A 57,106-nucleotide genomic window follows, 5' to 3' on the forward strand; every position below is an offset into this window, starting at 1 on the left:
TGTTGTGTTGGGGGGCCAGGGGGGGGGGATGCCTCTTTCCGGCCCCCCCCTCCTGTGAGGGGGGGGGGGGGGGCGGGGGGGGGGGGGGGGTTTTCCCCCCCCCCCCCCCCCCCCCCCGCACCCGTATCCGTCGTCGTCCGCATCCGCGCCGCGGTCCGCAGCCGCCCGCGGAGCCGCGCGGCCTCCCGGCCCGCACCCCGAACCACACCGATTGACCCAGTACCACTGGAGCCACCTGATGCGTCCCCTGAACCGGCGCTCCGCGGCCGCGGCCCTGCTGGCCGCCGCCCTCTCCCTGACCGCCTGCAGCTCCGGCGGCGACGCCGAGGAGGCGGGCAAGCCCCACGCGGCGGCCCCCTCCGCAGCGGCGGCCGAACCGACCGACACCACTCCGCAGCCCGCGAAGACCGCGCCGCCCGCGGCCAAGCCGACCGGGCCGGTCGTCTCCGACGACGCGCTGAAGCCCGTCACCGGCTCCTTCACCAAGGAAGAGAAGAAGTACCTCAGCGGCCGCGTGCCCGAGAAGATGGACCCGGCCGCGGTCCTGCAGACCGGTCAGGAGGCCTGCCAGCGGGTCGCCCGCACGGCCAAGCACGACCGGGACGCGGCCGTGGCCTCGATCATCGCCGGCGAGATCCCGGCCGCGAAGGCGGCGATCCCGCACCTGTGCCCCGAGCTGAAGCCCGTGCTGGCCACGGCCGAGACCGGGTTCACCGACGGGGTCCTCAAGAACCCGTCCCCGGGCACCTACCGGGCCCTGACCCCCGGCCCCGACTGCACCTGGCAGGCCCGGGGCAGCAGCGGCAAGAACCTCGGCGCCGGCCCCGGGCCGGGCACCAAGCCCGGCTCGAAGATCACCGCCAAGGTCCCCTCCGGAACGGCGGAGTTCGTCTCCACCGGCTGCTACGCCTGGATCCCCGCGTAGGTTTCCAGCAGGGTGTCCAGGACCGCGTCCATCGAGTAGGAGGCGGCCGCCAGCTTCCGGGCGGCCGCCGACGCGTCCCGGTTCTCCCGCTCGTCGAGCAGTTCCCGTACGGCCGCGGCCACGCCCGCCGGGCCGGGCTCCACGGCCCGGCCCGCACCGGCCGCGGCGATGTCCTTCGCCAGCCCGTTGGAGTGGGTGACCACCGCGGGCACGCCCACCGACAGGGCCTCCAGCACCGACATCGGGAAGGGCTCGTCCACCGAGGGCAGCACGTACACGTGCGCCCGCCGCAGCTCGCGCAGTACGTTCTCGCTGCTCAGTGCGCCCGGTACGGAGATCCGGCCGGACAGCCCGAGCTCCGCGACCCGGCGCTGCACCGCCGGCAGCTCGCCCTCGTCGGGGCCGGCCAGCACGAACTCGGCGTCCGGGTGCGTGCGCAGCACCTCCGCGGCCGCGTCCACGAAGTCCACCGGCCGCTTGCGGGCCTGCAGCCGGGCCGCGTACAGGATCTGCGGGGGGCCGGAGAGCGCGGGCCGCTCCTCCTGCGCGGGGGTCCCGTTGACCAGCCGTACGGCGGTCCCCAGCGGGGCGCCGACGACCGCGTCGAGCCCCGCCCGCTCGTGCGGGGTCAGGTAGAGCACCGCACCGGCGCCGCGCAGCACCCGCCGTACCGCCACCGCGTCGAGGACCTTGGCGAGCAGCTTCTCGCTGGGGTCGACCATGCCGTGGGTCTGGAGCACCAGCGGCTTGCCCTGCCGCAGCGCGGCCAGCGCCACCGGCAGGGTCACCAGGTCCCGCGCCAGGTGCACGTGGACCAGGTCGGCATCGCGCACCAGCCGGCCGGCCTGCGCCAGCAGGGCCGGGGAGGTCATGCCGCTGAACCCGAGCGGCAGCAGCCGCCGGGCCGGGTAGAGCCGGGCCGGGACCCCCTCGACCTCGGTGGGCCACGGATCGCCGAAGCCCTCGCCGAGCGCCAGCAGGGCCGCCTCGTGGCCGCGCGCACGCAGGCCCTTGGCGAGGTTCAGCGCCACCCGGACCGGCCCGCCGAACGCGTGCGTGGGGGAGTGCAGGGTGACGGCGTGCAGGACTCTCACGTGGGCTCCTCCACCGGGCGGCGGGAGCCGTCGGCAGTCTGCAGGGTCAGTTCGGGCAGGTCCTTGTGGACGACGGCGCCGGCGCCCGCGACGGCGTGCCGGCCGACGGTCACCCCGGCGAGCACGGTGGCCCGGGCCGCCACCCACGCGCCGTCCTCGACGGTGATGGGGGCGTTGCGGTAGCGGAAGTCGGCGGCGCGGTGGTCGTGGCTGCCCGTGCAGAGCAGGGCCTCCTGCGACAGGCACACGTGGGCCCCGATGGTGACGGGCTCCAGGTTCAGCAGCCAGGCGCCCTCGCCGATCCAGGTGTGGTCGCCCACCGTCAGCTTCCAGGGCCACAGCACGCGCACCCGGTGCCGGATCAGCACGCCGGTGCCGATCTGCGCGCCGAAGGCCCGCAGCAGGGCCACCCGGAGCCGGGCCGGGCAGAACCAGGCCATGAACACCGTGTTCATCACGGCGAACCACAGGGCCTGCACCAGCAGCCCGCGGCCCTTGTCGTAGCCGGCCAGCGTGAAGGCCGGGAGATCACGCATCATTCACCCCCACACCGGCACCTCCCCGGGCACCGACCGCTCACATTATCGGTTTGCAGAGGACTAGACTGCGGCCGAACTCATGGCACGGGGCGGGGGCACGGTTGGCAACGGACACACGCACGCCGGCGGCCGCACCCGGACCGGCGCCCGGACCCGGACCGGCGCCCGCCGCGGGCGGACCGGGGGCTTCCGTGGACGAGCAGCAGTGGGGCCGCGTCACCACCCCCCGGACCCTGCTCTCGCGCGCCCTGTCGGTGCCGCTCGCCCTCGGCTTCACCGTCTTCCTGCCGCTGATGGTGGCCGTGCAGTCCGGCGCCGGAGCCAAGGACGGCGCCTTCTACCTCCAGCTCGCCCTGACGATGTACTCCGGGGCCCGGCTCTCGGCGATGGTGCTCACCAGCCGCCGCAAGCTGCTCCAGGGCTCCTTCTGGCTGTTCGTCTACATGGCGATGGGCGTGGCCCCGCTCGCCCAGGCGGTCCTCGGCCAGGTGCCCACCCCGGTCGTGGGCCCGCGCACGGACCTGACCGCCGCGATCGCCCTGGTGCTCCTCGGCTGCATCTGCTTCGACGTGGGCGCGCTGCTGGCCCGGCACCGGCCCTCGGGGCGGGCCCAGGGCGGCCGCGAGGAGCCCAGGCCGGTGATGGTGCACCGGCGGCGGCTCCAGCTGCTGACCCTGTTCGCCTTCCTGTGCAGCGGCGTGTTCATCATGAAGCTCGGCGGTCCCGCCGTGTTCTTCAGCAGCCGCCAGGAGATCATCGCGGGCATCGCGGAAGCGGGGGTCTCGGCCGACGACGGGCAGGCCGGGCAGGCCTTCCTGCGCGGGTTCGGCACCGTGCCGGCCCTGCTCGCGCTGCTGATCTACACCCGCTGGCTGGTCACCTCGACCCGGGCCCGCCGGATGCCCTCGGTCATCGCGACCACCGGGGCGCTCGCGGTCCTCAACATCATCGTCAACAACCCGATCTCCAACCCGCGCTACTGGTTCCTCACCGTCATGTTCGCGCTGCTCTTCACCGTCTTCCCGGTGAGCGCCGCGATGTACCGGGTGGCCCTGTCCATGGGCGTGGTCGTGGCCCTGATCATCTTCCCGTTCGCGGACCGCTTCCGGTACGACGAGAAGAACTACAAGCCGGTGGAGACCACCTCGGTCCTGGAGCCCATGGCCCTCAAGGACTACGACCAGATCGGCATGTTCGCGAACACCATCACCTTCGTGAACTCCGGCCCCGGCCACTTCTACGGGCGCCAGCTGGCCGGCTCGGTGTTCTTCGCGGTGCCCCGCAAGGTGTGGCCCGACAAGCCCCGCGACACCGGCGTGATGGTCGGCCAGTGGATGGGCACCGTCAACACCAACCTCTCCTCCCCGATCTGGGCCGAGCTGTGGATCGACTTCGGCCCGCTCGGCATGGGCGCCGGACTCCTCGGCATGGGCTACGCCGCCTCCCGCGTGGACCGCCGCTACGCGAAACGGGCCACCCGCCGATCACCGTCCGGCAGCCTGATCTCGGTGGTCGTCCCGCTCGTCGCGGGCTACTCCTTCATCCTCCTCCGCGGCCCCCTCCTCCAGGCCTCGGGCCGCGTCGCCATCGCCCTCCTCTGCCTGGCCCTGATCGCCACCCACCGCACGGACAAGCGCACCACCCTCCGCTGACCGACCCGCCGCCCCGGAGCAGCAAGGCGGGGGCGGACGGGCCGTCGGACGGCCCGCCCGGCCCGGGACGCGCCCCGGCAAGCAGCTCCCGCCTCAGCTCCGGGATCCGATCGAGGCCGGAAGGGCCGAGGGCTTCATGATCGCTCTGCCCGTGCCGGTCGGCGTTCTGGCGGCCTACGGGCGGCTGTGCAGCCAGGGCTTCACGAGTCGACTGCTGCGCGCTCCGGCGCCGTAGCCCGGGCGGCGGCGTCCCGCCGTCCCGCTCGTCCCGGTGTCCCGGCGTCCCGGGCGGCGGGACGCACTCGGGACGTCACAGGACGGGTGGGACGGGGGAAACCCGCTGCTCAGGGCCTAACGTTCCGGCTGTCCCCACTCCCCGCCCCAGCAAGGAACGGTCTTCCTCATGCAGACTTCGCCCGCCTCCAAGCGCCGCAGCCGGATCCGCACTGCGGCCGTGGCCGTCCTGACGGCCGCCGCGGCGCTCACCGCCACCCCGGCCCTCGCCGAGGGCAACCCGACCGACCCGAACGTCAACGCCGACTTCTACCAGCTGTGGGAGACCCACACGGATCCGGACGGCACCTCGTACTCCGCCCAGTGCGCGGCCCACGACGACAAGTTCCGCTTCCGCTTCTACTACCGGCCCAACTTCGGCGGCGCCTGGCTCAACATCGGGCACAGCCTGTACGACCTCAAGGCGGTCAACGACGGCAACGGTGCCAAGGCGCTGACCTTCTGCTCCGGCGGCGAGGGCTCCGGCCAGAACGTCGCCAACAACTCGGCCTCCGCCTACAACTGGTACGACGGCTACGCCGCGGACGTGTTCTACAGCGCGGGTTACAAGGGCGCGCGCGACCACATCGGCAGCCGTTCGGGCGGCAACCTGGTGAACACCAGGAACAACAACCGCTCCATCCAGTTCAGCACCGTCTGGTAGCAGACCCACCGGTTCGATCGCTTCGATCCGGTGCGGTGCCGCGGGGAGCTCCTCCTCGTCCCGGGACACGGGGGTTCTCGGGACGAGGAGGCCGCGGCACGTCCACCACCGCGCCCCGCACCACCGGCGCCCTCCCCCTGCTCCCGCTCTCCGGGGCCCCGCCCCCTTCGCTCACGTGAGGTTCTGCCGATGACCAACCGCCGCCGGAAGGCTCCCCGTGCCGTCGCGGTGCTGGCCGCGGTCACCGCAGTCGCCGCGGCGGGGTGTGCCGCGGACCGCGGCGACGGCCCCGGCCCGGCCGGACCCGCCGCCGGGCGCTCCGCCACCCCGTCCGCGCCCTCCGGGGCCGACCCGGTGCCGTCCGCCCCCAGGCCGTACTCGGCCGCGGACCCCGCCACCTGGAAGCTCCCCCTGCAGGCCTACTGGCCCACCGAGGCGCAGGCCCGCGTCATCGGCAGGGCGGAACTGACCCTGGTCCGCCAGTGCATGAAGGGCTTCGGGATCCCGTGGGAGCCCTCACCCGAACTGCCGAAGGTCGGCCCCGAGAACCTGCTCGACTGGCGTTACGGGATCCACGACGCCCGGATGTCCGCGAAGAGCGGCTACCAGCCGGACGCCGCGCAGCAGGCCCGCTACGAGGCGGCACTGCGCGCGAACTCCGCCCGGCCGCAGCTGTCCGTGGACGCGCAGGTGGCCCTCGGCGGGACCGACATGCCGCCGGAGGTGGCCGCCCGGGCGGGGGCCGAGGCCCGGCGCGGATTCGTCGCGGGCCGGAAGGTGCCCGCGGGCGGCTGCTTCGGGCAGGCCCGCCGGACCCTCGGCAGCCAGACCCAGGGCGTCTCCGAGCTCGTCCAGCGGCTGACGAACGACTCCTACCCGCGGTCCTCCGAGCAGCCGGAGGTGAAGGCGGTCTTCGCCCGGTGGTCCACGTGCATGAAGGCCAAGGGCTTCGCCTACGCCGCGCCCATGGACGCCAACGACGACCCCCGGTTCCGGCCGCGGCCCGGAGGCCCGTCCCCCGCCGAGATCAGGACCGCGCTGGCGGACATCGACTGCCGCGGCACGTACCGCGTCGCGCAGGTCTGGCACCGGGCGGAAGCGCGGCTCCAGCGGCAGTCGGTCGCCGAGCACGCCGAGGCGCTGGCCGCGGACCGCCGCGCCCTCGACACCGTGATCCGCAAGGCGGAGGACGTACTCGCCGCCTCCTGAGCAGGGCCTCCTGAGCACGGCCTCCTGAGCACGGCCTCCGGAGCAGGGCCTCCTGGGCAGGGCCGCCCGGCCGCCGGCCCGCCGCGGCCTCGGCTCGGGGCGCGCGCCGGGGCTCAGGCGGCGTCGGGAGCGGGAGCGGAAGCGGCGGCCGCCGGCAGGCGGGACACCCGCCACCAGGCCGCCAGCGCCTTCAGCGCGGAACCCGCCGCCAGGCCCCAGGCGGCGCCCGCGGCGCCCCAGAGGGTGTAGCCGCCGAGGAGGAAGGCCACCGACAGGAGGGAGAAGACCACCTGTACCGAGAGGGTGGCCTTGGGGGACAGGACGCGCAGGGTCAGCAGGGCGCAGGTGCCCAGGCCCATCACCGCGTACTGCGCGCCGGTCGCGGGCAGCAGGCCCGAGGCCGACTGCCAGGTGTCGCCGAGCAGTTCCCGGCCGAGCCGCTCCGGCAGGGCGTACAGGACGGCGGCCCAGCCGGCCCCGGTGCCCGCGAGCACCAGGCCGAGCAGGGCCGTGGCCCGGACCACCGCGCGCTTGCCCGCGAGCCGGCCCAGCACCGGCGGGCCGAAGGCGCCGGCCGAGTTGAACAGCACGTTCAGGGGGCCGAACAGGGTGGTGGCGCCGCGCAGCGCACCGACCGCGAGCGGGGTGGCGACCACCCCGAGGCCCAGGACGGCGAGCTGGCTGGAGCCGTTGCCCACCGCGAACTCGACGGCGAAGCGCCGCCCGAGGTGCTCCCGGGCGAGCAGCCGGCGCGGCTGGGCCCGGTGCCCCGCGGTGTAGGGCCGCAGCAGGAGCAGCCCGAGGGCGAGCGCGGGCACCGCGGACAGGCCCCAGACCAGCACCAGCCGGGCCGGGCCCGCACCGTGCGGCTGTACGGCGAGCGCGGCCACCACGCAGACCAGCCGGAGCAGGTCGGCGGCGAAGGCCCGGTCCGGGCGGCGCACCGCGGAGAAGCAGTACCGCAGCCCGTCCTGGAGCAGGACCAGGGGGAGGACCCCCGCGAGGGCGAGGAAGGCCGCACCGCCGGCCCCCGGCACGAACAGGCCGGTGAGCGCGAGCAGGGCGGCGGCGGCCAGGGAGCCGAGGCCGGTGAAGGCCAGCCCGGAGCGGCAGGCCGGCCCGACGGCATCCCCGCGCTCCAGCACCACGGTCTGCCCCACGTAGGCCATGTTCAGCCCGAGCAGCACGCTGAAGGCCACGTAGACCATGGAGAAGGCGGCGAACCCGTCGGCCGTGGACAGCCGGGCGGCCAGCACCAGCACCAGGATGTTGGTGAGGCTGGACGCGGCCTGGTCCCCGACGGAGGCCAGCAGGGCCACCGCCCGCCGGGGTTCGCGGGGCGGGCGGGCGGGCCCGCGCGGACCGGGGGCCCGGTCCGCGGCCGCCTCGGTGTCCGTCACCGGTGGCCGGTGCGGACGGTGCGCAGGGCCACGGTGTCGGAGCCGTCGCCGGGGATGTGCTGGGTGGGGTCGGGCATCCGGGCCTCGGGGTGCGGGTGGGGCTGCGGCCGTGGGGCCGGCTCGCCCCCGCCGTTGCCGCCCCCGCCGCCGTTGCCGCCGCCGTTGCCGCCGCCTCCGCCGCGCCGGCCCTTGCCCTTGCGGCCGCTGCCCTTGCGCGCCTCCTTGGCCTCCTTGCCGTGCGCGGCGTGCAGCACCGCCCCGAGGACCGTGCCGCCGGCGCCGCTGATCAGCTCGCGGATGCGGACCAGGTCGGTACGGTGCACCGCGCGCGGGTCGCAGACCACGAGCACCCCGTCCACGCGGTCCACGAGCGCGAGGGCGTCCGCGTACGAGAGGACGGGCGGGGCGAGCACGACCACGGTGGAGTTGGGGGAGTCGGCCTCGGAGATCAGGCGCGAGGCCCGCTGCGAGGTGAGCGCGCGCGGCACGTTGCGCACCCGCTCGCCCGGGATCAGGTCGAAGGAGCCGGACTCGCCCGCGTCCACGGCGAGCTGCCGCCCGTCGGGCCACTCGGTCTCGGCGGCCCCCGCCATCTGGGACCAGCGCGGCCGGGCACCGGTGTCGGTGCGCAGTTGGCTGGCCAGCACCGGGGTGCGCAGGTCGGCCTCGATGAGCAGGACGTCCTTGCCGGTCTCGGCGAAGGAGGCCGCGAGGTTCACGGCCGCGGCGGCCGCGGTCTCGCTGGAGCCGCGCGGGGCCACCACCAGCAGCCGTCGCCGGTCGGCGAAGCGGGAGTCGTACGCCAGCCGGAAGGCCACCGAGCGGTACTCCTCGGCCAGCCGCGGGTCGGCCTCGCCGGCCGCGAGCAGCGGGCCGCCGCCGGTCCGGTCGCGCGGCAGGGTGCCGAGCACGGGGGCGCGCAGCGCCCGGGCCACGTCGCCGTCGGAGCGCGGGGAGGGGTCGAAGACCAGCCGCACCCAGGCGGCGAGCAGGCCGATGGCGAGGCCGACGGCCGCGCCCAGGGCCAGGGACATCGGCAGGCCGGGGCCGTCGGGGATGGTGGGCGGGGTCGCGGTGCTGGTGACCCGGCCCGGACTCATGTCGAGGGCTTCGAGCTTGGTGATGCTGCCCTGGAGCTGGCTGATCCGCCCGAGCAGGTCGCTCTTGGTGGCGTACGCGGAGTCCCGCGCGGTGCCGTCGGGCAGCCGGGATATCTCCTTGACCAGTTCGTCGTGCTTCTTGGCGATGGGGTCGCGCTGGTCCTTGTACCCCTTGACCATCTTGTCGCGGATGTTCTCGATCGACTGCTGGCGCTTGGTGAGGTACGCCTCGGTCATCGCGTTGGCGCGGCGCGCCGCCTCCTTGGGGGAGGCCGCGGTGTAGGTGAAGCGGAGCACGAGGCTCTGCGGCGGGTTGGTGACCTGGAGTCCGGCGCGCAGCCCGGCGATCCCGGACTCCGGGATGCCCAGCTTCTCGGCCGCCTCCGCGGCCACCGAGTTGCTGAGCGCGGTCTGCCGCTCGGAGCCGACGTTGATGGCCTTGTCCGGCGAGATGCTCGGGTTGAAGGGGTCGTCGGTGGGCGTGCGGAGCACCACGTCGGCGGTGGCCACGTACGTGTCCGCGGTGCTGATGCCGAGCCAGGCGCCGCCGAGCAGGCCCACGCCGATGCCGGCGCCGAGCAGCCGGCGGTAGCGCAGCAGCTGCCGGAACTGGTCCCTGAGGAGGTCCGGCTCGTCTTCGCCCGCCGTCGCCGCGGCGCGATTCGTCTCCGTCACGGCCGGGGACCCCCAAGTGCTTCGTCTATGAGTGCGTCGATGCGGGCCAGGCCCGCGTCGCGGCTCAGGTGCGCCGCCACGTGGCGGGGGCCGGCCGCACCCAGGGCGTCGGCCGCCTCCGGGTCGTCCGCCATGCTCAGTACGGCCTTCAGCAGTGCCTCCGGGTCCTCCGGCGCCACGAGCACACCGGCGCCCGACCGCTCGACCTCCTGCGCCGTGCCGCCCTCGGCCGCCACGGAGGCGACGACCGGCCGGCCGGCGGCGAAGTAGGAGGTGAGTTTGGAGGGCACGCTCATGTCGAGCACCGCCGCGTGCTGGGTGACGGCGAGTACGTCCGCCGCCGCGAGGATATCCGGGAACTCGCCGTCGGCGGCAGGGGGGATGATGTCGAGGTTCGGCACGTCCGCGGACATCGACTCCAGCGCCGACCGCTGACTGCCGTCTCCCATCAGGACGAAACGGACGCGCGGGTCCAGCCGGGCGGCCCCCACGAGCACCTCCAGGCCCTGCTTGAGGCCCATGTTCCCGGAGTGCAGCACCACGGTCTGGTCCGGGGCCCAGCCCAGGTGCCGGCGGGTCAGGCCGCGCGGCCGGGAGGGGCCGGGGACGTGCGACCAGTTGGGGACCAGCCGGATCTTCTCCGGGTCCACGCCCATGGCCACGACCCGGTCCACGAAGGTCTCGTGGATCACACCGACGAGGGTGGCCCGCTTCAGGGCGTAGGCCTCGGCCCGCGCGGCGAGCGCGGCCGCCTTGTCCCCGCCGCTGATCCCGCTCTGCGCGGCCGCGGCGCCCATGAGGTCCTGGACCACGGGCACGAACGGGACCTTCCAGCGCGCGGCGAGCCGGGCGGCCAGCACCCCGCCGGCCAGGCTCGGCATCTGCGCGAGCACGGCGTCCGGCTTCGGCATCCGGGGCGGGGCCACGGCCCCGTGCAGCAGGATCGATCCTTCGAACACGGCCCGCTTCACGGCGGTCTGGGTGGCGGGCACGGTGTGCCTGCGCCGGTGCACGGTCACGCCCGCGCGCTCCTCGGTGCGCCGCAGCGCCCCCCGGTACGCCGGGTCCAGGGACCAGGAAGGATAATGGGGCATACCGGTGAAGACGTGGGTGTCATGGCCGATTTCCGCCCAATGCTCCGCGATCTGGGTCGCGTACGGACCGATCCCGGCATGCTCAGGAGCGTAATTCGTGGATACGAGCAGCAGCCGCTTGCGGCCGGACATGGACACGGAGCGTCCCCTTCCCCCCTGGGTGGTGCGGACGCCACCCTAATCGTTCACCAACACGGCTCGGAATGTGCACGCTATCGTCTGATAATCCGCCGCACTGGGGAGTGCGGCCTGTGGGGGGTACCGATGACGGAGCGAGACATGTCCGAACACCAGACACCCGCGCGAAAGCCGTACCGGGTCGGCTACGCGCCGGGCGCCTACGACCTGTTCCACATCGGGCATCTCAACATCCTCCGGCACGCGCGCAGCCAGTGCGACTACCTCGTGGCCGGGGTGGTCTCGGACGAGATGGCCGAGCTGGCCAAGGGCCGCCGCCCGATGATCCCCCTCGTGGAGCGCCTGGAGATCGTCCGCAGCGTCAAGTATGTGGACGCCGCCTTCGTCGAGACGGTTCCGGACAAGGTCGAGACCTGGAAGCAGGTCCGCTTCGACGTGATCTTCAAGGGCGACGACTGGCGGGGCACCCCCAAGGGCGACAAGCTCGAATCCGACTTCGCCGCGGTCGGGGTGGACGTCGTCTACTTCCCGTACACCGTGCACACGTCCAGCACCCAGCTGCGCCGGGCCCTGGACGCGCTCGCGGAGCCCCTCCCGGAGCCCCTCACCGCCGAACTGCGCTGAGCTCCCTGAACCACTTCGCCAGGAAGGCGAGGAGGAAGAGCGCGGCCACCGCGCCCAGGCCCGCGTAGGCCCACCGGAACAGGTCCCCGCCGCCCAGCAGCAGGAACACCAGGCAGAACACCCCGTAGTCCACCGGCAGCAGCGCCACCGCGCGCAGGGTGGAGGGGGCGGCGGCGGGGCTCCCCGGCTCGGGCTTCGGCTTCAGCTTCTCGGTCAGCAGCCCGCCGAAGAAGGTGACCACGGAGGCGAACTGGAAGCCCAGCGGCACGAGCAGCCAGCCCTCACCGGGCAGTCCGTACGCGTCGGGGAAGCGGTAGAAGGCGATCAGCACGCAGGTGTGCAGGGCCGTGATCTTCGCGCAGTCCACCACGTGGTCCAGCCACTCGCCGGCCGCGCTGCCGCTGCCGCGCAGCCGGGCCAGCTGCCCGTCCGCCGAGTCGAAGGCGAAGCCGACGGCCAGGGCCGCCCACACCGCGACGCCCAGACCCCACGAGGGGGCGGCGAGCGCGACCGCGGCGATGGCCGCGAAGCTGAACGCGGCGCTGACCAGGGTCACCTGGTTGGGGCTGAGCCCCAGCGCGTACGAGCCGGCGGCCAGGTACCGCCCGGCCGGCCGGTTCACGAACCGCGAGTAGAGCGACACCCCCTTCGCGGACTTCTGCGCCCCGCGCAGCTCCCGAAGTGCGGTCCCGACTCTGCCCATGCGCCACCAGATCCCCTCATCGAACGCGGGTGCGTCCATTCCCCCGCCGGAGGGACATCATTGCAGGGCGGCGGAGGGCTGCGGTCCGCAATGGGATGGCGCGGGCGGTCCGCGGGCGGTTCCCGGACGGTTCGGGGCGGTTCGCGGTACGGCTCAGGTGGCGGGTTCGATGGCGAAGAGCTGTCCGGGGCGGGCCGTGCACTGCTCCATGACGGCTTCCGTGCCGGCCGCCGCGGCCGAGCCCCGGATGCCGACGCAGCCGTGGCCGTCCACGCGCAGCACGTACCGCCCGCTGCCGCGCGGCCCCGAGGGCTCGACGTGGAAGCGGCTGCCGAGGGTGCAGTCGTCCATGGGCTCCAGCAGTCCGGTGCCCGCCCCCTCCGACCAGGCCCGCAGGCAGCCCTTGCCGTAGTCGGGGTGGTGCCACTGGATCCGGTAGAGGTCCCGGCCCATCGGCTCCAGCAGGGTCGTCTGCGGACCGGCCTGTGCGCAGGGCCGCTGCACGGCGACCAGCGGGGTGTACCGGCCGTCGGCGACGCGGCCGTCGGTCAGGCACATGCCCTTGGTCGTGAGCGGCTTGATGCGGACCCAGCCGGTGGGGAGGGCGGGGGTCTTGAAACGCTGCTCCGCAGCGGGGCTGTTCGCGGTCGGGCCGTGGTCTCCGCCGGCCAGTACGGCGGCCCCGACCGCCAGCCCGATCCCTACCGCGGCGACCACCGCAAGCACCCGCCCCCGCACCCGGGGGGCTCTGCCCCCGGACCCCCGCGCCTCAATCGCCGGCGGGGCTTGGTGTTGCCGGGCGGCGTCCAGTCGTTGCGCGGTGTCCGTTTCGGGGGCTCCGCCCCCGGGCCCCCGCGCCTCAATCGCCGGCGGGGCTGGCTTTTGCCCCGCGGCGTCCAGTCCTTGCGCAGCGGGGTCCGGGGCGGAGTCCAGTCGTTGCTCGGTGTCCGTTTCGGGGGCTCCGCCGCCGACCCCCCGCGCCTCAATCGCCGGCGGGGCTTGGTGTTGCCGGGCGGCATCCAGTCCTTGCGCGGCGGGGTCCGGGGCGGAGTCCCGGGAAACGGCGGAAGGGCGGGTGGGGGAAGAGGAACCCCCCGCCACAGCCGTCCACGCGGACAGCCACGCCCCCACCTGATCCGCCTCACCACACGCCCGCACGAACACCGCAAGGAGTTCCGGCCGCGGCAGGGTCCGCCCGCCCAGCACCCCCGCCAGCGTGCTCCGCGCCAGTACTTCCCCCCGGCCCGCAGCCCGCTCCTCCAACTGCCGGTACGTCAGCCCCGACCGCTCCTTCAGGGCGCGCATCAGCGCGATGAACTCGGCTGCGTCCCGCGCCCGACCGGGCACGAGCTCCCCCTGGGTCTCCTCCATGGCGGCCATCCTGCCCCGCCCGCGCGCCCCCGCGAAGGGCGATATCCGGACGCCGGCGGACCGCCCCCGCCCGGGCCGGCCTCGGCCTCGCAATTCCGGACAGGCGCTGACCAGCACGGACAGCTGTCCGCTGTCCGGGACGGCACGAACACGTGCACCGTTCGCGGCAGCCGTGCCAATGTCGGTTGCGCGACGATCGCCGGAATTGGCCGCCCCCCGGCCGACCGGCCGAATCCCGTTCCCCCCACCGGCCGGGGGTGCCCGCAAGCACCGGGCACCCCCCGGCCCGCGGGGCGTCGCAGCCGTCGCGGCACGGGGGTCCGCGACGGCAGCACGAACACCCGGGCCCACCCGCCCTCAGACCAGGCTGTCCCGCCAAGCCCGGTGCAGGTCCGCGAACCGGCCCGTGCCGGAGATGAGTTCGGCCGGGGTGCCGTCCTCGACGATGCGGCCCGCCTCCATCACGAGGACCCGGTCCGCGATCTCCACCGTGGACAGCCGGTGCGCGATCACCACGGCCGTCCGGCCGCGCAGCACCGTCCGCATCGCCTGCTGCACCGCCTGCTCGCCCGGCACGTCCAGCGAGCTGGTCGCCTCGTCCAGGATCAGCACCGCGGGGTCGGCCAGCAGGGCCCGGGCGAAGGCCACCAGCTGGCGCTGGCCCGCGGAGATGCGGCCGCCGCGCTTGCGCACGTCCGTGTCGTAGCCGTCCGGCAGGGCGCTGATGAAGTCGTGCGCGCCGATGGCCTTCGCCGCCTGCTCGATCTCCGCCCGGGTGGCGTCCGGCCGGCCGAGCGCGATGTTCTCGGCGACGCTGCCCGAGAAGAGGAAGGCCTCCTGGGTCACCATCACCACCCCGCGCCGCAGTTCGGGCACCGGCAGGTCGCGCAGGTCCGTCCCGTCCAGCAGCACCCGGCCCCCGCTCGGGTCGTAGAACCGGGCGAGCAGCTTGGCCAGGGTGGACTTGCCCGCGCCGGTGGCCCCCACCACCGCCACCGTCTGCCCGGCGGGCAGCGTCAGGCTGAAGCGCGGCAGCACCTCGGCCCCGCCCTCCCGGTAGGCGAACCGGACCTCGTCGAAGACCACTTCGCGGCCCGGGAGCCCGCGGTCCTGCGCGGGCAGCTTCCGCGGCTCGGCCGGCTCCGGCACCGAGGGGACCTGGGCCAGCAGCCCGGCGATCTTCCCGAGGGAGGCCACCGCCGACTGGTACGAGTTGAGGAACATCGCCAGCCGGTCGATCGGGTCGTACAGCCGCCGCAGGTAGAGCACCGCCGCGGCCAACACGCCCAGTTCGAGGGAGCCGGTGGCCACCCGGTACGCGCCCCACAGCACGATCCCCGCCACCGCCGTGTTGGCGATCAGCCGCGATCCGGTCACGTAGCGGGCCATCTCGATCAGGGCGTCGCCGTTGGTCCGCTCGTGCCTGCGGTTGAGCGCCAGGAACTCGGCGTCGTTGGCGCGCTCGCGCCGGAACACCCGTACCGGGCGGATCCCGTTCATCGTCTCCGCGAACTTCACGATGACCGAGGCCATCGCCGAGGACCGCTCGGAGTAGACGGCCTCCGAGCGCCGCCGGTAGCTCTGCACCAGCAGGTACAGCGGTACGAAGGACAGCGCGGCCACCCCTCCCAGGCCGAGGTCCAGCCACAGCAGCATCCCGGCGATGAACACGAACGACAGGATCACCGCCAGGAGTTCCTGGAGCCCTTCGCTCAGCAGCTCGCGCAGCGACTCCACGTCCGTGGTCGAGCGGGAGATCAGCCGCCCCGAGGTGTACCGCTCGTGGAAGTCCAGGCTGAGCGCCTGCGCGTGCCGGAAGATCCGCCCGCGCAGGTCGAGCAGCACGTCCTGGTTCACCCGCGCCGAGGCCCGGATGTAGCCGTACTGGAACCCGCCCGAGCCCAGCGCGCACACCAGGTACCCGAGCCCCACCGCCACCAGCGGCCCGTGGTCCCCGGTGCGGAACGCCGGCACCCCGCGGTCGATCGCGTACGCCACCAGCAGCGGCCCGCCCTGGGCCGCGGCCTGCTGGAGGACCAGCAGCAGCCCGGCCAGCAGCACCCCGCCGCGCCGCTCGCGCAGCAGGGAGCCGAGCAGCCCCCGGGTGGCCCCCGCGGGCGCCTCCAGCTCGTCCCGCTCGATCGCGTCGGAGGCCTCCGCCACCGTGCTCACCGTCCGTCCCCCTCCGCCGCCGGGGCGTGCGACCCCGACATCAGCCATGCGTACTCGGCGCTGTCCCGCAGCAGTTCCTGATGGGTGCCCACGGCCGTCACCCGGCCCCCGGACAGCAGGGCCACCCGGTCCGCGAGCAGGACCGTGGACGGCCGGTGCGCCACCACCAGCGCGGTGGTGTCCGCCAGCACCTCGCGCAGGGCCGCCTCGACCAGCGCCTCCGTGTGCACGTCCAGCGCCGACAGCGGGTCGTCGAGGACGAGGAAGCGCGGGCTGCCCGCCACCGCCCGGGCCAGCGCCAGCCGCTGGCGCTGCCCCCCGGACAGGCTCAGCCCCTGCTCGCCGACCTGGGTGTCCGCCCCCTCCGGGAGCCCGGCGACGAAGCCCGCCTGCGCCGTCTCCAGCGCCCGGTCCAGGTCGGGGCCGCCCATCCGCACGTTGTCCGCCACGCTCGCCGAGAACAGGGTGGGCTCCTCGAAGGCCACCGACACCATCGAGCGCAGCCGCTCCCTGGGCAGCTCGCGGATGTCCCGGCCGTCCAGGGTGATCCGCCCGCCGGTGAGCTCGTGCAGCCGCGGCACCAGCGCGGTCAGGGTGGTCTTGCCGCTGCCCGTGGCCCCGACCAGGGCCATCGTCTCGCCGGGCCGGATGTGCAGGTCGATGCCGTCGAGCACCGGACGGCTGCCGGGCTCGGCGTCCGGGTACCGGAAGCTCACCCCTTCGAAGCGCAGCCCGCCCGCGTCCGCCTCCGCAGCGCCTGCCGCCTCCGCAGCCCCGTGCGGCTCCGTGGTCCCGGCCTCCGCCGACCCTTCGGCCCCGGCCTCCCCGGCCCCGGACTCCCCGGCCCCGGACCCGCCTGCCCTGCCCCCCGACCCCTCGCCCGCGCCCTCCTGAGGCTCGTCGAGGACCTCGAAGTACCGCTGGGTGGCCGTCGCCGCCTCCTGGCACAGGGCCAGCAGATAGCCCAGCGAGTCCACCGGCCAGCGCAGCGCGAGCGCCGTGGACAGGAAGGCCACCAGCGTGCCCGCCGACAGGTCCCCGTCCGCGACCTGCACCGTGCCCAGCACCAGCGCCACCCCGATCGCCAGCTCCGGCAGGGCGGTCATCACCGCCGAGATGCCCGCCAGCAGCCGGGCCTTGTGGAGTTCGGTCTCCCTCAGCTCCCCGGCCAGCGCCCGGAAGGCCCGCGCCTGGCTGCGGTGCCGGCCGAAGCCCTTGATGATCCGGATCCCGAGGACGCTCTCCTCGATCACCGTGGTCAGGTCGCCCGCCTGGTCCTGCGACCGGCGGGAGACCACCGCGTACTTCCGCTCGAAGGCGCTCGCGAGCAGCAGCAGCGGCACCACGGGCACCAGCAGCACCAGCCCCAGCGTCCACTTCTGCATCAGCAGGATCACGGCGCCGACCACGATCGTGACCCCGTTGACCACCAGGAAGGTCAGCGGGAAGACGAGGAAGAGCCGCAGCAGCATCAGGTCCGCGGTGCCGCGCGAGAGCAGCTGCCCCGAGGCCCACTTGTCGTGGAAGGCCACCGGCAGCCGCTGGAGGTGACCGTAGAGGTCCCCCCGCATGTCCGCCTCGACCCGCGACAGCGGCCGGGCCACCAGCCACCGCCGGAAGCCGAACAGCACCGCCTCGGCGATCCCGAGCAGCAGCAGGTACAGGGCCCCGAGCCAGACCCCGCGGGTGTCCCCGGCGGCCACCGGCCCGTCCACGAGCCACTTCAGGACCAGCGGGATGACCAGGCTCAGGCAGGAGGCGACCACCGCGATGACGGCCGCGGTGAACCAGCGGGCCCGCACCGGCCGCACGTACGGCCACAGCCGCAGCAGGGTCCGTACCGCGGACGGTTGGGTGGAGGTTGCATCTATTGAGGACATCAGGCGTGAGCTTACGATTCGCTCCTGACGCTGCCCAGCGAATATCAGTGGACATCCGGGGGGACCATGAACTGGCTTCGGCGTGCCGTACTGCCCGTCCTGCTGCTGTTGCCGGCCGCGGCCCTGACCGGGTGCGGGGGAGACGGGGACGAGGGCGCCGCCGTGTACGGCAAACCCCTCGGGCAGCAGCTGAAGGCGGCCGTCGCCCAGACCCGGGCCGCCGGGACCGCCCGGTTCACCGCCACCGTCGAGTACAACTCGCCCACCACCACGGCCCGCCACGTCACCACCGGCACCGTGGACTTCGCGCACGGCACCGCCCGGGCCGAGCTCACCCGCGAGCTCCCCTCCGACTTCCCCGTGGACGCCGGCCCCCGGCTGGACCGCAGCGGGGCCGTCTACCCGCTCACCCTCGCCACCGCCGGCACCGACGAGGTGTACGCCCGCGGCGCCGACGGGGTCTGGCTGCACTGGCCGAAGGCCGCCCGCAAGGCCCTCGACCCCAAGGGCGAGGCACCCGTCACCGCCCACGCCCCCGGCCGGGTCCTGCCCTTCGGCGGCACCCTCGCCGAACTCGTCGCCGCGGCCGTCCCCCGGCAGGAGCCGATCCGCCGGGAGGGCGGCGGCCGGGAGTACGCCGCCACCGTGCCCCTCGGCCTCGCCCAGGACCTGCTGCCCTCCCGGATCGGGCCGAGGACCACCAGCAAGGCCTACCTGGAGGAGCCCCTGCCGCTCACCGTGGTCCTCGACCCCCGCGGCCGGCTGCTCTCCGCCGACGTGGACCTCGTGACCCTGCTGGAACAGCTCAACGGCAGCCGCCACCAGAGCATGCAGGGGCTGCCCGGGGTCACCGGCCTGCACGCCACCCTGACCCTGGCCGACTACGGCGCGCCCGCCGGGGCCACCGCCCCGGCCCGCGCGCAGACCGTGGACGCCCGCCGCGCCGCCGCCGCGCTGACCCGGCAGCCGCGCGGCACCTGCGCCGTCCCCACCGCCGGGCTCGCGGACGCCGCCCGGGTCCGCGTGACGGACTGCGCCCGCCGCCACACCATGCGGGTCTTCGCCTCCGCCGGCACCTCCGACGCCGGCCGGACCACCCCCGCGGCGTACGTCCACCGGAGCTGTGACGGGCCCTACCGGCAGCTGCCCGCCGCCTGGAAGCGCGGCGCGGCCGAGCCGTACGGGCAGTTCCTGACCATCCGCAGCAGCTCGTTCCGGATGAGCTTCGACTCCTCCGGCCAGGTGACCGGACCGGCTCCGAAGCTCGCGATGGACGTGGTCTGCTACGTGCACACCCCCGCCCCCTGAGCCCGCCCCCCGGCCCACCCGCTCACGCCCGCACCTTCAGCAGCAGCACCGACCGGGCCGGGACCGTCATCGTGGTCCCGCCCCGGTGGCGGGTGCCGGGCGCCCGGTCCTGGTCCTCCCGCGAGGTGTCCACCACCAGTTCGTACTCCTGCGCCCACGGCGGGCCCGGCAGCACCCACGCGGCCGGCCGGTCCGCCGCGTGCAGCAGGGCCAGGAAGCTCTCGTCCGTCACCGGCTCGCCCCGCGCGTCCCGGCCCGGGATGTCCCGGCCCGACAGGTACAGGCCCAGCGAGGCCGCCGGCGCGTACCAGTCCCGTTCCGTCATCTCGGCGCCCGCCGGGGTGAACCAGGCCAGGTCCCGCAGCCCGTCCGCGCCCTGGGCCCGCCCCGAGAAGAACGCCCGCCGGCGCAGCACCGGATGCGCGTGCCGCAGCGCGATCAGCCGCGAGGTCAGCTCCAGCAGCGGCCGCCACTGCGGGTCCTCGGCCAGCGACCAGTCCACCCAGCCGGTCTCGTTGTCCTGGCAGTAGGCGTTGTTGTTGCCGCCCTGGGTGCGGCCGAGCTCGTCCCCGGCCACCAGCATCGGCACCCCCGTCGAGAGCAGCAGCGTGGTCAGCAGGTTGCGCAGCTGGCGGCGGCGCAGCGCGAGGATCCGCGGGTCGTCGGTCTCGCCCTCGGCCCCGCAGTTCCACGACCGGTTGTCGTTGGTCCCGTCCCGGTTGCCCTCCCCGTTGGCCTCGTTGTGCTTGCGCTCGTACGAAACGAGGTCGCGCAGGGTGAAACCGTCGTGGGCGGTGACGAAGTTGACCGAGGCGTACGGCCGCCGGCCGCCCCACGCGTACAGGTCGCTGGAGCCCGACAGCCGGTAGCCGAGGTCCCGGACGTCGGGCAGCGCGCCCCGCCAGAAGTCACGTACGGCGTCCCGGTAGCGGTCGTTCCACTCCGTCCACAGCGGGGGGAACGCGCCCACCTGGTAGCCGCCCGAGCCCACGTCCCAGGGCTCCGCGATCAGCTTCACCCGCCGCAGCACCGGGTCCTGCGCGATCACCGCCAGGAACGGCGAGAGCATGTCCACGTCGTGCATCGAGCGGGCCAGCGCCGCCGCCAGGTCGAAGCGGAAGCCGTCCACCCCCATCTCGGTCACCCAGTACCGCAGCGAGTCGGTGATCAGCCGCAGGACGTGCGGCCGGCCCGCGTGCAGGGTGTTCCCGCAGCCCGTGTAGTCCGCGTACCGGCGCTGGTCGGACTGGAGCCGGTAGTAGCCCCGGTTGTCGATCCCGCGCAGGGACAGGGTCGGGCCCAGCTCGCCCGCCTCGGCGGTGTGGTTGTAGACCACGTCGAGGATCACCTCGATGCCGGCGGCGTGCAGGGCCCGCACCATCCGCTTGAACTCGCCCACCTGCTGCCCGGCGGTGCCCGAGGCCGAGTACCCGGCGTGCGGGGCGAAGTAGCCGATCGAGTTGTAGCCCCAGTGGTTGCGCAGCCCCCGGCGCAGCAGGTGGTCCTCGTGCGCGAACTGGTGCACCGGCAGCAGCTCCACCGCCGTCACCCCCAGCCGGGTCAGGTGGGCGACCGCCGCCGGATGGGCCAGCCCCGCGTACGTGCCCCGCAGCTCCGGCGGGACCTCCGGGTGGCGCATGGTGAACCCGCGCACGTGCAGCTCGTAGATCACCGAATCGGCCCACGGGGTCTTGGGCCGCACGTCGTCCGCCCAGTCGTCGTCATCGTGGACGACCACCCCCTTGGGCACGAACGGGGCCGAGTCCCGGTCGTCGCGCACCGTGTCGGCGATGTACTGCTGCGGCCAGTCCCGGACGTGCCCGTACACCTCCGGCGGCAGCGCGAAGTCCCCGTCCACCGCCCGCGCGTACGGGTCCAGCAGCAGCTTCGCCGGATTGAACCGGGCCCCCGTCCACGGGTCCCAGCGGCCGTGCACCCGGAACCCGTACCGCTGCCCCGGCCGCACCCCGGGCACGAACCCGTGCCAGATCTCGTGCGTCAGCTCCGGCAGCGGCAGCCGGGTCTCCACCACCGCACCGCCCGGGCCCTGCTCGTCGAACAGGCACAGCTCCACCGACTCGGCGCCGCCGCCCGCCCACAGCGCGAAGTTCGTGCCCGCCACCCCGTCCGGGCCCACCCGGAACCGGGCCCCCAGCGGGGTCGGGGCCCCCGGCCACACCGGCGGACCCGCAAGCCCCGGCAGCGCCGGCCCGGCCCGCCGCACCTCGCCCCCCGTCCGGTGCGCGGGGGCGGGCGCGGCCGTCCCGGTCCGCACCGCACCCGCGGTCTGCTGCTCTGCTGCGCTCGACACCGTCCGGCCTCCCGCGGCTCTCGGTACCTGCGGGGCCGAGGGGCCGCGGCGTCCCGGCCGCGGCCCACCCCCGTCTGCTCCTTCCCCCTGTTCTGCCCGTAACCGGCCCCGCACTCACGTTTCCCCCGGAGGGCCGCACTCGTTGCAGGTGCGTGAGCTACGTGAAGAGGCGGCTGCTGGCCGCCGTGGTGTGGGCGGGGCTGGTCGCGGGGGCGGCCGCATGCACCGGGCAGAACGCCCCCGGCATCGAGGTGGAGCTGCCGGGCAAACCCAGGGCGCCGCGCGACGCGATCCGCATCACCCCCGAGGACGGCGCGCGCGGCGTGCCCGCCGGCGGACCGCTGACCGTCACCGTCCCCGAGGGGCGGCTGGAGCGGGTGCTGGTCACCAAGGTGGAGGACGCCCAGGCCGAGGAGGTCCCGGGCAGCATCGCCCCCGACGGGCTGAGCTGGAGTCCCGACCCGGCCGCCGGGAAGCTGGCCCTCGCCGCCAAGTACACGGTGGACGCCGTGGCCCTCGACGGGCACGAGCGCCGCCAGGCCCGCCACACCACCTTCACCACCTACGTGCCCGAGGAGCGCTTCATCGGCTACTTCAAGCCGGAGAACCGCTCCACGGTCGGCACCGGGATGATCGTCTCCTTCAACTTCAACCGGTCCATCGAGAACCGCGCCGAGGTCGAGCGGGCCATCACCGTCACCGCCGACCCCGAGACCGAGGTGGCCGGCCACTGGTTCGGCAGCGAGCGCCTCGACTTCCGGCCGCGCCGCTACTGGCGGCCCGGCACCGAGGTCACCGTCACCATGAACCTCCGCGACGTCGAGGGCGCCCCCGGCTCGTACGGCATCCAGAGCAAGACGGTCCGCTTCACCGTCGGCCGGCACCAGCTCTCCACCGTGGACGCGGAGGCGCACACCATGGAGGTCCGCCGCGACGGGCAGCTGCTCTCCACGGTGCCCATCAGCGCCGGCGCGCCGAAGACCACCACGTACAACGGGAAGATGGTCGTCTCCGAGCTCTTCGACGTCACCCGGATGAACGGGCAGACCGTCGGCTTCGGCGGGGAGTACGACATCCCCGACGTGCCGCACGCCATGCGGCTGACCGCCTCGGGGACCTTCCTGCACGGCAACTACTGGGCCTCCCCGGACACCTTCGGCTCCGAGAACACCAGCCACGGCTGCATCGGCCTGCGCGACGACAAGGGCGGCGGCTCCGACACCCCCGCCGGCTGGTTCTTCGACCGCACCCTCGTCGGCGACGTCATCGAGGTCGTCAACTCGAAGGACAAGACGGTCGCCCCCGACAACGGGCTGGGCGGCTGGAACCTCAGCTGGGCCGACTGGACCGCCGGCTCCGCCCTCGCCTGAGGCTCCGCCCCCGCCCGGGGTTTCGCCCGAGCGGGTGCACCCTGGGGTGATCGTGTGACCGGAATGCCGTAGCGGCGAGTGTCGCCCGGCGGTCTCCCGCATCCCTCCGGCCAGCCTGTCAGGGCAACGCGACAGGCGAAGGACGGAGTGTCATGGCAGGTAGGAAGGCGAGGGCGGTGGCCCTCGGCCTGGCAGTCGGTGGCGTGCTCGCGGGCGTGCTGCCCGCGGCACCGGCGTACGCGGGCCCGCCCGGCCGGGCCCCGGCCGCGGCCCGCGCGGCGGCCCCGCTGCCCGGCGGTCTGGGCCCGTGCATCCCGGGCGACTGCCCGGCCACCTGGCTGGAGCCGCACAACGGGCCCATCCAGGGCCGGGACGACGCGGTCAACATCTTCGCCGGCGGGGACTTCCGGGTCCGCGAGCGGGCCGCCGAGGCCGAGGGCCGCGTCGTCGTCATGGGCAGCTTCGACATGCAGAAGGCGGCGGGCGCGAGCAGCGTCTACAACATCGGCATCGTCGGCGTCGGCTCCCGCGTCCCGCCGCCCGCCGGCTCCGACTTCCTCGCCACCGGCGGCAACGTCACGGTCGCCGCGGGCCAGACCCTGATCGCCGAAGGCGGGGTCGTCCGGTACGCCGGCACCCTGACCGGCACCGTCACCGGCACCACCACGGCCGACCCGAACGCGGTGGCCCGCTACGCCGGGCTCACCCGGCAGCTGACCGCCGCGAGCAAGTGCTACGCCCGCGTGGACGGCAGGCCCCGCCCGGCCACCGGCACGGTCGTCAACAACAACTACGAGACCGTGTTCACCGGGGACAACAGCTCCCCCCTCCAGGTCTTCAACGTCACCGGCGACCTCGCCGGCCCCGGCGGCGCCCAGCAGACGCTGCGGTTCGCCGGCATCCCGGCGAACGCCACCGTCCTGGTCAACGTCCTCGGCACCGACCCGCTCGTGCACACCTCCAGCGGACTGCTCGCCGGGGTGAGCCGCGAGCGGCTGCTGTGGAACTTCCCCGACGCCGAGACCGTACGGCTGGTCGGCTCGGGCCAGTTCCAGGGCGCCACCCTGATCGCCGAACCGGACTCCGAGGCCATCGTCCAGCTGCCCGGCGTCAACGGCCGCTTCTTCAGCGCCGGCAGCATCACCCACACCAGCTCGGCCACCGGCGGCGGGGGCCAGGAGTTCCACTCCTACCCGTTCAACGGCGACCTGCCCGCCTGCGGGGACGACCCGCTGCCGCCCACCGGCACCGTCTCCGTGCTGAAGGTGGACTCGGAAACCGGCGCCGCCCTGCGCGGGGCCGTGTTCGAGCTGTGGCGCGAGACCAACGGCACCGCGGGCCTCCAGACCATCGGCATCAACGCCGACACCAAGGTGGGCCCCGACTGCACCACCCCGGCCGACGGCACCTGCACCAGCACCCAGCAGGCCGGCAGCTACTACTGGCGCGAGACCAGCGCCCCGGCCGGGCACGACCTGCCCGCCGACCCGGTCTTCGGCCCGCTGCTGCTCGACCCGGCCAACGGCCGGGACACGGCGACGGTGACCGCGCGCAACCGGCCCACCCCCGTGGTCACCGGCGAGGTCCGCGTGCTCAAGACGGACGCGGAAACCGGCGCCGCCCTGCCCGGCGCGGTGTTCGAGCTGTGGCGCGAGACCAACGGCACCCGGGGCCTCCAGACCACCGGCATCAACGCCGACACCGAGGTCGGCGCCGACTGCACCACCCCGGCCGACGGCACCTGCACCCGGACCGTGCCCGTGGGCACGTACTACTGGCGCGAGACCGGCGCCCCGTCCGGCTACGACCTGCCCGCCGACCCGGTCTTCGGCCCGCTCGTGCTGACCGCCCAGAACGCCTCGGCCGGGGTCGCGGTCCGGGCCGCCAACCGGCGCACCCCGCAGCCGCCGGTCCTCGGCGAGGTCTCCGTCCGCAAGACCGACGCGGCCACCGGAGCCCCGCTCTCCGGCGCGGAGTTCGCGCTCTGGCGCGAGACCAACGGGAACGCCGGCCTCCAGACCACCGGTGCGGACCCCGACACCGAGGTCAGCGCCGACTGCACCACCCCTGCCGACGGCACCTGCGCGGCGAGCGTCCCCGCGGGCACCTACTACTGGCAGGAGACCAAGGCCCCGTCCGGGTACGTGCTGCCCGCGAACCCCGTCTTCGGACCGCTGGTGCTCACCCCGGAGAACATCCGCACCGGGGTCGGCGTCGTCGCGCGGAACACCAAGGACACCAAGCCCCCCTACACGGGCGGGATCAAGGTCGTGAAGAAGGACGCCAAGACCGGCCGGGCGCTGCGCGGGGCCGTGTTCCAGGTGTGGCGCGAGAGCAACGGCACCCGCGGGCTCCAGACCAGGGGCACCAGCCGCGACACCCTCGTGGACAACGGCTGCGCCACCGACCGGCAGGGCGTCTGCACCTTCGACGTCCTCCCCGAGGGCTACTACTACCTGCGCGAGACCGACGTCCCCGAGGGCTACGACCTGCCCGAGAACCCCGTCACCGGCCCGCTGCACGTCTACCCGGGCAACCGGGACCCGCAGGTGACCGTGCACGTGAAGAACAAGCGCGACCACGACGGCAAGGGCGACAAGGGCGGCAAGGGCGGCAAGGGCGGCAAGGACGAGGACGGCCGTGACGAGGGCCGTTCCGAGGACCGCCGAGGGGGAGGCCGCACCCTTCACTGATCCGGCGGCCCCCGGGTGCGCCGGGTGAGTGGCGGTGTCACCGCTTCGGCGCACGCGGGCGCGACGCCCCGGGCCGGGCTCTGTTAGCTGGACGCAACGGAGCCCGGCCTGCGGGCGCGAGGAGGCCACCATGGCGATACCCCCGATATCTGCGACACCCTGCACCCCTCCGGGCCGCACGCCCGGCCGCCCCGCCCGCGGCGGGCCCGTCCTGCTCGCCGGGGCGCTGGCCCTGCTGGCCCTCCTCCCCCCGGCCGGCCCCGCCGCGGCAGCCGGCCCGGCCGGCTCCGCCGCCCGCTCCGCGGCCGCAGCGCCCGCCGCGGGCCCGGCCGCCGCCGACACCCCGTGCACCGCACGGACCGGCCCCTACCAGCGGGAGCTGGAGGAGTACCTCAAGCGGCCGGTGGACGGGCGGCAGTCCCCGGAGGACTGCGCCGCCATCCGCGCCTTCCAGCAGACCCACCGGATCGAGCCGGCCGACGGCTATCCCGACCTCCTCACCTACCGCACCCTGGTCGCCCTGAAAGCGCGCGCGAACCCCAACGCGGCCGGTGACTGCCCGGTCCGCCCGCACCGGGTGACCTGCGTGGACATGGACCGCCAACTCCTGTGGGTGCAGCGGGACGCCAAGGTGGTCTTCGCCCCCGTACCGGTGCGCACCGGACGCGACGAGCAGGAGACCCGGCCCGGCTGGCACGAGATCTACTGGCGCAACCGCGACCACGTCTCCTCGCTCTACCCCGACTCGCCCATGCCGTACGCCCAGTTCTTCGACGGCGGGCAGGCCATCCACGGGCGCCCCGGGGACATGTTCGACAACGCCGGCTCGGCCGGCTGCGTCAACCTCACCGTGCCCGACGCCGCCCGCCTCTGGGACCTGCTCACCGAGGGCGACGCGGTCTACGTGTGGGGCACGCGTACCGGCACGGAGGACTGATCCCGCCGGAGGCCGCCGGTCCGGGCCCTCTCCCCGCCCGCGCACCGCCCCACTTGGGACGGAACGGTGACAACTCCGTTGCCGACCGTGGTCTCCCGTGTGATTACCTGTCGTCATGCGCGCGAATGCCCGCGCGCGGGGGACATGGGGAGACAAGAAAACGTGAACGTGCAGCCGATACCGGCCGCGCCGCGCGCGCGGCGCGGCCGTGCCCGTACCGGAGCGGCCGCCCTCCTGCTGGGCGCGGCCCTGCTGCTCACCTCCGCCTGCAGCGGCGGTGGCGGCGGTACCGGCGGTGACAACGGCAAGGGCTCCGGCGGCAAGGGCGGCGGCACGGAGGCCTCGACGGCCGTCGTGACCATCGCGCCCGCCGACGGCGCCAAGGAGGTCGCCACCAGCGGCGTCCTGAAGATCACGGCCGCCAACGGCAAGCTCACCACCGTCACGGTGGCGGACACCAAGGGCAACGCCGTCGAAGGCAAGCTGGCCGCCGACGGCCGCAGCTGGGAGCCCGTACGCCACCTCGGCGCGGCCACCGAGTACAAGGTGCACGCCGTCGCCAAGGACTCGGGCGGCCGGGAGTCCGCGAAGGACATCACCTTCACCACGCTCACCCCGAAGAACACCTTCATCGGCCACTACACCCCCGAGGACGGCGCGACCGTCGGCGTGGGCATGCCGGTGTCCATCAACTTCACCCGGGGCATCACCGCCCCCGAGGCCGTCGAGAAGGCCATCACGGTGACGGCCGAGCCGTCCGTGCCGATCGAGGGCCACTGGTTCGGCAACGACCGCCTGGACTTCCGCCCGGAGAAGTACTGGGCCCCGGGCACCAAGGTCACCGTCAAGCTGAACCTCGACGGGGTCGAGGGCCGGCCGGGGGTCTACGGCAAGCAGACCCGCACGGTGAAGTTCACGATCGGCCGCTCGCAGGTCTCCACCGTGGACGCGAGCAGCCACCGGATGCAGGTGGTCCGGGACGGCGCCGTCCTCAAGAACATCCCGATCACCGCCGGCGCCCCGGCCACGACCACGTACAACGGCCAGATGGTCATCAGCGAGAAGTACGAGGTGACCCGCATGAACGGGGCCACCGTCGGCTTCGGCGGCGAGTACGACATCGAGGACGTGCCGCACGCCATGCGGCTGTCCAACTCGGGAACCTTCGTCCACGGCAACTACTGGGCCAACTCCGGCACCTTCGGCTCGGAGAACGTCAGCCACGGCTGCGTCGGCCTGGAGGACCAGCGCGGCGGCGGCAACCCGGACGCCCCGGCGGCCTGGTTCTTCAACAACTCCCTCATCGGCGACGTGGTGATCGTGAAGAACTCCAACGACAAGCAGATCGCCCCGGAGAACGGCCTCAACGGCTGGAACATGCCCTGGTCGGAGTGGAAGGCGTAAGCCGCCCGCGGACGACCCCGTGACGGGGCCCGGTGCTGTGACCTACGGCACCGGGCCCCTTCGCGTTAACCGGTACTAACCTTCCGGCATGACCATCTCTCTCGAAGTCTCCGAAGGCGTCGGCACCATCCGGCTGGACCGGCCGCCCATGAACGCGCTGGACATCGCCACCCAGGACGGCCTGCGCGCCCTGGCCGAGGAGGCGACCGAGCGCGCCGACGTGCGCGCCGTGATCCTGTACGGCGGCGAGAAGGTGTTCGCGGCGGGCGCGGACATCAAGGAGATGCAGGTCATGGACCACGCGGCGATGGTCGCCCGGTCCCGCGCCCTGCAGGACTCCTTCACCGCGGTGGCCCGCATCCCCAAGCCGGTCGTCGCCGCCATCACCGGCTACGCCCTGGGCGGCGGCTGCGAGCTGACGCTCTGTGCGGACTACCGGATCGCCGCCGACAACGCCAAGCTCGGCCAGCCGGAGATCCTGCTCGGCCTCATCCCGGGCGCCGGCGGCACCCAGCGGCTGGCCCGCCTGATCGGCCCGTCCAAGGCCAAGGACCTCATCTTCACCGGCCGGATGGTCAAGGCGGACGAGGCCCTCGCGCTCGGCCTGGTGGACCGGGTGGTCCCGGCCGCCGAGGTGTACGAGCAGGCGCACGCCTGGGCGGCGAAGCTGGCCCAGGGGCCGGCGATCGCGCTGCGCGCGGCGAAGGAGTGCGTGGACGCCGGGCTGGAGGCCGACATCGACACCGGCCTGACCATCGAACGCAACTGGTTCGCGGGCCTGTTCGCCACCGAGGACCGCGAGCGCGGCATGCGGAGCTTCGTCGAGGAGGGCCCGGGCAAGGCCAAGTTCCTCTGATTCCCCCCTGGGGGTGGCTTAGCTCCGGCTTAAAGAAACCTTAAGGAATCATGGAGATCCACTCACCGTGATGATCTAGGGACAGCGTGTCACCGCAGCTCAATCCCCGTTTCGAGCTGTGAAGATTGCCCTCGGCATATGACAAATCGCCCCCTCGGAGCCTCCGGTTCCGGGGGGCGTTTTCGCGCGGAACGGCACGCGCGGGCCTCTCGGCCGTCCATGATGGGTGCATGGCGGGCCTGGAGGGTGTGGAGCAACCGCGGCAGCGCAGCAGCGCTTCCGCCGTACGGCTGACGGCAGCCCTTGAGGACGAACAGGGCCTGAAAGCAGTCGAGTTGTACGGTAATCCGGCCGAGGCGGAAGTGACCCTGCCCTCGCGTCCGGAGTCCGCGTGGACGGCCCGCCGGCTCACCCAGTGCGTGGTGGTGCGGCAGTGGGGACTCTCGGCGCAGATCGCCGAGCACGCGGTCTTACTCGTCTCGGAGCTCGTGGGCAACGCCGTCCGCCACACCGGGGCGCGTTCCTTCGGGCTCCAGATGAAGCGCCGCCGGGGGTGGATCCGGGTCGAGGTGCGCGACCCCTCCCGGGGGCTGCCCTGCCTGCTGCCCGTGCACGAGCTCGACGTGAGCGGTCGCGGGCTGTTCCTCGTGGACAAGCTCTCCGACCGGTGGGGGGCCGACCTGCTGCCGCGCGGCAAGCTCACCTGGTTCGAGATGCGCGTGGCCGACCGGCACTGAGGCTCCGCCGCCGGGAACGCAGAAGCCCCCTGTCGCCGTGGTGGGGCGCTTCGGGGGCTTCGTGAGTGCGCCGAGGACCTGAAGGGGGTGTGGTCCTCGGCGGCTGTGCGACCTCGCTCGGGTCAACGGGAAGTCGTGGTTCCGACTATGGCAGAAGAGCGCCATGACGCCAAAAGTCCCTACTCGGACATAAGTGTGCAAATAGTAAGAGTTTCTAGCTAAAATCTAGGTGAGATGGGCCACTGACCTCAGTTTCGATGAATAACTATGGGGTCGAGTGGGTGAATCGTTGATCATCCGAGCCTTGTGTCGCCTGCCGGAAGACTCGGGGTGAAAGTCCCGAATTGGGTCAATCATTACCTTTGGTGCAGGCCGCCCCTTAAATGGGACGGTGCCCTGTTACCCAGACCGCCGGACCGCCCTCCGCGCCGGTGCGGCGGTCGCCGCCGGAGCCCTCGCCGCCGCGTGCGGCACGGGCCGCCCCGCCGCAGCCCCGCCCGCCGCGGGCACGGCCCCGCCGCCCGCCGCCTCCGGTCCCGCGCCGGCCGCACCCGCCCCCCGGGCCTTTCCCGGGCAGCCCGCGGAGATCGCCCACGGGCCGCGCGACCGCCCGCGGGTCGCCCTCACCTTCCACGGCAACGGGGACCCCGCCACCGCCCGTGCGGTGCTCGCCGAGGCCGAGAAGGCCGGGGCGCACCTGACCGTGCTGGCCGTCGGCAGCTGGCTGGACGCCCATCCGCAGATGGCCCGCCGGATCCTCGACGGAGGCCACGAACTCGGCAACCACACCCAGCGCCACCTCGACATCAGCACGATGCCGGAGGCCGCCGCGTACGCCGAGATCACGGCCTGCGCCCGGCGGCTGCGCACCCTCACCGGCTCCGTCGGCACCTGGTTCCGGCCCTCCCGGGCGCAGCACGCCACCCCGCTCGTGCGGACCCTGGCCCGCCGGGCGGGCTACCCGCACGTCCTCTCGTACGACGTGGACTCCCTCGACTTCACCTCGCCCGGCGCCGCGGCCGTCGTACGCAACGCCACCGCGACGGTCCGCGGGGGATCGGTGGTGAGCCTGCACTTCGGCTACGCCGACACCGTCGACGCCATGCCTGCCCTGCTCGAAGAACTCGCGCGCCGCGGACTGCGGCCGGTGACCACCACGGAGCTGCTGACCTCATGACGACCACCCGCCTTCCCCGGAAGGCCACCGTGCTCCTCGCCGCCCTGGTCCTCGCCGCCCTGGCCGGCTGCGGGTCCCCGGACAAGGGGAAGCCCGAGGCGCTGGGCACCAAGGGCGCGGCCCGCCCGGCCCGCGCCGTGCCCGCCGCCCCGCCGGGGCTGGCCGGGATGCCCCCGCTGCTGGACCCGAACGACGTGTACGCGGCCGACCGGCCGAACAAGCTCTCCCCGGTGGTCAAGGACTTCCCGTCCCGGGTCTACGTCCCCAACACCACCTCCAACACCGTGTCCGTGATCGACCCCGCCACGTACGAGGTGGTGGAGACCATCCCGGTCGGGGTGCAACCGCAGCACGTGGTGCCGTCCTGGGACATGAAGACCCTGTGGGTCAACAACAACCGCGGGCACACGCTCACCCCCATCGACCCCGCCACCGGGAAGGCCGGCAAGCCGGTCGAGGTGCACGACCCGTACAACCTGTACTTCACGCCCAACGGCAAGTACGCGGTGGTCATGGCCTCGATGGACAAGGAGCTGGTGTTCCGCGACCCGCACACGATGGACCGGGTCAAAACGGTGCCCGTGAGCTGCTTCGGGGTCAACCACGCCGACTTCTCCGCCGACGGGCGGTACTTCATCGTCTCCTGCGAGTTCTCCGGGGAACTCCTCAAGGTGGACACGGAGAAGATGGAGGTCATCGGGCAGCAGAAGATCCCGTTCGAGGGCGCGATGCCCCAGGACGTGAAGATCTCGCCGGACGGGAAGACCTTCTACGTCGCCGACATGATGGCGCACGGCATGTGGGTGCTCGACGGGGAGAAGTTCACCACCCCGAAGCTGCTGCCCACCGGAAAGGGCTGCCACGGGCTCTACGTCAGCCGCGACTCGAAGGAGATGTACATCTCCAACCGCGGCGAGGGCACCGTCTCCGTCTTCGACTTCCCGGCGAACCGCCTGACGAAGAAGTGGCACCTGCCGGACGGCGGCAGCCCCGACATGGGCGGGGTCTCGGCCGACGGCCGGGTGCTGTGGCTCTCCGGCCGCTACAACGGCGAGGTGTACGCGATCGACACCGCGACGGGCAAGCAGCTGGCCCGCATCCCGGTCGGCGGCGGCCCGCACGGCCTGGCCGTGTACCCGCAGCCCGGCCGCTACTCGCTGGGGCACACCGGCATCTTCCGCTGACCGGAGCCCGCGCGGGCCGGGCGGGCTCCGGCCGGTCCGGGCGGGCGGCGTCCGGCCCGCCGGCACGTACGGCACACCGGTGCCCCGGGGGTCCGCCGGCCCCCGGGGCACCGCCGTCTCACCAGGCGACCGGGAGCCGCTCCGGGAGGCGCTTGATGAACCCCGTACGCCACACGAGGTTCTCGGCCGGCACCGCGAGCCGCAGCTCGGGCAGCCGCTCCACCAGCACCTCCAGGGCGATCTCGGCGTGCACCCGGCCCAGCGCGGAGGCCGGGCAGAAGTGCCGGCCGGCGCCGAACGACAGGTGCGGGTTGACCTCACGGTCCAGGTCCAGGCGGTCGGGGTCCGCGAACACCGCGGGGTCGAAGTTGGCCCCCTCCACGAGGACGAGGACCAACTCGCCCTCCTTCACCAGCACGTCCCCGACCTGGACGTCGGCCAGGGCCAGCCGCGGCAGGCCGTCGCCGATGGACAGGTTCCAGCGCAGCAGCTCGTCCACCGCCCGTCCGGTGCGCTCCGGGTGGGCGCGCAGGTGGCCGAGGAGCTCCGGCCGCTGGAGCAGCGCGAGCACGGCCAGCACCAGGAAGGAGGAGGTGGAGATCGCGCCCGCGCCGAACAGCGAGACGGCCACGGTGGCGAACATGTCGTCGGTCAGGTGCGCCGACTCGGGGTCCGCCTCCTTCAGCCCGGCGAACCTGCCCAGCAGGCCGGTGCGCTCGGCCTCGGGCCGGGCCAGCTGGGCGTTCAGCTGCGCCACGAAGTAGCCGACGTCCTTGTACCAGTTGAGCGCGGAGTCGGCGAAGGGCTCGGCCGCGGTCATGAAGGCCACGTCCAGCCCGGACATCAGCCGGCGCCAGTCCTCGAAGGGGGCGCCGAGCACCTCGCAGTGCAGGGCCGCCGAGAAGGGGTCGGCGAAACCGGCCCGCAGGTCGGCCGGGCCGCCCTCCGCGACCAGGGCGTCGATCAGCCCGTGCGCGGTGGCCCGCAGGAAGTCCTGGAGCCCCGCCTGGCGCGGGTTGAGCGACTTCATGACCGCGTTGCGCAGGCCCGCGCTGTTGATGTTGCCCATGTTGTCGACGACCTCGGGCGGGATCGTCAGCGCGTACTGCCGGGGGACGCCCGCGTTGGCGGTGTCCTTGAGGCTGAAGCGCTCGTCCTCCAGCACCTGCTTGGCCAGCGCGTGGCTGCTGACGAGCCAGGCGGGGTCGCCGGTGAGGGTGCGCACCTTGGCGACCGGGGCCTTCTCGCGCAGCCGGGTGCACTCCTCGGGGAGCACGTCACCGCGGCGGGAGAGGGGGAAGTCGATCAGGGGGCCGTCGTTCCGGTCGGCCTCAGGCTGCGCGACGCTCATCGGCGGTCCTTTCCACTGGTGCGGGTGTTGCGGGTGTTGCGGGTGTGGCGGATGCCGCGGCCGACGGGGGTAGGACGGCCGCGTCCGCCGCTTCCGGGCGCACGACGGCGTACGCCTGGTTGCGGGTGGCGCGGAGACCGCCGCCGCGTGCGTAGAGCACCTCGGTCAGCGGCATGGTGACGTGGTACGCGGACACCGAGGAGGGCACGTCCAGAATGCTGGGGGTGTCCAGGAAGAAAGGCAGCTCGGCGGCAATGTAGTCGAAACACACCCGGAGCTGCTCGTCCGAGATGGATTCGCCTTCAGGGAGCTTCGATCCCACGAAGTGCAGAGCCATCTTCTCGCAGCCCTTGCGGAATTCGTCATCGGTCTCCAGGAAATGCAGGACCCGCCGGTGCAGGAGCTGGTACACCTGGTTGTCCTGGAATTCCGAGAGGGCCCTCACCCGGATCTCGGCATGGTGGGTGCCGGATTCCTCCACCCCTTTTACGATCCTGCGCCGCACCGCCTTGATCTCCTTGGCCGCACGCTTCCCGGCGTGCTCGCGCGTGTAGCCGAATGCTGCGAACATCCGGTCCACGTGGAGGTCTGCGTAGACGAAGTCGACCTGTGCGAAGCGTTCCGTGGCCCACTGGGCGAGCCCGGCTATCCGGTCGGCGCTGAAGTAGCTGTTGCCGGGGCTCACGCCGATCAGCACATGGTCGCCGTCTTCCCATATATGACGGCAGGTACGGGTGAAGGGCAGGACCTCGAATGATGCGTCAAACGAAGAGTCGGTATTGATCGTCACGTATGTGATCGCCCTTGTTGCCGCTTGTCCCTGGGAGCCCTGCGCTCCTGGTGTGGCGGCAATGCCGATAAGTTATCGCGTGATGCCTGAGGGTGACAAGTGGGGTTCCGATTTGTTGGCCGGAATTATCCGTTCCGTATTACGGATGGGTAATGGGAATACCGGTCGGACGCTCGGGCGGACCCCAGGGACCCGGCCGGGCCGCACCGCCGCTACCCTGAGCCGGTCAGCAAGCACCGAGAAGGGGTGGATCCCAGTGGCGGACATCGAGAGCGCACGTGAGGCCTTCGGCCGGTTCGACCAGAACGGCGACGGGTTCGTGACGGCCGACGAGTTCAAGAAGGCCATGGCTCAGATGGGCGACCCGTTCGTCACCGGCCCGGTGGCCGAGGCGGTCATCGCGTCCAAGGACGCGAACCACGACGGCCTGCTCAGCTTCGACGAGTTCTGGGCCGCGCTGAACAAGTGACGCCCGGCCCGGACCCCGGCGGCCGACGGCCGCCGGGGGTCACGGCCCGTCCGTCCCCGGCCCGTCCGCGGGCCCGTCCGCCCCGCCGCCGGCATCCCCGGCATCCCCGGCCGCCGGGGCCGCCCCCTCGATGTCCGAGACCTCGGCCAGCGCCTCCTCCAGCCAGCGCAGCCAGAAGGTCTCCAGCCCGGTCCCGCCGTGCAGCACCAGCCGCCGCAGCCGGTCCTCGTCGGCGTTCCGCTCCGGCGGGAAGTCCCGCTCCTCGATGGCCTCGTACATCGCCAGCTGCCGCCGGTGCAGCTCCACGTGCCGCCGCAGCTCCGCGGTCAGCCCCTGCGGACCCACCACGCCGGCCGCCCGCAGCCGCAGCAGCAGCGGGTCCCTGATCTGCTTCGGGTCCTGGCTCTCGCCCACCCAGCGGCTCAGCTCCGCCCGCCCCGCGGGCAGCACCTCGAACTCCTTCTTCTGCCCCCGCGCGGGCGGCCCGCCCGGCAGCACCCGGATCAGCCCGGCCTCCTCCAGCTTCCCGAGCTCGCGGTATATCTGCTGGTGGGTGGCGGACCAGAAGTAGCCGATGGACTTGTCGAACCGCCGGGTCAGCTCCAGCCCCGACGAGGGCTTCTCCAGCAGGGCGGTGAGGATGGCGTGCGGCAGCGACATGCCGCCATCGTAGGGGCGGCCCGCTCCCGGCCGGTCAGGCCGGGCCCGGCTCCCCGGCCCGGCTCCCGCCCCGCTCCCCGGCCCCGGCCCGCAGCCCGTCCGGGAGCCAGGCCGCGAGCTCGTCCGGGGTGCCCGGCCCCGGGGCGTCCGCGGCCAGCAGGCCCCCGGCGCGCAGGAAGGCCGCCACCGCCGGGGCCCAGGCCGGCCGCAGCCGGGCCGCCGCCAGCAGCTCCGCGTCCGCCAGCAGCTCCCCGGCAGGCCCCGTCCGCAGCCCGTCCGGGCCCAGCACCGCGGCGTCGTCCGCCCAGCGCACCGCCAGCTCCACGTCGTGCGTGGACATCACCACCGTGGTCCCGAGGGCCCGCAGCCGCTCCAGCGCGGCCAGCAGCCGCTCCTGCCCGTCCGGATCCAGCCCGGCCGTCGGCTCGTCGAGGATCAGCACCCGAGGCTGCATCGCCACCGCCCCCGCGATGGCGGCCCGCTTGCGCTGCCCGTACGACAGCAGGTGCGTGGGCCGCTCCCGCAGGGCGGTGATGTCCAGCGCCTCCAGCGCCCCGGCCACCCGCTCGCGGACCTCCCGCTCGGGCAGCCCGAGGTTCATCGGCCCGAAGGAGACGTCCTGCTCCACCGAGGCGGCGAACAGCTGGTCGTCCGGGTCCTGCACCACCAGCTGCACCGCGGTCCGCAGCCGGGTCAGGCCCTTGCGGTCGTGGCGCACCGGCTCCCCGTCGAGCAGCAGCCGCCCCGAGCCGGGCCGCAGCCCGCCGCTCAGCAGCCGCAGCAGGGTGGTCTTGCCCCCGCCGTTGCGCCCCAGCAGGGCCAGCGCCCGGCCCGCGGGGATCCCGAAGGACACCCCCGACAGCACCTCGGGCCCGTCCTCGTAGGCGTATCCCGCATCGACCAGTTCCACCAACGGGTTCACAGCCCCAGGCCTTTCAGTACGAGGGTCAGCGCGACCACGGCGCCGAGCAGGGCGGCCGAGGCCGCCAGGAACCGCCAGGAGACCGCCGCCGGCGGGACCAGCACCCGCAGGGTGCCGTCGTAGCCGCGGCCGGCCAGCCCCGCCTGCATCCGCCCGGCCCGGTCGAAGGCCCGTACGAACACGGTGGCGCCCTGCCCGGCGAGGGAGCGCCAGAGCGCCGCGCGGCCGGTGTTCCCCAGCCGGGCCGCCTGCGCCTGCCGGACCTGGGCCAGCGAGTCCAGCAGCAGGAAGCCGATCCGGTACATGACCAGCGCCACGTCCACCACGGGGGCGGGCACCCCGGCCCGCACCAGCCGCGGCAGGACGTCCGACACCGGGGTGGTGAACGCGAACAGCAGCACGCCCAAGGAGCCCGCCGAGGTCCGCAGCAGCAGCTCGGCCGCCTGCCGCAGGCCGTCGGGGGCCGGGGCGAGCAGCCCCGCCGGGCCGCCGACCTGCACCAGCAGGGGGAGCGCGCCCGTGAAGCAGAAGCCCAGCGGGATCCGGAAGGCCCGCCACAGCTGCCGCGGCGCCACCCCGGCGGGGCCGAGCAGCACGCCCAGGGTGGCGGCGGCCACCAGCGGGCCGCCGGGCCACGGCGGCAGGCACAGGGCCGCCACCGTCAGCCCCAGCCCGAGCAGCGCCTTCTCCAGCGGGTGCCGGCCCCGCCAGCGGCTGCCGTGCGCGGCCGCGTCGATGGGCAGCACCGGCTAGGACCCCGCGCCCGGTGCACCGTCCGCGGGGGCGTCCGCGCCGGACGGGGCGCCGGAACCCGCGGCCGCCGCCGCGCGGGCCTCGCCCTGGCGGCGGCCGCGCCGCAGTCCGAAGTAGTACGCGAGCACCCCCGCGCCCAGCGCCGCCTGGAGGGCGAACAGCGCCGACTCGACCTCCCCGGACGGCGGTTCGTACAGCGGGGAGAACCAGGGCTCGTAGCCGGGGTCGAGCTCGGTGATGGCCGCCTCGGCCTGCGCGTCGGCGCCGGTGAACGGCTCCTCCTTGCCCTCGCCGAGGCCCAGCGCGAGCGGCAGCACGGCGAGCGCCGCCACCAGCAGCAGCAGGAGGGTGTTGATCCGTGCGTTCCTGCTCATCGCGCCGCCACCTCCGGACCGGTCGCGGAACCGGCCGGTGCCCCCAGCACCCCGAGCCGGGTCAGATCGGCCTTGCTGGACTGCGTCAGCAGCCGCATCACCAGGACCGTCAACAGCCCCTCGCTCACCGCCAGCGGGATCTGCGTCACCGCGAAGATGCCGCCGAACTTCGCCAGCGCGCCGGGGAACCCGGTGCCCGGGTCCGGGAAGGCCAGCGCCAGCTGCACGCTGGTCACGCAGTAGGTGACCAGGTCGGCGAAGAAGGCGCCGGAGAACACCGCGACCATGAGCGGCGCCCCGGCCCGGCGCAGCAGCCGGTAGGCCGCGTACCCGGCCCAAGGGCCCGCGATCGCCATCGAGAAGACGTTCGCGCCGAGGGTGGTCAGGCCGCCGTGGGCCAGCAGCAGGGCCTGGAACAGCAGGGTGATCGTGCCCAGTACCGCCATGACGGGCGGCCGGAACAGCACCGCGCCCAGGCCGGTCCCGGTCGGGTGCGAGCAACTGCCCGTCACCGAGGGGATCTTCAGGGCCGAGAGCACGAACGTGAAGGCGCCGGAGGCCCCCAGCAGCAACGTGCTCTCGGGGTTCGCCCTGACCTCGCGGGTCAGGGCCCGGACGCCGTGGACGACGAAGGGGGCCGATGCGGCGCCCCAGGCGGCCGCGTGCAGCGGGGGCAGGAACCCCTCGGCTATATGCATGAGTGGGGAAGACCTCTCCAGCACCTCGTGGATGGACAGCGCGCCCCGGCCGGTCTCCTGGCTCACGGGTACTGCCGCCCTGGCTCCGCCTTCCCGGGCCGTGCGGTCTCCCGCAGCAGCCCAGTGGCTTCCCGCAGGAGTGGAGCCGGACTTCCCGATCACAGTGGCGAGGGCCGCACCGGTTTCCCACCGGTTTCCCGTACACCAAGGCCAGATGACCCTAGTCGCCCCGATCCGGCACGTACAACCCGGCCCCGGACGGGGGAGGGGGCGGCGGCCCGTCCGGACCGCCGCCCCCTCGCCGGGCCGTCGCCGGCCTCCGCCCGCCGGCGTCAGCAGACGTTGGCGTGCTTGACGTCCATGACCCAGCGCTCCGGGTTGTGGAGCTTGAACGTCTTGTACTCGGGCCGGGTGTTGAACGCGGTCCCGAAGGTCACGTACCCCTCGAAGTCGCCGGTGAGGGCGATCCCCTTCAGCTTGGGCAGGTTCAGCTTCTTGAGGCGGGGGCCCTTGTAGACCGGCTGCCCGTCGTCGTCGTGGCCCTGGGCCGGGTGCATCCGGATCTCCAGGAAGTGGCGGCCGGGCAGCGGGACCTTCCGGCCGGAGCCGTCGTACCGCAGTTCGGCGACCCGCTTGACGGTGACGGGCGGGATGTACCCCTTGATGTCGACGACGACCCGGTCGAAGGTGCAGTGCGCCGCGTAGCGGGCGTTGACCACCTGCGGGGTCTGGGTCGTCGGGACGGGCTTGTGCGCACTCGGTGCCGCGGCCGGTGCGGCGGCGGCGGAAACCGGGGCCGCGAGCGCGGCGCCGGCGGTCAGCAGCACTCCCGTGGCCACGGCCACGAGACGCTGACGGCGGATGGAACGGTGAGTCATTTCGACCCCCGGATCTCCTGAGGCGGGGACAGTGCTGTCACCAGAGGAGACATCCCCCGCCCCCGGACGGTTGCACCGTTCGGGTGATGGATCCCGGAGCGCGGGCCTGCGGGCCCCGAGGCGCCCGGCCCGGCGGCCGTCGCGGGCGATCACGGCGACCGGGGCGTCCCGGTCGCCGCGGTCCGCGGTCAGGGTGTACCCCGCCCGGGTCTCCCTGCTGTTCACCCCGTACTGGTGGGCCCGCCGGTGGCCGGTGTACAGCGCCGGGTTCCAGGGCCAGTCCGCGTGGTCGTCCTGTCCTCGTCCCACAGCGCGTACCAGAGCACGTCCGGCAGGGCGGCGGTCGCCGCGCTCCGGGCCGCGGTGCCCGGCACGGCCGGAGCGGCCCCGACCCCTGCGCCGGGGGCGGCCCCGCCCGCCGGATGGCGGCGTTGGCGGTCAGCGCCCCGCCCCTGCGCGGCCGTGGCCTGGCGGGGGCGGGGCGTTTCAGGCGGCCGGCCCGGGGTGCGGCGGGATCAGCACTCGATGACGTTGACGGCCAGGCCGCCGCGCGCCGTCTCCTTGTACTTGACCTTCATGTCGTCGCCGGTCTGCTTCATGGTCTTGATGACCTTGTCGAGGGAGACCTTGTGGCTGCCGTCCCCGCGCATCGCCATGCGGGCCGCGGTGACGGCCTTGACCGCCGCCATGCCGTTGCGCTCGATGCACGGGATCTGCACCAGGCCGCCGACCGGGTCGCAGGTCAGGCCCAGGTTGTGCTCCATGCCGATCTCGGCGGCGTTCTCCACCTGCTCCGGGGTGCCCCCCAGCACCTCGGCGAGGGCGCCGGCCGCCATCGAGCAGGCCGAGCCGACCTCGCCCTGGCAGCCGACCTCGGCGCCGGAGATCGAGGCGTTCTCCTTGAACAGCATGCCGATCGCGCCGGCGGCCAGGAGGAAGCGGACCACGCCGTCCTCGTCGGCGCCGGGCACGAAGTTCACGTAGTAGTGCAGGACCGCCGGCAGGACCCCCGCCGCGCCGTTGGTGGGCGCGGTCACGACCCGGCCGCCGGCCGCGTTCTCCTCGTTCACGGCCATCGCGTAGATGGTCGTCCACTCGCTGCGGTGCAGCATCGGGTCGCCCTCGGTGCGCAGCTGGCGGGCGGTGGAGGCGGCGCGGCGCCTGACGCGCAGGCCGCCGGGGAGGATGCCCTCGCGGGAGATGCCGCGCTGCACGCAGGCCTGCATGACCCGCCAGATCTCCAGCAGGCCCTCGCGGATCTCCTCCTCGGTGCGCCAGGCCTTCTCGTTCTCCAGCATCAGCGCGGAGATCGACAGGCCGGTCTCCTTGGTGAGGCGCAGCATCTCGTCGCCGGTGCGGAAGGGGTACTTCAGCACGGTGTCGTCGAGCTTGATCCGGTCCTCGCCGACCGCGTCCTCGTCCACGACGAAGCCGCCGCCGACCGAGTAGTACGTCTTCTCCAGCAGCGGGGCGCCGGTCTCGTCGTACGCGAAGAGGGTCATGCCGTTCGCGTGGTACGGCAGGGAGCGGCGGCGGTGCAGGATCAGCTGGCTGGGCTCGTCGAAGGCGATCTCGTGGACGTCCCCTATCTCCGCCCCGAGCAGGCGCAGCCGGCCGCTCTGCCGGATCCGCTCGACCTCCTCGTCCGCCTTCTCCACGTCGACCGTCCGGGGCGAGTGGCCTTCGAGGCCGAGCAGGACGGCCTTGGGGGTGCCGTGTCCGTGGCCGGTGGCGCCGAGGGAGCCGAACAGCTCGGCCCGCACGGACGCGGTCTGGGCGAGGACGCCGTCCTTCTTCAGGCGGTTGACGAACATGCGGGCCGCCCGCATGGGGCCCACGGTGTGGGACGAGGAGGGGCCGATACCGATGGAGAAGAGATCGAAGACGGAGATGGCCACGGTGGCGACTTCCTTGTCAGCTCGTGGGTGGGGAGGGGGCAGGAGGGCGGAGCGGGAGGGGCGGGGGTGAAGGGTGTTTCGGTGGAGTTTGTCCGGCAGACGAGCGTATCGCGCCGAGGTGAACGGTTCGTCTGCCCGGCCGGGCGGAGGGGGCCCGCTCCGGCGTGAGTCGGCTCACCCTCCAGCAGGGCTGCGGCCGCGGCCGGGGACGGACACGAGGGGGTGCCGCAGGGGGACGCGGTGTCACCGGTCCGCGGGCATGAGAAGGGCCCGGCCTGTGGAAAGGGAAGGCCGGGCCCGCTCACGTGCCGCACGGAGCGGCGGGTCCGCTTACAGCGAGGGGTACAGCGGGTGCTTCGCGGCCAGGGCCGAGACGCGCGCCTTCAGGGCCTCGCCGTCGTACGAGGGCTTCAGGGCCTCGGCGATGATGTCGGCGACCTCGGTGAAGTCCTCGGCGCCGAAACCGCGGGTGGCCAGGGCCGGGGTGCCGATCCGCAGACCCGAGGTGACCATCGGCGGCCGCGGGTCGTTCGGGATGGCGTTCCGGTTGACCGTGATGCCGATCTCGTGGAGGCGGTCCTCGGCCTGCTGGCCGTCCAGCTCCGAGTTGCGCAGGTCCACCAGGACCAGGTGCACGTCGGTGCCGCCGGAGAGGACGTCCACGCCCACGGCCTTGACGTCGTCCTGGACCAGGCGCTCGGCGATGATCTTCGCGCCGGCCAGGGTGCGCTCCTGGCGCTCCTTGAACTCGGGGGAGCCCGCGACCTTGAAGGACACGGCCTTGGCCGCGATCACGTGCTCCAGCGGGCCGCCCTGCTGACCCGGGAAGACCGCGGAGTTGATCTTCTTGGCCAGCTCCTGCGTGGACAGGATCACGCCGCCGCGCGGACCGCCGAGGGTCTTGTGCGTGGTGGTGGTGACCACGTGGGCGTGCGGCACCGGGTTCGGGTGCAGGCCCGCGGCCACCAGGCCGGCGAAGTGCGCCATGTCGACCATCAGGTACGCGCCGACCTCGTCCGCGATGCGGCGGAAGGCGGCGAAGTCCAGCTGGCGCGGGTACGCGGACCAGCCGGCGACGATCAGCTGCGGCTTGGACTCCTTGGCGAGGCGCTCGACCTCGGCCATGTCGACCTGGCCGTCCTCGCCCACGTGGTACGGGACCACGTTGTAGAGCTTGCCGGAGAAGTTGATCTTCATGCCGTGGGTCAGGTGACCGCCGTGGGCCAGGTTCAGGCCCATGATCGTGTCGCCCGGCTTCAGCAGCGCGAACATCGCGGCGGCGTTGGCCTGCGCACCCGAGTGGGGCTGCACGTTGGCGGCCTCGGCCCCGAAGAGCGCCTTGATGCGGTCGATCGCGATCTGCTCGACCACGTCGACGTGCTCGCAGCCGCCGTAGTAGCGGCGGCCCGGGTAGCCCTCGGCGTACTTGTTGGTCAGGACCGAGCCCTGGGCCTCCATGACGGCGACCGGAGCGAAGTTCTCCGACGCGATCATTTCGAGGGTGGACTGCTGGCGGAGCAGCTCGGCGTCGACGGCGGCCGCGACGTCCGGGTCCAGCTCGTGGAGCGGAGTGTTCAGAACGGACATGGGTTCTCCCTGGTCTCGGTCAGCCCGCGAGCTCGGTGTACTCGTCGGCGGTGAGCAGGTCGCCCGGCTCGTCCGTGACGCGCACCTTGAACAGCCAGCCGCCCTCGAAGGGGGCCGAGTTCACGAGGGAGGGGTCGCTGACGACGTCCTCGTTGATCTCGACGACCTCGCCCGAGACGGGGGAGTACAGGTCGCTGACGGACTTGGTCGACTCCAGCTCGCCACACTCCTCGCCCGCGGTCACGGTCGAGCCGACCTCGGGGAGCTGGGCGTAGACGACGTCACCGAGGGCGTTGGCGGCGAACTCGGTGATGCCGATGGTGGCGACACCGTCCTCGGCGGCCGAGAGCCACTCGTGCTCCTTGCTGTAACGCAGCTGCTGGGGGTTGCTCATGACCTGATTCTCCTGGATGCGGGGACGTGCGGTGAACAGTGGTCTTGCTGGTCGGGGCGGGCGCGCGCGGGCGCCGCGGTCACTTCTGCCGCTTGTAGAACGGCAGGGCGACGACCTCGTACGCCTCATGCGTACCGCGGATGTCGACGCCGACGCCGGAGGTGCCCGGCTCGGCGTGGGCCGCGTCGACGTACGCCATGGCGATCGGCTTGCCCAGCGTCGGGGACGGGGCGCCGGAGGTGACCTCGCCGATGACCTCGCCGGCGGCGACCACGGAGAAGCCGGCGCGCGGCACGCGGCGGCCCTCGGCGATCAGGCCGACCAGCTTGCGCGGCGGGTTGGTCGCGGCGCGCTCGGCGGCGGCCTCCAGGGCCGTGCGGCCGACGAAGTCGCCCTCCTTCTCGAACTTCACGACCCGGCCCAGACCCGCGTCGAACGGGGTGAGGGAGGTGGTCAGCTCGTGCCCGTACAGCGGCATGCCCGCCTCCAGGCGCAGCGTGTCGCGGCAGGACAGGCCCGCCGGGACCAGGCCCGCGGCGGCGCCCGCCTTGGTGAGGGCCTCCCACAGCTCGACCGCGTGCTCGGGCTTGATGAACAGCTCGAAGCCGTCCTCGCCGGTGTAGCCGGTACGGGCGATCAGCGCCGGCACGCCCGCGACGGTGCCCGGCAGGCCCGCGTAGTACTTGAGGTTGTCCAGGTCGGCGTCGGTCAGGGACTTCACGATGCCGGGGGACTCCGGACCCTGCACCGCGATCAGCGCGTACGCGTCGCGGTCGTCGCGGACCTCGGCGTCGAAGCCGGCGGCGCGCTCGGTCAGCGCGTCCAGCACGACCTGGGCGTTGGAGGCGTTGGCGACGACCATGTACTCCGTCTCGCCGAGGCGGTAGACGATCAGGTCGTCGAGGATCCCGCCGTCCTCCTGGCAGATCATCGTGTAGCGGGCCCGGCCCACGCCGACCGTGGAGATGTTGCCGACCAGCGCGTAGTCCAGGACCTTGACGGCCTCGGGGCCGGTGACGGTGATCTCGCCCATGTGGGAGAGGTCGAAGAGGCCGGCCTTGGTGCGGACGGCGTTGTGCTCGTCCCGCTCGCTCGCGTAGCGCAGCGGCATGTCCCAGCCGGCGAAGTCGGTCATCGTCGCGCCGAGGGCGCGGTGCACGGCGTCAAGGGCGGTCAGACGCGGGGTGTTCGTCATAAGGCTGGCTCTCCAAGGCAGGTCCGCGACGGGGCGAAGGACTTTCCTCCCCATCTGTCATCGGAACCTGAGAGGTTCATCACGACCGTACGTGTATACGGAAGCGACTTGCACCTTGGGTGGAGCCGGCGGTTCACGAGGACCGGGCGGCCCGCTTTTCAGATGTGCCTCGCCCGCGCGGTACGGGGCCTGAGAGATTCAAGGGAGGGACTTGCTCCTTCGGCGTCCGCGGCCGGCCGTGTCAGTCACGGCCTCCGGGGAACTCTCCCGCGCAGATTCAAGCGGCCTTTATGCAGTTGGTCGTACAGCTTGGCGCGCACATCATTGCACGGGCCCCAACCGGGCCGGAACCGTGGGCGGCGCATTACCGTCTCTTTACACTCAACGGGCATGGGTCGGACGACCCGAGCCGGGGGAGGCGAAGACTGTGCGGAGATTCGGAGTTCTCGCGGGTACGAGCAGTACGGGCGCCGCGGCCGGGGTGCCGGCCCAGCCGGGCGCCCCGCAGCGGGAGGCCCTGGGCGCGCCGCGGGCCGCGGCCCCGGCCCGGCCGGTGCGCGACCTGCGCGGCCGCGGCGGCCGCGCACCCGGCCGGCTGCGCTTCGGCGCCGGGGACGTGGTCGTCGTCTCCGGCCTGCCCGGCAGCGGCAAGAGCACCCTCATCAAGCGGGCCGTGCGGGTCCGCGGGATCGACTCCCAGGACGTCCGCGAGCGCTGGGAGCGCCGGATGCCCGCCCGGCTGCCGTACGGGGCCTACCGGCCGCTGGTGCGGCTGGCGCACTACGCCGGGCTCTGGCGGGCCCTGCGCTCCGGCGAGAGCCTCGTCGTGCACGACTGCGGCACCCAGGCCTGGGTCCGGGCCCTGCTGGCCCGGGGGGCCCGCCGCCGCGGCCGCTCCCTGCACCTGCTGCTCCTCGACGCCACCCCCGAGGAGGCCCTGTCCGGGCAGGCGGCCCGCGGCCGCGGGGTCTCCGGCTACGCCTTCCACCGCCACCGCACCACCGTCGCCCGCCTCCTCGCCGCCGCCGAACAGGGCCGCCTGCCCGCGGGCTGCGCCTCCGCCGTCCTCCTGGACCGCCCCGCGGCCGCGGCCCTGACCGGCCTCGACTTCGGCTCCGCCGCGCGGGTTGACGGCACGCCCTAGAGTCGTGCGCAGCGGAACGGAAAGGGCGCGGTGAACATGCAGGACGGGACGTACGGCGGGGCGCACGCCGGGGGCCACGACGGCACGTACGGCGGCGGGGGCGCGGACCACGGCGCCGGGGACGGCTGGCCGGCGAACGAGCTGGAGGAGACCCTCGCGGCCTCCCTCGGCAACCCGGCCGCGGGCGGCCGGCTCCTGGAGGTGCTCGGGCGCAGCCAGGTGTGGATCCCGCTGCCCGGCGGCGGCGGCCCCGACAGCCCCGCCCTGGACCTGCCCACCATGGAGATAGCCGGCGCCGCCTACGTGCCCGTGTACAGCTCGCAGCAGCAGTTCACGCGCTGCGCGGGCGAGCACATGCCCTTCGCCGTCGCTCCGGCCGTCGAGTTCGCGCGCGGGCTGCCCCCGCAGCTCGGCCTCGCGGTCAACCCCGAGGGCGCCGTCGGCCTGCCGCTGCCCCCGCCCGCCGTGGCCGAGCTGTGCCGGGCCGGGCGCACCCCGCTCGACGGCCCGGCCACCGGCGGCCGGGTGCGGCTCTACGAGCCGGACTGGCAGGAGGACCCGGTGGACTTCCTGACCGCCGCCGCCGAGGAGTTCCGTGCCACCGGGGTCGTGGCCGCGGCCCACCGCTGCCTCGCGAGCATCGAGGGCGGGGACCCGGTGCTCTTCGTCGGCGTGCGCTTCACCGGTTGGGAGTCCGCCGACACGAACGCCCCGATGGAGGCCCTGTCCCGGGCCCTGGGCCGGGTGCAGCCCCCCTGGCCGGTCAACCTGCTGCTGCTCGACGCGGCCCAGGATCCGGTCGGCGACTGGATGACGGAACACGTCCGCCCCTTCTACCTGCCGTAGCCGCCTTTAAGCTGGTTACATTTCCTGGCCGTGGCTGTGTTGCGGACAGCAGGCATGCGGCACGTCGGGCGGACGAGGACGAAGAGGGGTACCGGGTGAGTGCGTCAGGCACGGCCGCGGCAGGGCAGGTCGAGCACATGCTGCGCCAGGTGACGCCCGGGCGCTACGACAGCTACGAGGCACTGCTGCACGCCCTCGCCGAGGGCCGGCTCTGGATGCTCCTGTGGCACGGGCAGCCCGGGTCGCCCGAGGCCCAGTACGGCTCCATGGAGGTGGACGGCCTCGGCTACGTGCCGTGCGTGACCTCCCCGCAGGAGCTGGCCGCCAGCGGCTGGGGACGCGCCTGCGAGGTGGTCGGCGGCCGGGACGTGGCCCGCGCCCTGTACCCGGACCGCTGGGGCATCTGGCTGAACCCGCACGCCCAGGGCGGCGGGGTCGGCATCCCGTGGGCGGACCTGCGGCGCATCGCCACCGGCCTGGAGCGGATGCCCGCCGGACCGCTGCGGCTGTCCGAGCCGGCCATCGAGCTCCCGCAGTTCTACGCCCTGCTCACCCAGCACGCGCACCGCACCCCGGCCGTACGCGCCCTGCGGCGGGCCTGGGTGCAGCCCGCGGTGGGCACCCCGTACCTGGCGATCGGACTGGACCTCTACGACGGCTCCGGCGCGGCCGTGGAGTCGGCCCGCGAGATGATGCGCCAGGCCGTGGGGGCCGTGCCCGAGGGGCTGCCGGTCTCCACCGTGGCCCTCGCCGACGAGCACGACCCGGTGGCGATGTGGCTGCGGGCCCAGGCCCGGCCGTTCTACGACCGCGAGGCGCACGCGCCGGCGTACTGATCCCGCGGCCCCGCCCGGCCCGCCCCGGCCCGGCCGGTCCTCTCAGTCCTCCGCCGCCGACAGCAGCCGGCTGGCCAGGGCCGTGCGCCGGTGCAGCATCCAGCGGCCGGAGCGCTGCGAGGTGACCAGGCGGGTCCGGCGCAGCACGCCCAGGTGCTGGCTGACCGCGGCTGCGCTCATGTTCAGGTACGCGGCCAGCTGCGTGGTGGACACCGGCAGGTCGAGATGGGCCAGCAGGGCCGCCCGGCTGCGCCCGAGCAGGTCGCCCAGCGGCTCGGTGTCCGCCTGCGCGGTGCCCTCCCACAGGGTGCCGATGCCGCGCGGGGCGTAGCCCAGCGCGGGCTGGTACGGCTCGTTGTGGAGCACCGACAGGTGCGGCCAGGCGAACACGCACGGCACCAGCACCAGACCGCTGCCGCTGGCATCGCGGAAGGCCCGGTGCCCCGGCTTGTCGATCAGCAGCCGGTCCCCGGTGAACGAGGCCTGCGGGTGCAGGTCGGCGAAGACCCGGTCCAGCCCGCCGGCGGTCAGCCGCGCGGACCGGTGGGCGAGGTCGGCCTCGTGCACGGCCCGGATCCGCGGCCACACCGGCGCCAGCGCGGCCTCCCAGTACGCCTCCAGGGACTCCGCCAGCCGGACCAGGCCCCGCTCCGGGTCCTCGTACAGGGGGCGCAGCTCAGGGGGCAGTTCGGGGCGGCCGTCGCGCAGTTCGTCGAGCGAGCTGCGCACCTGCTCGGGCGGGGTGGCGGCCACCGCGGCCAATTCGTCGGCGAGCACGCCCGTCAGGCGTTCGGGCGGGGGCGCGAGGAAGTCCGGCAGGAACCGGGGGCCGCAGGCGAGCGCGTTCAGCACCCGCAGGTCGAGCGCCTCCACCCGGGGCCGGGTCGCGGCGACCCAGGGCCGGTGCACCGCGGGCCGCCGGGTGCCGGCGAGCACCGGGATGCTGTGCACCAGCTCCTCCAACGGGGAGCGGGCGAAGCGGATGCGGGTGAGATCGCTGGGTGCCAGCCGTATCTCGATCACCGGCCGGAGCATAGGCCGCCCGGCCGGGCCCGGCAACGGCGGTGGATTAAGCCGTGGCGAAATCGTGGCCGCGCACCGGCCGCCGGGCGCATCGTTCCCCTCGGGACGGGGCTCGCACGACCGTACGGGGACGCCGGCAGGCGCACCCCCGGCGGGCAGCCGCATTCCACCTCTGGAGCACCGCACGCACACCGGGAGGAACCACCGATGCAGGAGATCCGAGCGGCTCCGCGGGCCCGTCCGGGCGGGGTCCGGATACTGGGCAGTCCGTCTCGAAAGGGACGAGTGCCGAAATGTCCGTGCCCCCCAATTGGCCTCGTCAAAAGGCGGGTTGGGGCCAATGTCCGATCCGCGGCGAACGGCCGCTCTTGCACCGCTGAGCTGCTCGCCGCGTTCGGATAACGGAAGACATCAGGCCACATCACGGTTGCGCATCCATTCCCCGGCAGGTCTGGCGGGTGATCCTGAGCCCGTTGAAGACTCCCCCCACCGAAGGCCGGTCAATCCCGTAACCACCAGCTCTTCCGGTGCACTTCAGAAGCAATTCGCACCATAGCGACACCGATGTGAACCAAGCCGCTACAGCGGCGGGCATGGGCCGGCCATCGTCGGCCGAGAGGGGTCCCCACCACGATGACGGCATCACTGCACGACACGAACACGGACGAGCCCGTAGCCGTTGCCGCCGCCGACCAGCCGCAGAAGGCGATCGAGGGGCGCTCCCCGTGGAAGATCGCCTGGTCCCGCCTCAAGCGTGACAAGATCGCGCTGGCCGGCGGTGTCATCGTGCTCCTTCTGATCCTCGTCGCGATCTTCGCGCCGCTGATCGTCAAGGCCTTCGGCCATCCGCCGGAGGAGCTGCACGAGGACCTGCTGGACCCGCTGCTGGGCCTGCCCATGGGCGACTACGGAGGCATCAGCGGGGACTTCCTGCTGGGCATCGAACCGGTCAACGGCCGCGACGTCTTCAGCCGGATCGTCTACGGCGCCCGGATCTCGCTGCTGGTCGCCTTCCTGTCCGCCTTCGTGGCGGTCGGCCTGGGCACCGTCTTCGGGATCATCGCCGGCTACTTCGGCGGCTGGGTCGACGCGGCGATCAGCCGGGTCATGGACCTCCTGCTGGCCTTCCCGCAGCTCCTCTTCATCATCGCCCTGATCTCGGTCATCCCGAGCCGCCTGTGGGGCTTCGAGGGCTCGGGCCTGCGGATCGCGGTACTGGTGCTCGTCATCGGCTTCTTCGGCTGGCCGTACATCGGGCGCATCGTCCGCGGCCAGACCCTGTCGCTGCGCGAACGCGAGTACGTCGAGGCCGCCCGCAGCCTCGGCGCGGGCCGGGGATACATCCTCTTCCGCGAACTGCTCCCCAACCTGGTGGCGCCGATCACCGTCTACACGACGCTGATGATCCCCACCAACGTGCTGACCGAGGCCGCGCTCAGCTTCCTCGGTGTCGGTGTCAAGCCGCCGACTCCGTCCTGGGGGGAGACCCTCTCGACGGCCGTGCGCACGTACCAGGACGATCCGCTCTTCATGATCTTCCCTGGCGTGGCGATCTTCATCACCGTGCTCGCGTTCAACCTCTTCGGCGACGGCGTCCGTGACGCCCTCGACCCCAAGGGCTCGCGCTAGCACACCGCAGGAAAACCGGAACATCGGCTCCAGAGGCCGGAACTACAACGGAGGTTGCGAGCATCGTGACTACCCACCGCACGTCGAAGCGCAGGCTTGCCGCTGGCACGGCCGTCGTGCTCGCGGCCATGCTGACCGCCACCGCCTGTGGCGGCGACAAGAAGGACGACGGCAACGGCAGCGGCGCCAAGGGCACGTTCAACGCCGGCATCAACAAGGTCGCCAACCCGTCCGACAAGAAGGGCGGCGAGCTCAAGTTCGTCGGTACCCAGGACGCCGACTCGTGGGACCCGCAGCGCGGTTACTACGGCTTCATGTGGGACTTCTCCCGCTACTACACGCGTCAGCTGGTCTCCTTCAAGCCGGCCCCCGGCCAGGGCAGCACCGAGCTGGTTCCGGACCTCGCCGCCGCCCAGCCGGAGATCTCCGCGGACGGCAAGACGTACAAGTTCACGCTGAAGGACAACGTCACGTGGGAGGACGGCTCGCCCGTCACCGCCCAGGACGTCAAGTACGGCATCGAGCGCACCTGGGCCCAGGACGTCATCTCCGGCGGCCCGGTCTACCTCATGCAGGTGCTCGACCCGAAGACCGAGTACAAGGGCCCGTACAAGGACACGGCGCCCGACAAGCTCGGCCTCAAGGCCATCGAGACCCCGGACGCGAAGACCATCATCTTCAAGCTGCCGAAGCCCAACGGCGACTTCCTGCAGATGCTGGCCATGCCGGCGGCCTCCCCGGTCAAGAAGGAGAAGGACACCGCGGCCAAGTACGGCCTCAAGCCCTTCTCCAACGGCCCGTACAAGATCGACTCGTACGAGCCCAACAAGAGCATGAAGCTCTCGCGCAACGCGAACTACAAGCCCGAGTCGGACACCATCCGCAAGGCGCTCCCGGACACCATCTCGGTCACGTTCATGGCGAACGCGGACGACATGGACAAGCGCCTGATGAACGGCGAGTTCGACCTCGACATCAACGCGACCGGCATCGGCCAGGCCGCCCGTGCCACCGCCCTGCGCGAGCACAAGGGCAACCTGGACAACGGCCAGACCGGCTTCATCCGCTACGCGGTCTTCCCGCAGACGGTCAAGCCGTTCGACAACATCGAGTGCCGCAAGGCCGTCATCTACGCGGCCGACCACAAGTCCCTGCAGACCGCCCGCGGCGGCCCGCAGGCCGGCGGTGACATCGCCCCGAACATGCTGCCGCTCGGCATCAAGGGCTCGGACGCGACGTACGACCCGTACGGGCTCCTGACCAACGACGGCAAGCCGAACGTCGAGAAGGCCAAGGCCGCCCTGAAGGCCTGCGGCCAGGAGAAGGGCTTCAAGACCACCATCGCGGTCCGCAACAACAAGCCCGCCGAGATCGCCACCGCCGTCTCGCTCCAGAACGCCCTGAAGCAGGTCGGCATCGAGGCCGAGGTCGACCAGTTCGACGGCGCCCAGACCTCCGGCATCATCGGTTCGCCCAAGGTCGTCAAGGACAAGGGCTACGGCATCATCATCATGGGCTGGGGCGCCGACTTCCCGACCGGTCAGGGCTTCTCGCAGCCGCTGGTCGACGGCCGCTTCATCCTGCAGAGCGGCAACAACAACTTCTCCGAGCTCAACGACCCGGCGATCAACAAGCTCTTCGACGAGGCCATCGCGGAGACCGACCCGGACAAGGCCGGCGAGATCTACAAGAAGATGAACCAGAAGGTCTCCGAGGCCGCGGTCTACCTGCCCTTCGTCTACGACAAGACGATCACGTGGCGCTCCGACCGCCTGACCAACGCCTACACCACCGACGCCTACAACGGCCGGTACGACTACGCCTCGCTCGGCGTCGTCAAGTAACCACCAGTCAGTTCCAGTTCCAGTGCCACACCCGCTAGGCACGAAGGGCAGGTGATGGCCGCGGCGACGGCTTGGGGGTGCGCTCCAGAAGGGCGCACCCCCGGGCCGCAGCCAGGCCGAGCGCAGTGCTTGCATATCTCATCCGGCGTATCTTCGCCGTCGTCGTCATGCTGTTGGTCATCGTCCTGGTGACCTTCGGAATCTTCTTCCTCTTCCCCAAGATGATCGGGGCGGACCCGGCGCTCTACTTCGTCGGAAAGCAGTCCGACCCGGCCGCCATCGAGGGCATCCGGCAGAAGATGGGTCTCAACGACCCGATCCTGGTCCAGTTCGGAAAGTTCGTCGTCGGGCTGGTGGCGGGCCGTACGTACGCCAACGGCACCGATGTCACGCACTGCGCCGCTCCCTGCTTCGGATACTCCTTCAAGACCGAGCAGGAGGTGTTCCCGCTGCTGATGGACTGGCTGCCGGTCACCCTCTCGCTCGCCGCCGGCGCCGTGATCCTCTGGGTCTTCGGCGGTGTCGCCACCGGCGTCCTCTCCGCCCTCAAGCGGGGCACCGCGGTGGACCGCTCGGCCATGGGCGTCGCCCTCGCCGGCGTCTCCCTCCCCATCTACTTCACGGGCATGCTCGCCATCGCCCTCTTCTCGGACTACCTGGGCTGGTTCTCCCGCCCGGACACCGACTTCGCGACGGACCCGGGCCGCTGGTTCAACGGCATGGTCCTGCCGTGGATCTCGCTGGCCTTCCTGTACGCCGCGATGTACGCCCGCCTCACCCGCGCCACGATGCTGGAAGTCCTCAACGAGGACTACATCCGCACCGCCCGCGCCAAGGGCCTCACGGAGCCGGTCGTCATCTCCAAGCACGCCATGCGCTCCACGATGACCCCGATCCTGACCGTCCTCGGCCTGGACCTGGGCGCCCTGCTCGGCGGCGCCGTGCTCACCGAGTACACGTTCTCGCTGCACGGCCTCGGCTACAGCGCCGTCCGGGCGATCAGCGACCACGACCTGCCGGTCATCCTCGGCATCACGCTGATCTCCGCCTTCTTCGTCGTAGCCGCGAACCTCATCGTTGACCTCATGTACGCGGTGATCGACCCCCGAGTGAGGCTGTCATGACCGACATGACCAAGACCGGGGCCGTGAACGAGCCCGTGGCCGGCGCCGCCCCCGGCAGCACCTTCCTGGACGTCCGCGACCTCAAGGTGCACTTCCCCACCGAAGACGGCCTGGTCAAGTCCGTGGACGGGCTCTCCTTCACCCTGGAGAAGGGCAAGACCCTCGGCATCGTCGGCGAGTCCGGCTCCGGCAAGTCCGTGACCTCGCTCGGCATCATGGGCCTGCACCGGGTCGGCCAGTACGGCCGGCAGCGGGCGCAGATCTCCGGCGAGATCTGGCTGAACGGCAAGGAGCTGCTGTCCGCCGACGAGGACGAGGTGCGGCGGCTGCGCGGCAAGGAGATCGCGATGATCTTCCAGGACCCGCTCAGCGCGATGCACCCGTACTTCACCATCGGCAAGCAGATCGCCGAGGCGTACCGGGTCCACCACAAGGTCGACAAGAAGGCCGCCCGCACCCGGGCCGTCGAACTCCTCGACCGCGTGGGCATCCCGGAGCCGCACAAGCGCGTGGACAACTACCCGCACGAGTTCTCCGGCGGCATGCGCCAGCGCGCGATGATCGCGATGGCCCTGGTCAACAACCCCGAGCTGCTCATCGCGGACGAGCCGACCACCGCCCTGGACGTCACCGTCCAGGCCCAGATCCTGGACCTGATCCGGGACCTGCAGAAGGAGTTCGGCTCCGCGGTCATCATGATCACGCACGACCTCGGCGTGGTCGCCGAGATGGCCGACGACCTGCTCGTCATGTACGGCGGCCGGTGCGTCGAACGCGGCAGCGCGGAGAAGGTCTTCTACGAGCCCCGGCACCCGTACACCTGGGGCCTGCTCGGCTCGATGCCCCGCATCGACCGCGACCAGACCGAACGGCTCATCCCGGTCAAGGGCTCCCCGCCGAGCCTCATCAACATCCCCAGCGGCTGCGCCTTCCACCCGCGGTGCCCGTACGCCGACGTCCCCAAGGGCAACGTCACCCGTACGGTGCGCCCGGAGCTGGTGACGGCGGACGGCGACCGGCACTGGTCCGCCTGCCACATGTCGCCGGAGGAGCGGACCCGCATCTGGACCGAAGAGATTGCGCCGAAGCTGTGACCGACACGAACAAGGCGGCCGAGGCCGCCATCCCCGAGCAGGCCGCCTCCTCCCCGGAGCCGCTGCTGAAGGTCACCGGCCTGACGAAGCACTTCCCGATCACCAAGGGCGTGCTGCGCCGGCAGGTCGGCGCGGTCAAGGCCGTGGACGGCCTGGACTTCGAGGTCTACCCGGGTGAGACCCTCGGCATCGTCGGCGAGTCCGGCTGCGGCAAGTCGACCATGGGCCGGCTGATCACGCGCCTGCTGGAGCCCACCGGCGGCAGGATCGAGTTCGAGGGGACCGACATCACGCACCTCGGGGTGGCGGGCATGCGCCCGCTGCGCCGCGACGTGCAGATGATCTTCCAGGACCCGTACGGCTCGCTGAACCCGCGCCACACCGTCGGCACCATCGTCGGCGCCCCCTTCCGCCTCCAGAAGGTCACCCCCGAGGGCGGCCTGAAGGCGGAGGTGCAGCGGCTGCTGTCGCTCGTGGGCCTCAACCCCGAGCACTACAACCGCTACCCGCACGAGTTCTCCGGCGGCCAGCGCCAGCGCATCGGCATCGCCCGCGCCCTGGCCCTGAAGCCGAAGCTCGTGGTGGCCGACGAGCCGGTCTCCGCGCTCGACGTGTCGATCCAGGCCCAGGTGGTCAACCTGCTGGACGACCTCCAGGACGAGCTGGGCCTCACGTACGTGATCATCGCCCACGACCTGTCGGTCATCCGGCACGTCTCGGACCGGATCGCGGTCATGTACCTCGGCAAGATCGTCGAGCTGACCGACCGCAAGTCGCTGTACGAGTCCCCGATGCACCCGTACACCAACGCGCTGATGTCGGCCGTGCCGGTGCCGGACCCGCGCCGCCGCGGGGCCAAGACCGGCCGCATCCTGCTCAAGGGCGACGTGCCCTCGCCGATCAAGCCGCCCAGCGGCTGCCGCTTCCACACCCGGTGCTGGAAGGCGACGCAGATCTGCAAGACCACCGAGCCGCCGCTGCTGGCCCTGAAGACCGGCCACCAGGTGGCCTGCCACCACCCGGAGAACGCCCCGGACCAGGCGCCGGGGGACCCGGCCCTGCCGGAGTCCGCGGCCGCCGAGGCCGCGGCCCCAGGTGCGGTCGAGAAGACCGCGTAGGCGCGCAGCGCACCGGGCGGCGGGGCGGAGCGATCCGCACCGCCGCCCGCTGCGTCCGGGCCCCGGCCCGCCGCCCCGCACAATTGGGGGGTGGTACAGGAACTCTTCCCCCCGGACGTCCAGCACGTGCTGGACCTCGCGGGCATCTTCGTCTTCGCCACCGCCGGCGCCCTGCTGGCGGTCCGCAAGAACTTCGACGTCTTCGGCATCGCCGTGCTCGCCCTCGTCACCGCCCTCGGCGGCGGCCTCTTCCGAGACCTCGTGATCGGCGCGGTGCCGCCGGCCGCCTTCGGCGAGCTGAGCTTCTTCGTGACCCCGCTGGTCGCGGCCGGGATCGTCTTCTTCCTGCACCCCGAGGTCCAGCGCATCAACCGTGCGATCAACGTCTTCGACGCGGCCGGCCTCGGGCTGTTCTGCGTCACCGGCACCACCAAGGCCTACGAGTACGGGCTCGGGCTCACCGCCTCGGCGGCGCTGGGCCTGGCCACCGCGGTGGGCGGCGGCGTGCTGCGCGACGTGATCGCCAACGAGGTGCCCGCCCTGCTGCGCGACCGCGAGATGTACGCGGTGCCGGCGCTGGTGGGCGCGGCCATGGTGGCCCTCTGCATCGGCTTCGACGTGCTCAACGCCTTCACCGGCGGGCTCGCGGCCGTCACGACGTTCGTGCTGCGGCTGCTGGCCATGCGCTTCCACTGGCGGGCCCCGCTGGCCTGGAACCGTCGGTCCTCGGTGGCCGAAGAGGTCTGACCGGGCCGGGGCGGTCCGCTGCGCGGCCGCTCACAGCCGGGTCCCAGAAAAAGCTACCGCTTAGTAGCAAGCGGGTGTAGCGTCATCGGCATGACCCAGGCAACCCAGGCAAGGATCGGCGACAGCGAGTTCGACCGGGACACCGGCGTGAGGCCGCGCGGCGCGGCCGAACCGGGCGTCTTCGACGCGGACCTGTCCGCCGGGTGGACGATCATCACCGCCGTCAACGGCGGCTACCTGCTCGCGCTCGTCGGCCGGGCGCTCTCCGAGTTCCTGCCGCACCGCGACCCGGTCACGGTCTCGGCCCACTACCTCAGCGCCTCCGTGCCGGGCCCCGCCGTCATCCGCACCGAGCTGGTGCGCGCCGGCAAGACCCTCTCCACCGGTCAGGCCTCCCTCTTCCAGTACGACGAGAACGGCGCCGAGGTCGAGCGCATCCGCGTGCTGGCCTCGTACGGCGACCTGTCGGCCCTGCCCGACGAGGTCCGCACCACCGCCCCGCTGCCCGACATCCCGGCGTACGAGCACTGCCTCGGCGCGGACGCGGGCGGGGCCCCGATCCCCGGCAGCTCCGCCATCGTCGACCGGCTGCGCCTGCGGCTCGACCCCACCACCGCCGGCTGGGCGGTCGGCGCCCCCTCCGGGCGCGGCGAGATGCGCGCGTGGTTCGCGCTGGCCGACGGGCGCGACGCGGACCCGCTGTCGCTGCTGCTCGTGGTCGACGCCCTGCCGCCCACCGCCTTCGAGATGGGCCTCATCGGCTGGGCCCCCACCGTGGAGCTGACCACTCACGTCCGCTGCCGGCCGGCCCCCGGCCCGCTGCGCGTCTCCATCACCACCCGCAACCTGGCGGGCGGCTTCCTGGAGGAGGACGCGGAGGTCTGGGACTCCGCCGACCGCCTGGTCGCCCAGTCCCGCCAGCTCGCCCGCGCCCCGCGCACCTGAGCGGCGGCGGCGCGGCGGCCGGGGGCGTCCCCGGCCCCGCGCCGCCGCCCGCAGGGAGCGGCCCCGGGGAAGTGCTTCCGGGCAGCCGTGCGGTGCGCCGGGACGGGGTACGGGGGCGGCGCCCGGCCGGAGTACCGGCGGGGCCCCGGCTTTGGCCGGACGGCCCGTACACCCGGCCGTGGCGGCGACCGTAGAATCGGGGGATCATGGCCTACCTCGACCACGCCGCGACCACTCCGATGCTGCCGGAGGCCGCCGAGGCGATGACCGCCCAGTTCGCGGTCACCGGCAACGCCTCCTCCCTGCACGCCGCCGGCCGCCGGGCCCGCCGCACCGTGGAGGAGGCGAGGGAGACCCTCGCCGAGGCCATCGGCGCGCGGCCCAGCGAGGTCGTCTTCACCGCCGGCGGCACCGAGGCCGACAACCTCGCCGTCAAGGGCCTGTACTGGGCCCGCCGCGACGCCGACCCGGCCCGGACCCGGGTGCTCGCCAGCCCCGTCGAGCACCACGCGGTGCTCGACGCCGTGGACTGGCTGGCCGCCCACGAGGGCGCCACCGTCGAGTACCTGCCGGTGGACCGCCACGGCCGGGTGCACCCCGAGGCCTTCCGCGAGGCCGTCGAGCGCAACCCCGACGACGTGGCCCTGGCCACCGTGATGTGGGCCAACAACGAGATCGGCACCGTCCTGCCGGTGGCCGGGATCGCCGCCGTGGCCCGCGAGTTCGGCATCCCCGTGCACTCCGACGCCGTCCAGGCCTTCGGCCAGCTCGACGTGGGCTTCGAGGCCAGCGGACTGGCCGCCATGACCATCAGCGGGCACAAGATCGGCGGCCCGTACGGCATCGGCGCCCTGCTCCTGGGCCGCGACCAGACCCCCGTCCCGGTCCTGCACGGCGGCGGCCAGGAGCGCCACGTCCGCTCCGGCACCCTCGACGTGCCCGCCATCGCCGCCTTCGCGGTGGCCGCGGCCCTCGCCGCCGAACGGCGCGAGGCCTTCGCCGGCGAGATCGGCGCCCTGCGCGACGAGCTCGTCGCCGCCGTGCTGGCCGCGGTACCGGACGCCGTGCTCGGCGGGGACCCGCACGACCGGCTTCCGGCCAACGCCCACTTCAGCTTCCCGGGCTGCGAGGGCGACTCCCTCCTGCTGCTGCTCGACGCCCAGGGCATCGAGTGCTCCACCGGCTCGGCCTGCACGGCCGGGGTGGCCCAGCCCAGCCACGTGCTGCTGGCCACCGGCACCGACCCCGACCTGGCCCGCGGCACCCTGCGGTTCTCCCTCGGGCACACCTCCACCAA

At 73.2% G+C, this 57,106-nt stretch carries 49 protein-coding genes, 1 pseudogene and 3 riboswitches (1 of these 53 only partly in view); of the genes and pseudogenes, 26 read left to right on the top strand and 24 right to left on the bottom strand.

The annotated features are described in order from the left end of the window. The first annotated feature begins 238 nt into the window (after positions 1-238). Positions 239-925: a hypothetical protein gene (locus tag ACZ407_RS24945; RefSeq protein WP_468131847.1), complete on the top strand. Its 687-nt coding sequence runs from the start codon at positions 239-241 to the stop codon at positions 923-925. Here ACZ407_RS24945 and ACZ407_RS24950 read toward each other — a convergent pair. Next, the gene (locus ACZ407_RS24950) at positions 904-2,019 is read right to left on the bottom strand and encodes a glycosyltransferase (RefSeq protein ID WP_468131849.1); all 1,116 of its coding nucleotides are present in this window, start codon (positions 2,017-2,019) and stop codon (positions 904-906) included. The genes ACZ407_RS24945 and ACZ407_RS24950 overlap by 22 nt on opposite strands. Beyond that, on the bottom strand, positions 2,016-2,555 hold the full coding sequence (locus ACZ407_RS24955) for a WcaF family extracellular polysaccharide biosynthesis acetyltransferase (protein ID WP_468132054.1): 540 nt from the start codon (positions 2,553-2,555) through the stop codon (positions 2,016-2,018). The genes ACZ407_RS24950 and ACZ407_RS24955 overlap by 4 nt, the downstream gene beginning before the upstream one ends. A 104-nt stretch (positions 2,556-2,659) precedes the next feature. On the opposite strand from ACZ407_RS24955, the gene ACZ407_RS24960 reads away from it, so the two are divergent. From ACZ407_RS24960 to ACZ407_RS24970, 3 genes are all read left to right on the top strand, one after another. Further along, positions 2,660-4,210, top strand: a complete 1,551-nt coding sequence (locus tag ACZ407_RS24960) for a hypothetical protein (RefSeq protein WP_468131851.1) — start codon at positions 2,660-2,662, stop codon at positions 4,208-4,210. Positions 4,211-4,613: 403 nt separating this feature from the next. Beyond that, complete coding sequence (locus ACZ407_RS24965; RefSeq protein WP_468131853.1) at positions 4,614-5,147, top strand: hypothetical protein; 534 nt, start codon at positions 4,614-4,616, stop codon at positions 5,145-5,147. 189 nt (positions 5,148-5,336) lie between these two features. Next, complete coding sequence (locus ACZ407_RS24970) at positions 5,337-6,356, top strand: hypothetical protein (protein ID WP_468131855.1); 1,020 nt, start codon at positions 5,337-5,339, stop codon at positions 6,354-6,356. A 113-nt stretch (positions 6,357-6,469) separates the two neighbouring features. Here ACZ407_RS24970 and ACZ407_RS24975 read toward each other — a convergent pair whose 3' ends face one another. The 3 genes from ACZ407_RS24975 to ACZ407_RS24985 are packed head-to-tail and all read right to left on the bottom strand — an operon-like array spanning position 6,470 to position 10,757. Beyond that, complete coding sequence (locus tag ACZ407_RS24975; protein ID WP_468131857.1) at positions 6,470-7,756, bottom strand: MATE family efflux transporter; 1,287 nt, start codon at positions 7,754-7,756, stop codon at positions 6,470-6,472. Beyond that, complete coding sequence (locus tag ACZ407_RS24980) at positions 7,753-9,531, bottom strand: lipopolysaccharide biosynthesis protein (protein ID WP_468131859.1); 1,779 nt, start codon at positions 9,529-9,531, stop codon at positions 7,753-7,755. The genes ACZ407_RS24975 and ACZ407_RS24980 overlap by 4 nt, the downstream gene beginning before the upstream one ends. Continuing rightward, positions 9,528-10,757 carry a glycosyltransferase family 4 protein gene (locus ACZ407_RS24985; RefSeq protein WP_468131861.1) on the bottom strand — a complete coding sequence of 410 codons (1,230 nt, stop codon included), beginning with the start codon at positions 10,755-10,757 and terminating at the stop codon, positions 9,528-9,530. Before ACZ407_RS24985 ends, ACZ407_RS24980 begins: the two co-directional genes overlap by 4 nt. Before the next feature lie 147 nt (positions 10,758-10,904). Here ACZ407_RS24985 and ACZ407_RS24990 point away from each other — a divergent pair, with 147 nt between their 5' ends. After that, a complete protein-coding gene (locus ACZ407_RS24990; protein WP_468131863.1) occupies positions 10,905-11,387 on the top strand; it encodes an FAD synthase family protein in 483 nt (160 codons plus the stop codon). Here the strand turns inward: ACZ407_RS24990 and ACZ407_RS24995 are convergent. The 5 genes and pseudogenes from ACZ407_RS24995 to ACZ407_RS25015 form a co-directional block, all read right to left on the bottom strand. Further along, positions 11,368-12,090, bottom strand: a complete 723-nt coding sequence (locus ACZ407_RS24995; protein WP_468131865.1) for a CDP-alcohol phosphatidyltransferase family protein — start codon at positions 12,088-12,090, stop codon at positions 11,368-11,370. The two genes, ACZ407_RS24990 and ACZ407_RS24995, sit on opposite strands and share 20 nt — an antisense overlap. 153 nt (positions 12,091-12,243) lie before the next feature. Then, positions 12,244-12,807, bottom strand: coding sequence for an RICIN domain-containing protein (locus ACZ407_RS25000; protein ID WP_468132064.1), 564 nt, complete (start codon positions 12,805-12,807; stop codon positions 12,244-12,246). Positions 12,808-13,242: 435 nt separating this feature from the next. After that, positions 13,243-13,470: pseudogene (locus ACZ407_RS25005) on the bottom strand (hypothetical protein); the annotation flags it as partial. Positions 13,471-13,818: 348 nt separating this feature from the next. Continuing rightward, positions 13,819-15,681, bottom strand: coding sequence for an ABC transporter ATP-binding protein (locus ACZ407_RS25010; RefSeq protein WP_468131867.1), 1,863 nt, complete (start codon positions 15,679-15,681; stop codon positions 13,819-13,821). Then, positions 15,630-17,513 (bottom strand): ABC transporter ATP-binding protein, encoded by a 1,884-nt coding sequence (locus tag ACZ407_RS25015; protein ID WP_468131869.1) that lies wholly within the window; start codon positions 17,511-17,513, stop codon positions 15,630-15,632. The genes ACZ407_RS25010 and ACZ407_RS25015 overlap by 52 nt, the downstream gene beginning before the upstream one ends. 66 nt (positions 17,514-17,579) lie before the next feature. Here ACZ407_RS25015 and ACZ407_RS25020 point away from each other — a divergent pair, with 66 nt between their 5' ends. Continuing rightward, positions 17,580-18,821: a hypothetical protein gene (locus tag ACZ407_RS25020; protein ID WP_468131871.1), complete on the top strand. Its 1,242-nt coding sequence runs from the start codon at positions 17,580-17,582 to the stop codon at positions 18,819-18,821. Positions 18,822-18,843: 22 nt separating this feature from the next. On the opposite strand, the gene glgX is transcribed toward ACZ407_RS25020, so the two are convergent. After that, the gene (gene glgX, locus ACZ407_RS25025) at positions 18,844-21,132 is read right to left on the bottom strand and encodes a glycogen debranching protein GlgX (RefSeq protein WP_468131873.1); all 2,289 of its coding nucleotides are present in this window, start codon (positions 21,130-21,132) and stop codon (positions 18,844-18,846) included. Between the two features lie 152 nt (positions 21,133-21,284). Here glgX and ACZ407_RS25030 point away from each other — a divergent pair, with 152 nt between their 5' ends. From ACZ407_RS25030 to ACZ407_RS25065, 8 genes are all read left to right on the top strand, one after another. After that, positions 21,285-22,502 carry a L,D-transpeptidase gene (locus ACZ407_RS25030; protein ID WP_468131875.1) on the top strand — a complete coding sequence of 406 codons (1,218 nt, stop codon included), beginning with the start codon at positions 21,285-21,287 and terminating at the stop codon, positions 22,500-22,502. Between the two features lie 152 nt (positions 22,503-22,654). Next, complete coding sequence (locus ACZ407_RS25035; protein ID WP_468131877.1) at positions 22,655-25,195, top strand: SpaA isopeptide-forming pilin-related protein; 2,541 nt, start codon at positions 22,655-22,657, stop codon at positions 25,193-25,195. Positions 25,196-25,325: 130 nt separating this feature from the next. Continuing rightward, positions 25,326-26,132, top strand: a complete 807-nt coding sequence (locus ACZ407_RS25040) for a L,D-transpeptidase family protein (RefSeq protein WP_468131879.1) — start codon at positions 25,326-25,328, stop codon at positions 26,130-26,132. A gap of 162 nt (positions 26,133-26,294) precedes the next feature. Then, the gene (locus ACZ407_RS25045; protein ID WP_468131881.1) at positions 26,295-27,536 is read left to right on the top strand and encodes a L,D-transpeptidase; all 1,242 of its coding nucleotides are present in this window, start codon (positions 26,295-26,297) and stop codon (positions 27,534-27,536) included. 88 nt (positions 27,537-27,624) lie between these two features. Next, positions 27,625-28,392 carry an enoyl-CoA hydratase/isomerase family protein gene (locus ACZ407_RS25050; protein ID WP_468131883.1) on the top strand — a complete coding sequence of 256 codons (768 nt, stop codon included), beginning with the start codon at positions 27,625-27,627 and terminating at the stop codon, positions 28,390-28,392. Positions 28,393-28,622: 230 nt separating this feature from the next. Next, complete coding sequence (locus ACZ407_RS25055) at positions 28,623-29,129, top strand: ATP-binding protein (protein ID WP_468131885.1); 507 nt, start codon at positions 28,623-28,625, stop codon at positions 29,127-29,129. Positions 29,130-29,520: 391 nt separating this feature from the next. Continuing rightward, complete coding sequence (locus ACZ407_RS25060) at positions 29,521-30,306, top strand: polysaccharide deacetylase family protein (RefSeq protein ID WP_468131887.1); 786 nt, start codon at positions 29,521-29,523, stop codon at positions 30,304-30,306. Further along, a complete protein-coding gene (locus ACZ407_RS25065; RefSeq protein WP_468131889.1) occupies positions 30,303-31,490 on the top strand; it encodes a YVTN family beta-propeller repeat protein in 1,188 nt (395 codons plus the stop codon). Before ACZ407_RS25060 ends, ACZ407_RS25065 begins: the two co-directional genes overlap by 4 nt. Positions 31,491-31,608: 118 nt before the next feature. Here the strand turns inward: ACZ407_RS25065 and ACZ407_RS25070 are convergent, their stop codons facing one another. Together ACZ407_RS25070 and ACZ407_RS25075 are read right to left on the bottom strand one after the other, a co-directional pair. Next, on the bottom strand, positions 31,609-32,841 hold the full coding sequence (locus tag ACZ407_RS25070) for a cytochrome P450 (RefSeq protein WP_468131891.1): 1,233 nt from the start codon (positions 32,839-32,841) through the stop codon (positions 31,609-31,611). Further along, entirely contained in the window at positions 32,822-33,631 is an 810-nt protein-coding gene (locus tag ACZ407_RS25075) for a tRNA-dependent cyclodipeptide synthase (RefSeq protein WP_468131893.1), read from the bottom strand. Before ACZ407_RS25075 ends, ACZ407_RS25070 begins: the two co-directional genes overlap by 20 nt. A 256-nt stretch (positions 33,632-33,887) precedes the next feature. Between ACZ407_RS25075 and ACZ407_RS25080 the strand changes: the two genes are divergently transcribed. Further along, entirely contained in the window at positions 33,888-34,100 is a 213-nt protein-coding gene (locus tag ACZ407_RS25080) for an EF-hand domain-containing protein (protein WP_468131895.1), read from the top strand. Positions 34,101-34,139: 39 nt separating this feature from the next. Here ACZ407_RS25080 and ACZ407_RS25085 read toward each other — a convergent pair whose 3' ends face one another. The 10 genes from ACZ407_RS25085 to gcvT all read right to left on the bottom strand — a co-directional run bounded on the left by ACZ407_RS25085 (position 34,140) and on the right by gcvT (position 43,459). Further along, a complete protein-coding gene (locus ACZ407_RS25085; RefSeq protein WP_468131897.1) occupies positions 34,140-34,760 on the bottom strand; it encodes a PadR family transcriptional regulator in 621 nt (206 codons plus the stop codon). Between the two features lie 34 nt (positions 34,761-34,794). Further along, positions 34,795-35,682, bottom strand: a complete 888-nt coding sequence (locus ACZ407_RS25090) for an energy-coupling factor ABC transporter ATP-binding protein (protein WP_468131899.1) — start codon at positions 35,680-35,682, stop codon at positions 34,795-34,797. Further along, the gene (cbiQ, locus tag ACZ407_RS25095; RefSeq protein WP_468131901.1) at positions 35,679-36,428 is read right to left on the bottom strand and encodes a cobalt ECF transporter T component CbiQ; all 750 of its coding nucleotides are present in this window, start codon (positions 36,426-36,428) and stop codon (positions 35,679-35,681) included. Before cbiQ ends, ACZ407_RS25090 begins: the two co-directional genes overlap by 4 nt. 3 nt (positions 36,429-36,431) lie before the next feature. Continuing rightward, positions 36,432-36,809, bottom strand: a complete 378-nt coding sequence (locus ACZ407_RS25100; RefSeq protein ID WP_468131903.1) for an energy-coupling factor ABC transporter substrate-binding protein — start codon at positions 36,807-36,809, stop codon at positions 36,432-36,434. Continuing rightward, a complete protein-coding gene (locus tag ACZ407_RS25105; RefSeq protein WP_468132056.1) occupies positions 36,806-37,507 on the bottom strand; it encodes an energy-coupling factor ABC transporter permease in 702 nt (233 codons plus the stop codon). The genes ACZ407_RS25100 and ACZ407_RS25105 overlap by 4 nt, the downstream gene beginning before the upstream one ends. A gap of 30 nt (positions 37,508-37,537) precedes the next feature. Then, a riboswitch (cobalamin riboswitch) is annotated at positions 37,538-37,731 on the bottom strand. 108 nt (positions 37,732-37,839) lie between these two features. Next, the gene (locus ACZ407_RS25110; RefSeq protein ID WP_468131905.1) at positions 37,840-38,385 is read right to left on the bottom strand and encodes an AMIN-like domain-containing (lipo)protein; all 546 of its coding nucleotides are present in this window, start codon (positions 38,383-38,385) and stop codon (positions 37,840-37,842) included. 515 nt (positions 38,386-38,900) lie between these two features. After that, positions 38,901-40,283: an L-serine ammonia-lyase gene (locus ACZ407_RS25115; protein WP_468131907.1), complete on the bottom strand. Its 1,383-nt coding sequence runs from the start codon at positions 40,281-40,283 to the stop codon at positions 38,901-38,903. Between the two features lie 330 nt (positions 40,284-40,613). Continuing rightward, positions 40,614-41,870 (bottom strand): serine hydroxymethyltransferase, encoded by a 1,257-nt coding sequence (gene glyA / locus ACZ407_RS25120; RefSeq protein WP_468131909.1) that lies wholly within the window; start codon positions 41,868-41,870, stop codon positions 40,614-40,616. A gap of 19 nt (positions 41,871-41,889) precedes the next feature. Next, positions 41,890-42,264, bottom strand: coding sequence for a glycine cleavage system protein GcvH (gene gcvH, locus ACZ407_RS25125; RefSeq protein WP_468131911.1), 375 nt, complete (start codon positions 42,262-42,264; stop codon positions 41,890-41,892). Between the two features lie 79 nt (positions 42,265-42,343). Next, entirely contained in the window at positions 42,344-43,459 is a 1,116-nt protein-coding gene (gene gcvT, locus ACZ407_RS25130) for a glycine cleavage system aminomethyltransferase GcvT (RefSeq protein ID WP_468131913.1), read from the bottom strand. Between the two features lie 44 nt (positions 43,460-43,503). Beyond that, positions 43,504-43,627: riboswitch (glycine riboswitch) on the bottom strand. Beyond that, positions 43,628-43,739, bottom strand: a riboswitch (glycine riboswitch). It lies immediately after the preceding riboswitch. Between the two features lie 147 nt (positions 43,740-43,886). On the opposite strand from gcvT, the gene ACZ407_RS25135 reads away from it, so the two are divergent. From ACZ407_RS25135 to ACZ407_RS25145, 3 genes are all read left to right on the top strand, one after another. Beyond that, positions 43,887-44,603 carry an AAA family ATPase gene (locus ACZ407_RS25135; RefSeq protein ID WP_468131915.1) on the top strand — a complete coding sequence of 239 codons (717 nt, stop codon included), beginning with the start codon at positions 43,887-43,889 and terminating at the stop codon, positions 44,601-44,603. 36 nt (positions 44,604-44,639) lie between these two features. Continuing rightward, entirely contained in the window at positions 44,640-45,449 is an 810-nt protein-coding gene (locus ACZ407_RS25140) for an enhanced serine sensitivity protein SseB (RefSeq protein WP_468132058.1), read from the top strand. Between the two features lie 95 nt (positions 45,450-45,544). Then, complete coding sequence (locus ACZ407_RS25145) at positions 45,545-46,285, top strand: enhanced serine sensitivity protein SseB C-terminal domain-containing protein (RefSeq protein WP_468131918.1); 741 nt, start codon at positions 45,545-45,547, stop codon at positions 46,283-46,285. A 42-nt stretch (positions 46,286-46,327) separates the two neighbouring features. Here ACZ407_RS25145 and ACZ407_RS25150 read toward each other — a convergent pair whose 3' ends face one another. Further along, positions 46,328-47,308 (bottom strand): ArsR/SmtB family transcription factor, encoded by a 981-nt coding sequence (locus ACZ407_RS25150; RefSeq protein ID WP_468131922.1) that lies wholly within the window; start codon positions 47,306-47,308, stop codon positions 46,328-46,330. Positions 47,309-47,941: 633 nt separating this feature from the next. Here ACZ407_RS25150 and ACZ407_RS25155 point away from each other — a divergent pair. From ACZ407_RS25155 to ACZ407_RS25190, 8 genes are all read left to right on the top strand, one after another. Beyond that, positions 47,942-48,937, top strand: coding sequence for an ABC transporter permease (locus ACZ407_RS25155; protein ID WP_468131924.1), 996 nt, complete (start codon positions 47,942-47,944; stop codon positions 48,935-48,937). A gap of 65 nt (positions 48,938-49,002) precedes the next feature. After that, on the top strand, positions 49,003-50,781 hold the full coding sequence (locus ACZ407_RS25160; RefSeq protein WP_468131926.1) for an ABC transporter substrate-binding protein: 1,779 nt from the start codon (positions 49,003-49,005) through the stop codon (positions 50,779-50,781). A 125-nt stretch (positions 50,782-50,906) separates the two neighbouring features. Beyond that, positions 50,907-51,905: an ABC transporter permease gene (locus ACZ407_RS25165; RefSeq protein ID WP_468131928.1), complete on the top strand. Its 999-nt coding sequence runs from the start codon at positions 50,907-50,909 to the stop codon at positions 51,903-51,905. Continuing rightward, positions 51,902-52,999, top strand: a complete 1,098-nt coding sequence (locus ACZ407_RS25170; protein ID WP_468131930.1) for an ABC transporter ATP-binding protein — start codon at positions 51,902-51,904, stop codon at positions 52,997-52,999. The genes ACZ407_RS25165 and ACZ407_RS25170 overlap by 4 nt, the downstream gene beginning before the upstream one ends. Next, the gene (locus ACZ407_RS25175) at positions 52,996-54,117 is read left to right on the top strand and encodes an ABC transporter ATP-binding protein (RefSeq protein WP_468131932.1); all 1,122 of its coding nucleotides are present in this window, start codon (positions 52,996-52,998) and stop codon (positions 54,115-54,117) included. Before ACZ407_RS25170 ends, ACZ407_RS25175 begins: the two co-directional genes overlap by 4 nt. A 90-nt stretch (positions 54,118-54,207) precedes the next feature. Beyond that, positions 54,208-54,864: a trimeric intracellular cation channel family protein gene (locus tag ACZ407_RS25180; RefSeq protein WP_468131934.1), complete on the top strand. Its 657-nt coding sequence runs from the start codon at positions 54,208-54,210 to the stop codon at positions 54,862-54,864. 90 nt (positions 54,865-54,954) lie between these two features. Further along, positions 54,955-55,809, top strand: a complete 855-nt coding sequence (locus ACZ407_RS25185; protein ID WP_468131936.1) for a thioesterase family protein — start codon at positions 54,955-54,957, stop codon at positions 55,807-55,809. Between the two features lie 206 nt (positions 55,810-56,015). Next, positions 56,016-57,106 carry the 5' portion of a cysteine desulfurase family protein gene (locus tag ACZ407_RS25190; RefSeq protein WP_468131938.1) on the top strand. 73 nt of this gene lie beyond the right edge of the window, so only the first 1,091 of its 1,164 coding nucleotides appear in the window; it begins with the start codon at positions 56,016-56,018; the stop codon falls past the right edge of the window.

This window comes from Streptomyces sp. NPDC030809 (assembly GCF_055572195.1).

What these genes read in the sequence shown, in the direction of transcription:
- ACZ407_RS25185 (WP_468131936.1), top strand. Translation starts at nt 54,955, where the DNA reads ATGACCCAGGCAACCCAGGCAAGGATCGGCGACAGCGAGTTCGACCGG.
- ACZ407_RS24995 (WP_468131865.1), bottom strand. Translation starts at nt 12,090, where the DNA reads ATGGGCAGAGTCGGGACCGCACTTCGGGAGCTGCGCGGGGCGCAGAAG.
- ACZ407_RS25035 (WP_468131877.1), top strand. Translation starts at nt 22,655, where the DNA reads ATGGCAGGTAGGAAGGCGAGGGCGGTGGCCCTCGGCCTGGCAGTCGGT.
- ACZ407_RS25110 (WP_468131905.1), bottom strand. Translation starts at nt 38,385, where the DNA reads ATGACTCACCGTTCCATCCGCCGTCAGCGTCTCGTGGCCGTGGCCACG.
- ACZ407_RS25065 (WP_468131889.1), top strand. Translation starts at nt 30,303, where the DNA reads ATGACGACCACCCGCCTTCCCCGGAAGGCCACCGTGCTCCTCGCCGCC.
- ACZ407_RS25140 (WP_468132058.1), top strand. Translation starts at nt 44,640, where the DNA reads ATGCAGGACGGGACGTACGGCGGGGCGCACGCCGGGGGCCACGACGGC.
- gcvT (WP_468131913.1), bottom strand. Translation starts at nt 43,459, where the DNA reads ATGACGAACACCCCGCGTCTGACCGCCCTTGACGCCGTGCACCGCGCC.
- ACZ407_RS25050 (WP_468131883.1), top strand. Translation starts at nt 27,625, where the DNA reads ATGACCATCTCTCTCGAAGTCTCCGAAGGCGTCGGCACCATCCGGCTG.
- ACZ407_RS25170 (WP_468131930.1), top strand. Translation starts at nt 51,902, where the DNA reads ATGACCGACATGACCAAGACCGGGGCCGTGAACGAGCCCGTGGCCGGC.
- ACZ407_RS25040 (WP_468131879.1), top strand. Translation starts at nt 25,326, where the DNA reads ATGGCGATACCCCCGATATCTGCGACACCCTGCACCCCTCCGGGCCGC.
- ACZ407_RS25055 (WP_468131885.1), top strand. Translation starts at nt 28,623, where the DNA reads ATGGCGGGCCTGGAGGGTGTGGAGCAACCGCGGCAGCGCAGCAGCGCT.
- ACZ407_RS25085 (WP_468131897.1), bottom strand. Translation starts at nt 34,760, where the DNA reads ATGTCGCTGCCGCACGCCATCCTCACCGCCCTGCTGGAGAAGCCCTCG.
- ACZ407_RS24985 (WP_468131861.1), bottom strand. Translation starts at nt 10,757, where the DNA reads ATGTCCGGCCGCAAGCGGCTGCTGCTCGTATCCACGAATTACGCTCCT.
- ACZ407_RS24970 (WP_468131855.1), top strand. Translation starts at nt 5,337, where the DNA reads ATGACCAACCGCCGCCGGAAGGCTCCCCGTGCCGTCGCGGTGCTGGCC.
- gcvH (WP_468131911.1), bottom strand. Translation starts at nt 42,264, where the DNA reads ATGAGCAACCCCCAGCAGCTGCGTTACAGCAAGGAGCACGAGTGGCTC.
- ACZ407_RS25100 (WP_468131903.1), bottom strand. Translation starts at nt 36,809, where the DNA reads ATGAGCAGGAACGCACGGATCAACACCCTCCTGCTGCTGCTGGTGGCG.
- ACZ407_RS25015 (WP_468131869.1), bottom strand. Translation starts at nt 17,513, where the DNA reads ATGTCCTCAATAGATGCAACCTCCACCCAACCGTCCGCGGTACGGACC.
- ACZ407_RS25070 (WP_468131891.1), bottom strand. Translation starts at nt 32,841, where the DNA reads ATGAGCGTCGCGCAGCCTGAGGCCGACCGGAACGACGGCCCCCTGATC.
- ACZ407_RS24990 (WP_468131863.1), top strand. Translation starts at nt 10,905, where the DNA reads ATGTCCGAACACCAGACACCCGCGCGAAAGCCGTACCGGGTCGGCTAC.
- ACZ407_RS24945 (WP_468131847.1), top strand. Translation starts at nt 239, where the DNA reads ATGCGTCCCCTGAACCGGCGCTCCGCGGCCGCGGCCCTGCTGGCCGCC.
- ACZ407_RS24955 (WP_468132054.1), bottom strand. Translation starts at nt 2,555, where the DNA reads ATGCGTGATCTCCCGGCCTTCACGCTGGCCGGCTACGACAAGGGCCGC.
- glyA (WP_468131909.1), bottom strand. Translation starts at nt 41,870, where the DNA reads ATGTCCGTTCTGAACACTCCGCTCCACGAGCTGGACCCGGACGTCGCG.
- ACZ407_RS24965 (WP_468131853.1), top strand. Translation starts at nt 4,614, where the DNA reads ATGCAGACTTCGCCCGCCTCCAAGCGCCGCAGCCGGATCCGCACTGCG.
- ACZ407_RS25020 (WP_468131871.1), top strand. Translation starts at nt 17,580, where the DNA reads ATGAACTGGCTTCGGCGTGCCGTACTGCCCGTCCTGCTGCTGTTGCCG.
- ACZ407_RS25155 (WP_468131924.1), top strand. Translation starts at nt 47,942, where the DNA reads ATGACGGCATCACTGCACGACACGAACACGGACGAGCCCGTAGCCGTT.
- ACZ407_RS25105 (WP_468132056.1), bottom strand. Translation starts at nt 37,507, where the DNA reads ATGCATATAGCCGAGGGGTTCCTGCCCCCGCTGCACGCGGCCGCCTGG.
- ACZ407_RS25010 (WP_468131867.1), bottom strand. Translation starts at nt 15,681, where the DNA reads ATGGCTGATGTCGGGGTCGCACGCCCCGGCGGCGGAGGGGGACGGACG.